Origin of the sequence: Actinomadura harenae (genome assembly GCF_003696215.1) — a bacterium.
GTDB lineage: Bacteria > Actinomycetota > Actinomycetes > Streptosporangiales > Streptosporangiaceae > Spirillospora > Spirillospora harenae.
This window is the reverse complement of record NZ_RFFG01000033.1, coordinates 1-55968: the sequence shown is the minus strand read 5'-3', so window position 1 is coordinate 55968 and position 55968 is coordinate 1. Positions and strand designations below refer to the sequence as shown.

The 55968-nt window shown below is 70.9% G+C and carries 56 protein-coding genes and 1 tRNA gene (1 of these 57 only partly in view); 34 read left to right on the top strand and 23 right to left on the bottom strand.

The features are described from left to right. The 3 genes in view from EBO15_RS19640 to EBO15_RS19630 are tightly spaced (at most 38 nt apart) and all read right to left on the bottom strand, a layout consistent with a single transcriptional unit that may run on beyond the window. Positions 1–330: the start of an ABC transporter substrate-binding protein gene (locus tag EBO15_RS19640; RefSeq protein ID WP_122195868.1), read on the bottom strand. It extends 711 nt beyond the left edge of the window; 330 of the gene's 1041 nt are visible here — the first part of the coding sequence; it begins with the start codon at positions 328–330; its stop codon lies off the left edge, out of view. 38 nt (positions 331–368) lie between these two features. Next, positions 369–1256, bottom strand: coding sequence for an ABC transporter permease (locus EBO15_RS19635; RefSeq protein ID WP_233616303.1), 888 nt, complete (start codon positions 1254–1256; stop codon positions 369–371). Next, positions 1246–2058 (bottom strand): ABC transporter ATP-binding protein, encoded by an 813-nt coding sequence (locus tag EBO15_RS19630; RefSeq protein ID WP_122195903.1) that lies wholly within the window; start codon positions 2056–2058, stop codon positions 1246–1248. The genes EBO15_RS19635 and EBO15_RS19630 overlap by 11 nt, the downstream gene beginning before the upstream one ends. Before the next feature lie 157 nt (positions 2059–2215). Between EBO15_RS19630 and EBO15_RS19625 the strand changes: the two genes are divergently transcribed. The 4 genes from EBO15_RS19625 to EBO15_RS19615 all read left to right on the top strand — a co-directional run bounded on the left by EBO15_RS19625 (position 2216) and on the right by EBO15_RS19615 (position 5446). Beyond that, positions 2216–3904: a sensor histidine kinase gene (locus EBO15_RS19625; protein WP_122195867.1), complete on the top strand. Its 1689-nt coding sequence runs from the start codon at positions 2216–2218 to the stop codon at positions 3902–3904. Beyond that, positions 3901–4584 carry a response regulator gene (locus tag EBO15_RS19620; protein ID WP_233616302.1) on the top strand — a complete coding sequence of 228 codons (684 nt, stop codon included), beginning with the start codon at positions 3901–3903 and terminating at the stop codon, positions 4582–4584. Before EBO15_RS19625 ends, EBO15_RS19620 begins: the two co-directional genes overlap by 4 nt. Positions 4585–4620: 36 nt before the next feature. After that, positions 4621–4944: a hypothetical protein gene (locus EBO15_RS43655; RefSeq protein WP_147481557.1), complete on the top strand. Its 324-nt coding sequence runs from the start codon at positions 4621–4623 to the stop codon at positions 4942–4944. 223 nt (positions 4945–5167) lie between these two features. Beyond that, positions 5168–5446: a hypothetical protein gene (locus tag EBO15_RS19615; protein WP_122195866.1), complete on the top strand. Its 279-nt coding sequence runs from the start codon at positions 5168–5170 to the stop codon at positions 5444–5446. Position 5447: 1 nt separating this feature from the next. On the opposite strand, the gene EBO15_RS19610 is transcribed toward EBO15_RS19615, so the two are convergent. Beyond that, positions 5448–5987, bottom strand: a complete 540-nt coding sequence (locus tag EBO15_RS19610; RefSeq protein WP_147481556.1) for a hypothetical protein — start codon at positions 5985–5987, stop codon at positions 5448–5450. A gap of 29 nt (positions 5988–6016) precedes the next feature. Here EBO15_RS19610 and EBO15_RS19605 point away from each other — a divergent pair, with 29 nt between their 5' ends. Further along, positions 6017–7216: a cytochrome P450 gene (locus EBO15_RS19605; RefSeq protein ID WP_122195864.1), complete on the top strand. Its 1200-nt coding sequence runs from the start codon at positions 6017–6019 to the stop codon at positions 7214–7216. 7 nt (positions 7217–7223) lie between these two features. On the opposite strand, the gene EBO15_RS19600 is transcribed toward EBO15_RS19605, so the two are convergent. Then, positions 7224–7511, bottom strand: a complete 288-nt coding sequence (locus EBO15_RS19600; RefSeq protein WP_233616301.1) for a chorismate mutase — start codon at positions 7509–7511, stop codon at positions 7224–7226. Between the two features lie 52 nt (positions 7512–7563). On the opposite strand from EBO15_RS19600, the gene EBO15_RS45355 reads away from it, so the two are divergent. Then, entirely contained in the window at positions 7564–7941 is a 378-nt protein-coding gene (locus EBO15_RS45355; RefSeq protein ID WP_199744663.1) for a hypothetical protein, read from the top strand. A gap of 149 nt (positions 7942–8090) precedes the next feature. Here EBO15_RS45355 and EBO15_RS19590 read toward each other — a convergent pair whose 3' ends face one another. Continuing rightward, positions 8091–9554 carry an MFS transporter gene (locus tag EBO15_RS19590; protein ID WP_199744662.1) on the bottom strand — a complete coding sequence of 488 codons (1464 nt, stop codon included), beginning with the start codon at positions 9552–9554 and terminating at the stop codon, positions 8091–8093. Between the two features lie 111 nt (positions 9555–9665). On the opposite strand from EBO15_RS19590, the gene EBO15_RS19585 reads away from it, so the two are divergent. Both EBO15_RS19585 and EBO15_RS19580 read left to right on the top strand, forming a co-directional pair. Then, positions 9666–10013: an ArsR/SmtB family transcription factor gene (locus tag EBO15_RS19585; protein WP_122195863.1), complete on the top strand. Its 348-nt coding sequence runs from the start codon at positions 9666–9668 to the stop codon at positions 10011–10013. A gap of 380 nt (positions 10014–10393) precedes the next feature. Further along, entirely contained in the window at positions 10394–11323 is a 930-nt protein-coding gene (locus EBO15_RS19580; RefSeq protein ID WP_199744661.1) for a hypothetical protein, read from the top strand. Here the strand turns inward: EBO15_RS19580 and EBO15_RS19575 are convergent. The 4 genes from EBO15_RS19575 to EBO15_RS19560 all read right to left on the bottom strand — a co-directional run bounded on the left by EBO15_RS19575 (position 11229) and on the right by EBO15_RS19560 (position 14348). After that, complete coding sequence (locus EBO15_RS19575; RefSeq protein ID WP_122195899.1) at positions 11229–11834, bottom strand: ArsR/SmtB family transcription factor; 606 nt, start codon at positions 11832–11834, stop codon at positions 11229–11231. The genes EBO15_RS19580 and EBO15_RS19575 overlap by 95 nt on opposite strands. Next, positions 11831–12916, bottom strand: coding sequence for an ArsO family NAD(P)H-dependent flavin-containing monooxygenase (locus EBO15_RS19570; RefSeq protein ID WP_122195862.1), 1086 nt, complete (start codon positions 12914–12916; stop codon positions 11831–11833). Before EBO15_RS19570 ends, EBO15_RS19575 begins: the two co-directional genes overlap by 4 nt. Continuing rightward, the gene (gene arsB / locus EBO15_RS19565; RefSeq protein WP_233616307.1) at positions 12916–13929 is read right to left on the bottom strand and encodes an ACR3 family arsenite efflux transporter; all 1014 of its coding nucleotides are present in this window, start codon (positions 13927–13929) and stop codon (positions 12916–12918) included. The genes EBO15_RS19570 and arsB overlap by 1 nt, the downstream gene beginning before the upstream one ends. A gap of 104 nt (positions 13930–14033) precedes the next feature. Then, on the bottom strand, positions 14034–14348 hold the full coding sequence (locus tag EBO15_RS19560; protein ID WP_122195860.1) for an ArsR/SmtB family transcription factor: 315 nt from the start codon (positions 14346–14348) through the stop codon (positions 14034–14036). A 75-nt stretch (positions 14349–14423) separates the two neighbouring features. Between EBO15_RS19560 and EBO15_RS19555 the strand changes: the two genes are divergently transcribed. From EBO15_RS19555 to EBO15_RS19545, 3 genes are all read left to right on the top strand, one after another. Beyond that, a complete protein-coding gene (locus EBO15_RS19555) occupies positions 14424–14849 on the top strand; it encodes an arsenate reductase ArsC (RefSeq protein ID WP_267898418.1) in 426 nt (141 codons plus the stop codon). Positions 14850–15044: 195 nt separating this feature from the next. Continuing rightward, on the top strand, positions 15045–15317 hold the full coding sequence (locus EBO15_RS19550; RefSeq protein ID WP_233616299.1) for a hypothetical protein: 273 nt from the start codon (positions 15045–15047) through the stop codon (positions 15315–15317). Beyond that, on the top strand, positions 15314–15787 hold the full coding sequence (locus EBO15_RS19545; protein WP_122195858.1) for a MerR family transcriptional regulator: 474 nt from the start codon (positions 15314–15316) through the stop codon (positions 15785–15787). Before EBO15_RS19550 ends, EBO15_RS19545 begins: the two co-directional genes overlap by 4 nt. Positions 15788–15936: 149 nt before the next feature. Here EBO15_RS19545 and EBO15_RS19540 read toward each other — a convergent pair whose 3' ends face one another. Further along, complete coding sequence (locus EBO15_RS19540; protein ID WP_122195857.1) at positions 15937–16302, bottom strand: ArsR/SmtB family transcription factor; 366 nt, start codon at positions 16300–16302, stop codon at positions 15937–15939. Positions 16303–16487: 185 nt separating this feature from the next. On the opposite strand from EBO15_RS19540, the gene EBO15_RS19535 reads away from it, so the two are divergent. Together EBO15_RS19535 and EBO15_RS19530 are read left to right on the top strand one after the other, a co-directional pair. Further along, positions 16488–18140, top strand: a complete 1653-nt coding sequence (locus tag EBO15_RS19535; RefSeq protein ID WP_233616298.1) for an FAD-dependent oxidoreductase — start codon at positions 16488–16490, stop codon at positions 18138–18140. Between the two features lie 108 nt (positions 18141–18248). Continuing rightward, a complete protein-coding gene (locus EBO15_RS19530) occupies positions 18249–19448 on the top strand; it encodes an MFS transporter (RefSeq protein WP_267898417.1) in 1200 nt (399 codons plus the stop codon). Between the two features lie 96 nt (positions 19449–19544). Here EBO15_RS19530 and EBO15_RS19525 read toward each other — a convergent pair whose 3' ends face one another. Both EBO15_RS19525 and EBO15_RS19520 read right to left on the bottom strand, forming a co-directional pair. Continuing rightward, the gene (locus EBO15_RS19525) at positions 19545–20087 is read right to left on the bottom strand and encodes a DinB family protein (protein ID WP_122195855.1); all 543 of its coding nucleotides are present in this window, start codon (positions 20085–20087) and stop codon (positions 19545–19547) included. A gap of 300 nt (positions 20088–20387) precedes the next feature. Beyond that, entirely contained in the window at positions 20388–20768 is a 381-nt protein-coding gene (locus EBO15_RS19520; protein WP_158628283.1) for a GNAT family N-acetyltransferase, read from the bottom strand. 502 nt (positions 20769–21270) lie between these two features. Between EBO15_RS19520 and EBO15_RS19515 the strand changes: the two genes are divergently transcribed. From EBO15_RS19515 to EBO15_RS19495, 5 genes are all read left to right on the top strand, one after another. Then, positions 21271–22008, top strand: coding sequence for a peptidylprolyl isomerase (locus tag EBO15_RS19515; RefSeq protein ID WP_122195853.1), 738 nt, complete (start codon positions 21271–21273; stop codon positions 22006–22008). Positions 22009–22156: 148 nt separating this feature from the next. Further along, on the top strand, positions 22157–23080 hold the full coding sequence (locus EBO15_RS19510; protein ID WP_122195852.1) for a phosphotransferase family protein: 924 nt from the start codon (positions 22157–22159) through the stop codon (positions 23078–23080). Between the two features lie 214 nt (positions 23081–23294). After that, the gene (locus EBO15_RS19505) at positions 23295–23870 is read left to right on the top strand and encodes a GNAT family N-acetyltransferase (RefSeq protein WP_122195851.1); all 576 of its coding nucleotides are present in this window, start codon (positions 23295–23297) and stop codon (positions 23868–23870) included. A 272-nt stretch (positions 23871–24142) separates the two neighbouring features. After that, the gene (locus EBO15_RS19500; RefSeq protein WP_122195896.1) at positions 24143–25372 is read left to right on the top strand and encodes a hypothetical protein; all 1230 of its coding nucleotides are present in this window, start codon (positions 24143–24145) and stop codon (positions 25370–25372) included. After that, positions 25353–26126, top strand: a complete 774-nt coding sequence (locus EBO15_RS19495; protein WP_122195850.1) for an alpha-ketoglutarate-dependent dioxygenase AlkB — start codon at positions 25353–25355, stop codon at positions 26124–26126. Before EBO15_RS19500 ends, EBO15_RS19495 begins: the two co-directional genes overlap by 20 nt. A 360-nt stretch (positions 26127–26486) precedes the next feature. Here the strand turns inward: EBO15_RS19495 and EBO15_RS19490 are convergent, their stop codons facing one another. Both EBO15_RS19490 and EBO15_RS19485 read right to left on the bottom strand, forming a co-directional pair. Continuing rightward, positions 26487–26882, bottom strand: a complete 396-nt coding sequence (locus EBO15_RS19490) for a hypothetical protein (protein WP_147481555.1) — start codon at positions 26880–26882, stop codon at positions 26487–26489. Next, complete coding sequence (locus EBO15_RS19485) at positions 26875–27282, bottom strand: hypothetical protein (RefSeq protein WP_147481554.1); 408 nt, start codon at positions 27280–27282, stop codon at positions 26875–26877. Before EBO15_RS19485 ends, EBO15_RS19490 begins: the two co-directional genes overlap by 8 nt. 524 nt (positions 27283–27806) lie before the next feature. On the opposite strand from EBO15_RS19485, the gene EBO15_RS19480 reads away from it, so the two are divergent. The 9 genes from EBO15_RS19480 to EBO15_RS19445 all read left to right on the top strand — a co-directional run bounded on the left by EBO15_RS19480 (position 27807) and on the right by EBO15_RS19445 (position 33692). After that, on the top strand, positions 27807–28616 hold the full coding sequence (locus tag EBO15_RS19480) for a DUF5753 domain-containing protein (RefSeq protein WP_147481553.1): 810 nt from the start codon (positions 27807–27809) through the stop codon (positions 28614–28616). Continuing rightward, a complete protein-coding gene (locus tag EBO15_RS19475; RefSeq protein ID WP_122195846.1) occupies positions 28613–28795 on the top strand; it encodes a DUF397 domain-containing protein in 183 nt (60 codons plus the stop codon). The genes EBO15_RS19480 and EBO15_RS19475 overlap by 4 nt, the downstream gene beginning before the upstream one ends. 13 nt (positions 28796–28808) lie before the next feature. After that, positions 28809–29225: a DUF397 domain-containing protein gene (locus EBO15_RS47320; protein ID WP_122195895.1), complete on the top strand. Its 417-nt coding sequence runs from the start codon at positions 28809–28811 to the stop codon at positions 29223–29225. Next, positions 29182–29322: a DUF397 domain-containing protein gene (locus EBO15_RS19465; protein WP_233616297.1), complete on the top strand. Its 141-nt coding sequence runs from the start codon at positions 29182–29184 to the stop codon at positions 29320–29322. The genes EBO15_RS47320 and EBO15_RS19465 overlap by 44 nt, the downstream gene beginning before the upstream one ends. A gap of 367 nt (positions 29323–29689) precedes the next feature. Continuing rightward, a complete protein-coding gene (locus EBO15_RS19460; RefSeq protein ID WP_147481552.1) occupies positions 29690–29914 on the top strand; it encodes a hypothetical protein in 225 nt (74 codons plus the stop codon). Between the two features lie 45 nt (positions 29915–29959). After that, complete coding sequence (locus tag EBO15_RS44265; RefSeq protein ID WP_158628282.1) at positions 29960–30127, top strand: hypothetical protein; 168 nt, start codon at positions 29960–29962, stop codon at positions 30125–30127. A gap of 330 nt (positions 30128–30457) precedes the next feature. Beyond that, positions 30458–31051 carry a DUF5317 family protein gene (locus EBO15_RS19455; RefSeq protein ID WP_147481551.1) on the top strand — a complete coding sequence of 198 codons (594 nt, stop codon included), beginning with the start codon at positions 30458–30460 and terminating at the stop codon, positions 31049–31051. 160 nt (positions 31052–31211) lie between these two features. Next, a complete protein-coding gene (locus tag EBO15_RS19450; protein WP_122195842.1) occupies positions 31212–32192 on the top strand; it encodes a LuxR C-terminal-related transcriptional regulator in 981 nt (326 codons plus the stop codon). A gap of 156 nt (positions 32193–32348) precedes the next feature. After that, positions 32349–33692, top strand: a complete 1344-nt coding sequence (locus EBO15_RS19445; RefSeq protein ID WP_122195841.1) for a glutamate-cysteine ligase family protein — start codon at positions 32349–32351, stop codon at positions 33690–33692. Positions 33693–33788: 96 nt separating this feature from the next. Here EBO15_RS19445 and EBO15_RS19440 read toward each other — a convergent pair. Together EBO15_RS19440 and EBO15_RS19435 are read right to left on the bottom strand one after the other, a co-directional pair. Beyond that, positions 33789–33876 (bottom strand) — tRNA-OTHER (locus EBO15_RS19440). Positions 33877–34115: 239 nt separating this feature from the next. After that, positions 34116–35873 carry a B12-binding domain-containing radical SAM protein gene (locus EBO15_RS19435; RefSeq protein ID WP_158628281.1) on the bottom strand — a complete coding sequence of 586 codons (1758 nt, stop codon included), beginning with the start codon at positions 35871–35873 and terminating at the stop codon, positions 34116–34118. A gap of 403 nt (positions 35874–36276) precedes the next feature. Between EBO15_RS19435 and EBO15_RS19430 the strand changes: the two genes are divergently transcribed. Together EBO15_RS19430 and merB are read left to right on the top strand one after the other, a co-directional pair. Beyond that, the gene (locus tag EBO15_RS19430) at positions 36277–37104 is read left to right on the top strand and encodes a hypothetical protein (protein ID WP_122195839.1); all 828 of its coding nucleotides are present in this window, start codon (positions 36277–36279) and stop codon (positions 37102–37104) included. Positions 37105–37140: 36 nt separating this feature from the next. Continuing rightward, complete coding sequence (gene merB / locus EBO15_RS19425; RefSeq protein ID WP_122195838.1) at positions 37141–37800, top strand: organomercurial lyase; 660 nt, start codon at positions 37141–37143, stop codon at positions 37798–37800. Between the two features lie 82 nt (positions 37801–37882). Here the strand turns inward: merB and EBO15_RS19420 are convergent, their stop codons facing one another. The 5 genes from EBO15_RS19420 to EBO15_RS19400 form a co-directional block, all read right to left on the bottom strand. Continuing rightward, positions 37883–38932 (bottom strand): hypothetical protein, encoded by a 1050-nt coding sequence (locus tag EBO15_RS19420; RefSeq protein WP_122195837.1) that lies wholly within the window; start codon positions 38930–38932, stop codon positions 37883–37885. A 406-nt stretch (positions 38933–39338) separates the two neighbouring features. Then, entirely contained in the window at positions 39339–39932 is a 594-nt protein-coding gene (locus tag EBO15_RS19415) for an NUDIX hydrolase (RefSeq protein ID WP_122195894.1), read from the bottom strand. A gap of 58 nt (positions 39933–39990) precedes the next feature. After that, complete coding sequence (locus EBO15_RS19410; protein ID WP_122195836.1) at positions 39991–44898, bottom strand: DNA repair ATPase; 4908 nt, start codon at positions 44896–44898, stop codon at positions 39991–39993. Between the two features lie 89 nt (positions 44899–44987). Continuing rightward, positions 44988–47039 carry a flotillin family protein gene (locus tag EBO15_RS19405; protein ID WP_122195835.1) on the bottom strand — a complete coding sequence of 684 codons (2052 nt, stop codon included), beginning with the start codon at positions 47037–47039 and terminating at the stop codon, positions 44988–44990. Positions 47040–47132: 93 nt separating this feature from the next. Continuing rightward, positions 47133–47858, bottom strand: coding sequence for a DUF1449 family protein (locus tag EBO15_RS19400; protein ID WP_122195834.1), 726 nt, complete (start codon positions 47856–47858; stop codon positions 47133–47135). Positions 47859–48236: 378 nt separating this feature from the next. Here EBO15_RS19400 and EBO15_RS19395 point away from each other — a divergent pair, with 378 nt between their 5' ends. After that, positions 48237–48869 (top strand): class I SAM-dependent methyltransferase, encoded by a 633-nt coding sequence (locus tag EBO15_RS19395; protein ID WP_122195833.1) that lies wholly within the window; start codon positions 48237–48239, stop codon positions 48867–48869. Positions 48870–48889: 20 nt separating this feature from the next. On the opposite strand, the gene EBO15_RS19390 is transcribed toward EBO15_RS19395, so the two are convergent. Further along, entirely contained in the window at positions 48890–50128 is a 1239-nt protein-coding gene (locus EBO15_RS19390) for an MFS transporter (RefSeq protein WP_199744660.1), read from the bottom strand. Between the two features lie 73 nt (positions 50129–50201). Here EBO15_RS19390 and EBO15_RS19385 point away from each other — a divergent pair, with 73 nt between their 5' ends. From EBO15_RS19385 to EBO15_RS19370, 4 genes are all read left to right on the top strand, one after another. After that, entirely contained in the window at positions 50202–51044 is an 843-nt protein-coding gene (locus EBO15_RS19385; RefSeq protein WP_122195832.1) for a LysR family transcriptional regulator, read from the top strand. A gap of 95 nt (positions 51045–51139) precedes the next feature. Next, the gene (locus tag EBO15_RS19380; RefSeq protein ID WP_122195831.1) at positions 51140–52921 is read left to right on the top strand and encodes a fatty acyl-AMP ligase; all 1782 of its coding nucleotides are present in this window, start codon (positions 51140–51142) and stop codon (positions 52919–52921) included. Next, on the top strand, positions 52918–54714 hold the full coding sequence (locus EBO15_RS19375) for an acyl-CoA dehydrogenase family protein (protein WP_122195830.1): 1797 nt from the start codon (positions 52918–52920) through the stop codon (positions 54712–54714). Before EBO15_RS19380 ends, EBO15_RS19375 begins: the two co-directional genes overlap by 4 nt. Beyond that, on the top strand, positions 54711–55968 hold a 1258-nt coding region (locus tag EBO15_RS19370; RefSeq protein ID WP_147481550.1), incomplete at its 3' end, for an acyl-CoA dehydrogenase family protein. The genes EBO15_RS19375 and EBO15_RS19370, both read left to right, overlap by 4 nt.

The window sequence follows — 55968 nt, the reverse complement described above, 5'->3', positions numbered from 1 at the left end:
CTCGATGCACTTGCCCTTGGTCTGCAGGTCGATGGTGTGGTCGTAGAAGCCGACCACGCCCTGCACGTCCCCGGAGATCAGCACGTTCTCGGCGATCGCGCCGGCGGGCTCGGTCAGCAGCTGGACGTCGAGGCCCTGCTCCTTGAAGTAGCCGAGCTGGTCGGTGAGCTTGGCGGGCAGGTAGATGACCTTGTCGATGCCGCCGACCATGATCTTGACGGTGCCGCCCGAGTCGCCCGACGAGGACGACTTGGAGCTGCGGCAGGACGTGAGGGACAGGGCGGTCATCGCGGCCAGGGCGGCGGCGGTGACGCGGTACGCGGTGCGCATGGGGTGGGAACTCCTGAAAGGGGGGTGAGGGGTGGGGGTCAGACGGGGTTGCTGTCGGCGGCCGACGGCGGGCGCCAGCGCAGCAGCCGGCCCTCGAGCATCGTCAGCAGCCACTCGGCGAGCAGCGCCAGCACGGTGATGATGATCATTCCGGCGTAGATGCCGGCCGCGTCGAAGGTGCCCTGAGCGTGGTTGATGAGCAGGCCGAGGCCCTTGTCGGCGCCGCTGTACTCGCCGACGACCGCGCCGATGATCGCGAAGCCGAACGCCGAGTGCAGCGAGGCCAGGATCCAGGACGTCGCGGACGGCACGACGACGGTGCGCAGCACGGCCCACCGTCCGGCGCCGAGGATCCGCGCGTTGTTGACCAGGTTGCGGTCCACCTCGCGGGCGCCCTGGAAGGCGTTGAAGAACACCGCGAAGAACACCAGGACGAACGCCGTGGCGACCTTGGACTGCATGCCGAGCCCGAACCAGATCACGAACAGCGAGGCCAGGATGATGCGCGGGATGGCGTTGGCGGCCTTGATGAACGGCGCGCACACGTCCGACAGGAAGCGGCTGCGGCCGAGCACCACGCCCAGCACGACGCCGCCGAGCGAGCCGAGAATGAAGCCGAGGACGGCCTCACGCAGCGTGTAGGAGATCTGCTCCCAGATGGAGCCCTGCGAGGTGCCGTTGGAGAACCAGTCGACGAGCCGGTCCCAGATCGCGGTCGGCCGCGAGTAGTAGAACGGGTCGATCCAGTTCCGCGCGGCCAGCTCCCAGGAGCCGAGCCACACGGCGACGAGCACGAGCCGGACGCCGTAGATCATGACCCGGCGGCGGATCGCGGCGGCCTTGGCCTGGGCGACGGCCCGGGCCTCCTCCTCAGGTGTGGGCGCGGCGGACGAGGCGGCCGCCGGGGCCTTCACGTCATGCGGCACGGTTGGCCCCCCTCTCACGGGTGATCTGGACCTCTTCGCGCAGCGACTCCCACACCTCGCGGTAGATGTCGAGGAACTCGGGGGTCAGCCGGACCTCCTCGGCGTTCCGCGGCCGCGACAGCGGCACGTCGAAGACCCCCTTGACGGTGGCGGGCCCGGCGGTCATGACGACCACCCGGTCGGCCAGCACGAGGGCCTCCTCCAGGTCGTGGGTGACGAACACGACGGCCGCGCCGGACCCGGACCACAGCCGCAGCAGCTCGTCCTGCATGAGGGCGCGGGTCTGGACGTCCAGGGCGGAGAACGGCTCGTCCATCAGCAGGATGGACGGCTCGTTGACCAGGGTCTGGGCGAGGGCGACGCGCTTGCGCATGCCGCCGGACAGCTGGTGCGGGTAGTACTTCTCGAACCCGGCCAGGCCGACGCGGGCGACCCACTCGCGGGCCTTCTCCCGCGCCTCGCGCTTGGCGGCGCCCCGGTACCGGGGACCGGTCGCGACATTGTCGAGGACGGAACGCCAGGGGAGGACGGCGTCGTTCTGGAACATGTACCCGACGCCGTCGGGGATCCCGGTCACGGGCTCGCCGTGGACCCGGACCGTCCCCGCGGACGGCGGTTCGAGGCCGGACACCAGGGACAGGGTGGTGGACTTGCCGCATCCGGTCGGGCCGACGACGGCGACGAACTCGCCGGGCGCGACGGTCAGGTTCAGGTCGCGGACGGCCGTGTGGAGGCCGGCGCCGGACCGGAAGCGTTTGGTGGCCCCGTGAAGTTCGATCACCGGGGCGTTCTGCTGGGACATGCCCGGCACAGTAGGAAGTGACGGGGGTCACGGGAACCCTTGTCCGCGAAGCCCTCGCAAACCGCATAACCGCACGTTAAGCGTGTTGCGCGGGTTCTGCTCGTTTAGCTCGCGGAGGGCTGGGCGCACGGTAAGGCATCGGGTACTTTGGCCTGCCATGCCCGTCCGGTTCCGCCTCCCCTTCGCCCGCCAGGTGCTGATCTTGCAGATCGCCGTGGTGGTCGTCGTGGGCTGCGCCGGGTACGCCCTGGTCGCCTGGCGGCTGGACGGCGAGCTGCGCGACCAGTTCGGCCAGCGCTCCCTCACCCTCGCCCGCAGCGTCGCCGCCGACCCCGGCGTCGCCCGCGCCGTCGTCGCCGGAGACCCCTCCCACCTCGTCCAGGACCGCGCCGAACGCGTCCGCCGCCGGGCCGGGGCCCTCTTCGTCGTCGTCACCGACCGTCACGGGATCCGCTACTCCCACCCCACCGAGGCGCTGCTCGGGCAGCACGTCAGCACCGACCCGTCCGCGGCGCTCGCCGGACGCGAGGTGGTCCGCTTCGAACGCGGCACCCTCGGCCTGTCCGTCCGCGGCAAGGTCCCCCTGTACGACCCGGCCGGGCCCGAACGCGCCGGGCACGTGGTCGGCGAGGTCAGTGTCGGCTTCGACGCCGGCGCCATCGACAGCGAACTGGACGACGCCCTCAGCGGGCTCAGCGCGTTCGTCGCGGGGGCGCTGCTGCTGGGCGTCCTCGCGTCCACCGCGATCGGCGTCCGGCTCCGCCGCCAGACCCTCGGCCTCGAACCGTACGAGCTGGTCGAACTCGTCCACGAACGCGAGGCCGTCCTGCACGGCGTCGGCGAGGGCGTCGTCGCCGTGGACGCCGCCGGACGCGTCGCCGTCTGCAACGCCGAGGCCGCCCGGCTGCTCGGCACCCGCCTCGACCGCGGCGTCCCGGCCGGGGACCTGGACGTCCCCGGGCCGCTCCGCGAGGTCCTCGCCGGACGCAGCCCGGCCGCCGACCTGTTCGTCACCGCGGGGGAGCGGGTCCTGGTCGTCAACCGCCGCGAGGTCCGCCGCCGCGGCCGTGACCTCGGCGCCGTCGTCACCCTCCGTGACCGCACCGACATTGAGACCCTCGCCCGCGAACTCGACTCGGTGCGCACCCTGTTCGACGCCCTGCGCGCCCAACGCCACGAGTACGCCAACCGCCTCCACACCCTGTCCGGGCTGCTCCACCTCGGCCACCACGAGGAGGCCGCCGACTACCTCGGGACGCTGGTCGCCGACGCGTCCGGCGCGTCCGGCGCGCCCGCCGCCGAACCCCTCCCGGCCGACCCCCTCCTCGACCCCTACCTCCAGGCGTTCCTGTCCGCCAAGACCGCCGTCGCCGCCGAACGCGGCGTCCGGCTCGAGGTGGGACCCGCCAGCTTCGTCCCGGGCCGCGTCACCGACCCCCTGGACGTCACCACCGTCGTCGGCAACCTCGTCGACAACGCCGTCGAGGCCGCCCGCCAGGACGACCGTCGTCCCGCCTGGGTCGAGGTCGAACTCCTCGGCGACGGCCCCGACCTGCACGTCACCGTCGCCGACTCCGGCCCCGGAGTCCCGGCCGCGCTGCGCGGCGAGATCTTCCGCGACGGCGTCAGCACCCGCGAACCCACCGGCGGACGCGCCCGCGGTCTGGGCCTCGGCCTCGCCCGCCGCACCGCCCGGGCCCGCGGCGGCGACGTCACATTCGCCGACCCGCCCGGCGGGCACACCGAGGACGGGCACACCGAGGACGGGCACACCGAGGACGGACGGACCGGGGCGGTCGTCGTGGCACGCCTCCCCGGCGTCCTGGGAAAGGAGACGCCCCGATGACCGACCAGGTGCTCCGCGTGCTCGTCGTGGACGACGACTTCCGGGTCGCGCAGGTCCACGCCGGATTCGTCGCGTCCGTCGACGGGTTCCAGGTGTGCGGCACCGCGCACAGCGCGGCCCGCGCCCGCGAACTCGCCGTCGAGCTCGACCCCGACCTCGTCCTGCTCGACGTCTACCTCCCCGACGCGTCCGGGCTGAGCCTGCTCCCCGACCTGGACGCCGACGTGATCATGGCGACCGCCGCCACCGACACCGCGTCCGTCCGCGCCGCCCTGGGCCGGGGAGCCCTCCACTACCTCGTCAAACCGTTCACCGCCGAAGCCCTCGCGGCCCGCCTGGTCGGCTACGCCCGCTACCGCCGCGCCCTCGCCGGCCCGGACGAACTCACCCAGGACACCCTCGACGCCGCCCTCCGCGAACTCACCGCCCCGCTCGCCGCCACGTCCCCCCGCCCGTCCGGCCGCACCCCCGTCACCGCCCAGCTCGTCGCCGAGACCCTGCGCCGCGCGGGCGTCCCCCGCAGCGCCGCCGAGGTCGCCGAGGACGTCGGCATCTCCCGCGCCACCGCCCAGCGCTACCTCGCAAGCCTCGCCCAGCGAGGCCGCGTCCACGTCGCCCTCCGCTACGGCGCCACCGGCCGCCCCGAACACGAGTACTCCTGGTCCCCGCGCCAGCCCTGATCGCCGCGCAAGCAATCCGTCTGCCAGGGTGTTCGGATGGCTGTGCGTCTGGGGGACGAGGACACGTTGGCGGTGGAGGTCGGTGAGTGGGCCGGCCCCGAGTTGCGCCGCGTGGACCTGTGGGCCGCGGGTCAGTGGCTGACCTGCGACGACAACCTGGTCTACGTGAAACAGTTCCGACGGGCCGTGGCCGGCACCGCGGACTGGGTGCGGTCCGGACGGGCTGAACCTTCGCCGTTTCCTGAAACGTCCGCTGCGGCGACCCAGTCCGTGAAGGTCGTGTCGGCGGTTCGGTGGGCGGGTGACCGCCCGTTCGCTGTAACGGTGTGGCCGTCGCGTGCAGCAGAGTGTTCACCGTGAGTAATTGACTTGTGATTCCCAGGTTGGAAGGCTTTCTCTGGGGATTACCGAGGGAGAGGTGGCGGTGAGCTTTCGTCCACGAGTAACGCGAATGGCCACATGCCTGGGTGCTACGGCTGTTTCATTCGGGGTGTCGGCGGTGCCCGTTGCAGGCTCGTCCGCCCAGGCCGCGTCTTCTTCCAGTGCTGCGGCGTTCGCCTTGGTCTCCGGGTGCGGTGGCAACATGCCCGCGCAGGCGTGGTGGAGCACGGGGCAGGCGAACTGCAGTCACTGGGGCCGTCCGGGCGCCAAGATCACCTACTCGTGGCACAGCCTCAAGGGGGACGGGTACAACGCCGTTCAGGGACGCGGCTTCGACGGCAAGGGCCGATCCACCTGGTACGCATGTGGGTGGGCCGCCTCGGGATCGTGCACCGTCCCGTGGGGCAACTACATCGCGACCCCCAAGGCCCGCGCCATGAACAAGGTCCACGCCGACCACATCTACTTCACCGCGTCCTGATCTAAAGACTCAGGATTTCCCGCCGGAAGTGATCTTCGTCGTGAGGACATTTCCAGTAGGCGGTTCCGTCGGAGACTCCGGTGGAGAGCGGGTGCTGATGGCCTGGGCACGGAGGAAGTGGCCTGCCCCATTCGTGATCGATGATGTGGTCCTGGAGCTCGCTTGCCAGGCGGGCAAGGGCCTCCTCGCTGGTCTGATCGGTCCCCAGGAAGATCGACCCGGCTGAATCCGTATTGATGCGGAGTCTCACGGCCACTGATTCGGGGTCGGCATTGAAGTCGCCGCAGGGGGAGTGCACTTCGGTGATGTCGAATGTCACCGAAGTGTCTTCGGTGAGCTGGGTGAGGATGGTGTCGACCCAGTGCTCGAGAGTGGTGATATCGGGAATCATCGCCTGGCCTTCGCGTATCTCGTCGAAGGATGCATGGTCAAGCATGTGAAGGGTTAGGGAAACCTGTCCTTGTTGGTACGGGATGGCGAGACTACCTTGATGATGTTCTGGATTGCGCGATTCGTCCCTTTCTTTGGCCTTGGCCGACACCGCGGTGCACGGCTCCGGAGGGATTCGCCATGCCTGAACTTCCCGCGTTCCCGTTCCCCAGCGATCATGCCCTGCGGCCCTCGCCCCGGCTGGGGGAGGTGCGTGGTGAGCGGGCGCCTGTCAGGGTCCAGTTGCCCTATGGTGCTCCGGCCTGGCTGGTGACCCGGTACGAGGACGCCCGGCTCGTCCTCAGCAGTCCGGCCTTCGGGCGGGATCCGCGGCGTGCGGGGCTGGACGAGGCCGACGTCGCTCGCAGCACCCCGGTGGACATCACGGCTCAGACGATGGTGAGCGCCGATCCGCCCGATCACACCCGGGTGCGGCGGTTCGTGTTCCACACGTTCACGCCAAGGCGGATCGAGCGGCTGCGTCCGGGGACGGAACTCATCGCGGAGCAGCTGGTCGACGCGATGGTGGAGCAGGGGCCGCCGGCGGATCTGTTCGAGGCGTTCGGTCTGGCGCTGCCGATCCAGGTCATCTGCGACCTGCTGGGCGTGCCCTTGGGGGACCGCGCCCGTTTCACCGCCTGGACCGACATGCTCGTCGACGCCGATGGCCTGACACCCGAAGAGGTGCTGGCCAGCATCGCCGAGATGAACGACTACCTGGCCGGGCAGGCGGACCTGCGGGCGGAGCACCCGACGGACGACCTCATCGGCGCGCTGGTGCGTGCGCGCATCGAGGGGGACCAGCTCAGCGTCGACGAGATGGTCAACCTGGTGCGGACGCTGCTGGCCGCCGGACACGAGACCACCGCGTCGCAGATCCCCAACTTCGTGTACCTGCTGCTGCGCAACGGCGACTACAAGAGGCTGAGCGACGAGCCCGAACTGGTCCACACGGCGGTCGAGGAGCTGCTGCGGTACGTCCCGCTGATCGCCCAAGGGTCCTTCGCCCGCTATGTGCTGGAGGAGATCGAGATCGGCGGGGTGACGGTGCGCCAGGGTGACCAGGTGCTGGTGGAGCTGTCGGCCGCCAACCGCGACGGCTCGGTGTTCGCCGATCCCGAGACCCTGGACGTCGCCCGCGCCGAGAACCCGCACCTGGCATTCGGGTTCGGCCTGCATCGGTGCGTGGGCGCGTCCCTGGCCCGGATGGAGTTGCAGGTGGCCCTGGCCACGCTCACGCGGCGCCTTCCCGATCTGCGGCTGGCCGTCCCCGCCGACGAGGTGCCCTGGCACCTCCACCGGTTCGTCCGGCGGCCACGCGAACTCCTTGTGACCTGGTGACGTCGCGTCAGCTCCCGGCGCGGTGTTCGTCCAGTTCGAGCTCGATGAACGCCGCGATCATCGCGCGCCACACGGCCTCGGCCACATCGGGCGACAGACCGGCGTCCACCGCGCGCTCCCGGACCGCCTGAACGACCTGCTCCACGCGGTCCGGCGCCCGCACCGCCTGCTCGTCGACCTTGAACCCGGCCGCCTGCCGGACAAGAATCTGCCGATCCGCCAGCAGCCGAACCAACTCACCGTCAAGCGCGTCGATGCGCGCACGAACCTCGGCCAAAGACATCGGATCGGACATGTTGGCCAACCTAGACTAGGCCGCGTCCGATTCCCGCTTCCGCAAGCCGGTGATGTGGGGCGAGCCCACCAGAGGAAGCCGAACGAGCAGGCGGGCAAAGCGGCAACGTGTCGGCGTCCGGGTCCTCCACGTCGGCGACCAGCACCTGCTCACCACGGCCCACCCGGACCGCACCAGCAGCGTCGTCGGCGGCTACATGATCTTCTACTCGCTCGGCTCCGCCCTCGGCGCCACCGCCACGACCACCACGACCACCTCGTTCGGCTGGGCGGGCTCCAGCGTTCTTGGCGCGGGCTTCGTCGTCTGCGCCCTCGCCGTCTGGGCCTCCGGCCGCCGTCTCGCCTCGCGTCCGCACCCCGTGGCGGACGCCCCGCAAGAGCAGCCCCAACTGGAACGTCAGGTTCTGACCAGCGAGGCCTCGAAGGGGTGACGGGCGGCGAAGTAGCCCTGTGCGAGTCTCCGCGGAACCGTTCAGCCATGAGAACGCGAACCGTCACAGAGGCACAGGGCCACATCGCCGCTCATCGCTCACGCCCGACCTTCGGGACCCGTGAGGGCGCACCTCTCGATGCGCACAGTTCAGCGGCAGGCGACCTGAGCCTCGTCCGCTGCGACCTCATGAGGTACCGGCGCGGGGACGGCGGGGCGGTTTCGCAGGCAGACCGTGACCAGGAGACCGACGAGCATTCCAGCGGCGGTCAGCAGCACGACGAGGAACTCGCCGTCAGCGGTGGCGGCCCGCAGGGACTGGCCCGTCCTGCCCTCGGTGCCGAGGTCGGCGATCACCGTGAAGACCGCCAGGCCGATCGCGTTGCCGATGTTGAGGGTCGTGGACGCGATGCCGTTGGCGACGCCCTGCTCGTGCGCGGGCGTGCCCGTGGCCGAGGTGATCCACATCGCCGTCCAGACGATGCCCTGGCCGACCCCGGAGACGACGAGGCCCGGCACGAGCAGCCCGTACCCGGCGTCCGCGTCGAAGCCGAACGCCAGCCCGACCGTGCCGGCCACGCCGACGACGAAGCCGATCAGGAGCGTGGCGCGGTTGCCGATGCGGGTGGCGAGCCGCTCTCCCGCCTGGGTCCCGGTGGCGATCGCGACGGACGGGATGAGGAACGCGAGCCCGGTCTGAAGCGCGCTGTAGCCGTGCACGGTCTGCATCAGCACGGTGAGGAAGTACGGCAGGACCCCGAACGTCGCCATGTAGACGAAGGTGACGCTCACGCCCACGGCGAGGCTGCGGTTGCGGAACAGCCGGAACGGCATCAGCGGGTCGGAGCTGCGGGCCTCCACCACGGCGAACACCGTCAGCAGCGCGACGGCCAGTACGAGGGCTCCCACCACCATCGGGTTGCCCCACCCGAGCTCCGGCCCTTCGACCAGGGCGAAGACGAGCGACGTGGAGCCGCCGGTGACCGTGAGCGCGCCGGGCAGGTCGAACCTGCGGCGCTCACCCCGGGCGGCGTCGCGCGGGATGACGACGAGCGCCGCGGCGGCCACGAGCCCGGCGAGCGGGACGTTCACGAAGAAGACGGCGGGCCAGCCGAAGTTCTCGGTCAGCACACCGCCGAGCAGCGCGCCGATGGTCAGGCCGCTGGCCCCGGCGCCGCCCCACACGGCGAGCGCCCGGTTCCGTCCGGGGCCCTCCTCGAACAGGGTGTTGATCAACGACAGGGTGGCGGGGAGGAGCAGCGCGCCACCGACGCCCTGCACGGCCCGCGCGATGATGATCGTCTCCGCGTTCGGGGCGAGCCCGCCCGCCAGCGAGGAGACGGCGTAGAGGGCCAGTGCGAGCACGAACATCCGGCGCCGTCCGAGCAGGTCGGCCGCGCGTCCGCCGAGCAGCAGGAAGCCGCCCGCGAACACGACGTACGCGCTCACCACCAGTTGCTGGGTCTGGCCCGGGAAGCCGAGGTCGGAACCGATCTCGGGAAGCGCCACGAACACGATGTTGAGGTCGAGCGCGTAGATGAGCTGCGCCAGCGCCAGCAGCGCGAGAGGTAGCCCCAGCCGGAGCGCCGGGGCGCTCGGGGACGAATACGACATGTGAGAGCCCTTCGTGGGTCCAGAGGTGATCGTACGTATGTTTACGTACAGTCGGACTGTCGGGCAAGGGTCGACTCCCAGATTGTTCGAATGTCGCAGTACGATCGGACAATGACCTACCGCCACCCCGACCGCGCTCAGATCCGGGTCGACGACGTCCTGTCCGCCCTGGGCAACCATGTCCGGCTCGCAGCCGTCCGGGTGCTGGACGCGGGCGGCGAGCACAACTGCACCAGCGTCCTGGAGGCCATCGGCGTGACGGCGAAGTCGACCATGACCCACCACTGGCGGGTCCTGCGGGAGAGCGGCGTTATCTGGCAGCAGGCGTCCGGACGCGAGAACCTGGTCACTCTGCGCCGCGACGACCTCGACGCCCGCTACCCCGGACTCCTCGACGCCGTCCTCACCGGCGCCCGCGAAGACGAGGCCCTCGAGACCGTGCCCACCCACCTCTGGTAGGCGCTGTGCAGCTCGGCGAGGAAAGCGGCGGTGAGCGGGGTGTTAGGCGTGGCGTTCATGCTGGTGCCTCGTACATCCGGCGTGGTTATCCAGGGCGGCAGCGTCGAAGGCAGTGGCGAGGGCGTTCATGTACAGCCTCCACCACACATGGGGTCTAGCGCTGGCCCCGCAGGGGAGGCCCAGCGTCCAAGCAGGCAGGACGGCGGACCGCGCGCTTGAAGCCACCGCGGGTATTGCGGCGCGGATCTCGGCGTCCGATGTGACGGGTCAGGACGATCGGCTGTCGCTGCCGAGGTGCCCCGATCCGGCTCCAGGTCTGAACGGTTTCGACCGTGGCCGGGGCGGTACGATCCGAGCGATCTCAGCCTTGGAGGGGCCGGATGTGCGTGTCGACAGCGGCCTCTCGGTTCTCGGGCACGATCGTGTATCACGGTCAGACCGGCCATCCCGAGCACGGCCGGGTTCACGTGCTGGGCTACCAGAACGCGGCCGTCAACCTGGCGAGCGGGCCGAACGCGATGCTCCTGCACGTGCCCGCCACCGGCATGACCCCGGCGAACTTCATCGACACCCGCCACTGCCCGCGCATCCTGCGCGACATGGTCGATGCCCTCGCTCCTCCGTCCCGTGTTCAGGGGCCGACGTCAGAGGGCTTGGTGGCGGCGGCCGGTGGACCACCGCCCGTCCAGATCTTCGACCATGACATCTACACCGTGGTGCTGGCCACCGACCCCACGCTGATTCCCCAAGCGCTGGAACAGGTACCCGAGCATCGACGGATCCGGCCCAACGGGCCGCTGTTCGACTTCTACGCCGCCCGCTATCCGGGACACGCGGTCATCGTGTGCTGTTTCGACAACACCGAGGCGAGATCGGCCAACCCGCTGCTCATGTGGTACCGACCGCACAGCCTTCGTCATTTCGTACTACCGGCGCTGGACTGCCACACCGGCGGCGTCCCCGACCTGACCGCGCAGGTCTCCACCGACCACTGGGTCATTCTCGGACGCAACAACCCACCGACCTCGTGGGGTGTCCAGGTCGACTACACCGAGGACGACAGCCGTCCCGGGCACGACCGGCACCCCGATCGGCACGGCCCCGCCGCGCCGTACCTTCCGACTCGGGTCATGGGCGCACACTTCACCAGCGCCATGCCGAACGGTGACTTCACGATCCCCTATACCGATGTCATCAGAGGCGATCTCACTGCCCTCAGCCGCCTTCTCCCGGGTGCGCGTACTTGTCCGATCGGCCCCGAGACCTTTGATGTCCGGGGTGCTGGGGCTCCACGGCGTCGACCTGATTGATCTTCAACCTCTTCACGTGCAGCACCTGCGCGCTGTCCATCTGGGGTGGCGGGGGCGCCTGCCAGGCCCGGCGCCGGGTGACGGTTTCGGCCGATGGATCAACCCTGTGCGGTCGCCGTGCTGGAGCGTGGTCGCCATGGCGCCTGGATGATCGCGGAATGCAGGCCGGGGCTGCCGGGGCGACGGGCGTGACGGTGAGGGCGGTGAATCCTGCTTCGGTCAGGTACAGGCGGTACTGGTCGGCGGCGGTGGGGAAGCCGTTCACGCACGCGGTGTTGATCCGGTAGTAGCGGGCGGTGCCCTGTGCCTCGACCAGGACGAACCGAACGTCGGCCAGCACCTTGAGGTGGGCCCAGACGGTGGACTGCCCGACCGTGACCTCGTCGACGATCTCGCCGACGTTCATGGGGCGTTCCCGGCGGGCCAGCAGCGACACGATCTGGACGCGGGTCGGGTCGGCGAGCGCCTTGAACCAGGACGCGTACCGGACGGCGGTGGGCCGGTGGTTCAGCGGTTTCGGATGACGGGGCGTCCGCCGAGGGCCCGGGCGATGTCGTCGACGGCGGTGCGGGCGTTCATGCCGGCGCCGATGAGGGTGGCGGAGGCGGGGGCGGTCCAGTCGCCGTATCCGATGAGGTGGAGGCGTGGCTCGGCGGTGGCGTGGGTGCCGGTCATGGGGATCGGCCCGCCGGTGGTCCGCAGCCGGAGCGGGGCCAGGTGCGAGAGGGCGGGGCGGAAGCCGGTGCACCAGATGACGGCGTCGCAGTCGAGGGTGGTTCCGTCGGGCCAGGCGACGCCGGTGGGGGTGAGGCGGGCGAACATGGGGCGGGCGCGCAGGTCTCCGCGGTCGCGGGCGGCGCGGACGGACGGGACGGCGACGATGTCCCCCAGTCCGGCGACACCGCCGTCATCCGCGCCGCCTTGCAGGAGGGCGGCGCGGCGGCGGGTGGCGATGTCGAACAGGGCGCGGCCGTCGATGTCGTCCGGCAGGAGGCGGGGCGGACGCGGCGTCACCCAGGTCGTGTCGACGTCCCCGGTGGCCGACAGGTCGGCGAGGATCTGCGCGGCCGAGTTCCCGCCGCCGACGATGACCACGTGCTGCCCGGCGAATGGTTCGGGCCCCTGGTAGCCGGTGGTGTGGAGCTGGCGGCCGGAGAACTCGGCGCGGCCGGGGTAGTACGGCAGATAGGGACGCCACCAGGTGCCGGTCGCGCTGATCACGCGGCGGGCGCGCCAGGATTCGCCCGCCGCGTGGACGGTCAGCAGATCGCCGTCCCGGCGGACGGCGGTCACGGTGACCGGCCGTCGCACGGGCAGTTCGTATCGCTTCTCGTAGGCGGCGAGGTAGTCGACGACGTGACCGGCGTCGGGGTAGCCGTCGGTGGTGGCGGGCATCGGGCGTCCGGGCAGGCTGCTGTGCTGGGCGGGAGAGAACAGCCGCAAGGACGGCCAGGCGTGGCGCCAGGCGCCGCCGGGTTCGTCCTGGGCGTCCAGGATGACGAACTCCAGCCCGGTGCGGCGCAGGTAGTAGCCCGCCGCCAGCCCGGCCTGCCCGCCGCCGACCACGACGACGTCGAGTGCGTCCGAGGCCATCAGACTCCCGGGCCACCGGCGTGGACGGCGGCGGCCGGGCGGGAAGCGGCACGTCGGCGCAGCCACAGCGAGACGTACACCAGCCCCACCAGCACCGGGACTTCGATGAGGGGGCCGACGACGCCGGCGAGGGCTTGGCCGGAGGTGACGCCGAAGGTGGCGATGGCGACGGCGATGGCGAGTTCGAAGTTGTTGCCGGCGGCGGTGAACGCGAGGGTCGCGGTGCGGGGGTAGGGCAGGCCGGTGGCGCGTCCGAGGGCGAAGGATCCGAACCACATGATCGCGAAGTAGGCGAGCAGGGGGAGTGCGATGCGGGCGACGTCGGTGGGGCGGGAGGTGATGGTGTGGCCCTGGAGCGCGAACAGGATGACGATGGTGAACAGCAGTCCGTAGAGGGCGGTGGGGCCGATGCGGGGCAGGAAGCGGTCCTCGTACCAGGTGCGTCCGCGGGTGTTCTCTCCGATGCGGCGGGTGAGGTATCCGGCCAGGAGGGGGACGCCGAGGAACACCAGGACGTTGATGACGATCTTGCCGACGGAGAAGTGCAGGTCGTCGGTGGCCAGGCCGAGCCAGCCGGGCAGGACGGTGAGGTAGAACCAGCCGAGCACGCCGAACGCCAGGACCTGGAACACCGAGTTGAGCGCGACCAGGACGGCGGCGGCCTCGCGGTCGCCGCAGGCCAGGTCGTTCCAGATGATGACCATGGCGATGCAGCGCGCCAGCCCGACGATGATCAGGCCGGTGCGGTAGGCGGGCAGGTCCGGCAGGAAGATCCAGGCGAGGGCGAACATCACCGCCGGGCCGACCAGCCAGTTGATCACCAGGGACGAGACCATGAGGCGGCGGTCGCCGGTGACGGTGTCCAGGCGGTCGTAGCGGACCTTGGCCAGCACCGGGTACATCATGACCAGCAGGCCCAGCCCGATCGGGAGCGAGACGCCGCCGATCTCGACCTTGGCGAGCGCGTCGTCCAGGCCGGGGACGGCCCGTCCGAGCAGGAGCCCGGCGGCCATCGCGGCGATGATCCACACCGGCAGGAACCGGTCGAGTGTGGAGAGCTTGCCGACCAGGTTCCGCGCCGGGTCGGCGGTCCCGGTGAGGGCTTGGCTGGTGTGGGTCACGGGCAGGCCCTTCGGACGTCGCTGCTGCGGGTCTGTTCGGCTGCGGCGGCCAGCTCGGCGTAGTGCGAGGCCAGCGCCCGCATGGGTTCGGGGCGCAGCCGGTAGTAGGTGTACCGGCCGCACGGTTCGGTCTCCACCAGGCCGGATTCGCGCAGTACGCGCAGGTGGTTGGAGACGTTGGTCTGCTTGGCGCCGGTCTCCTCCACCAAGTGGCAGGTGCACAGGGCCTCGCGGGCCAGCAGCTCCACGATCCGCGCGCGCAGCGGGTCGGCCAGCAGCCTGGTCACATCATTCTCGACTGACATCACCATAGGCTGATACGTTAGCAGCCATCCCACAGTGTGCTTGACCAGGCGAAAGACGGCCGCGCCGTCCAGGAGGAACTCGTGTCCGAGGAGAAGGCCGTCCGGCCGAGCGTGCTGTTCGTCTGCGTGCACAACGCCGGACGCTCCCAGATGGCCGCCGCCTACCTGACCCACCTTGCCGGGGACGCCGTCGAGGTCCGCTCCGCCGGGTCCGAACCCGCCGACCGGGTCAACCCCGCCGTCGTCGAGGCCATGCGCGAGGAGGGCATCGACCTCACCGCCGAGACCCCCAAGATCCTCACCGTCGACGCCGTCCGCGCGTCCGACGTCGTCATCACCATGGGCTGCGGCGACACCTGCCCCGTCTTCCCCGGCAAGCGCTACCTCGACTGGAAACTCGACGACCCCGCCGGGCAGGGCGTCGAGGCCGTCCGCCCCATCCGCGACGAGATCCGCACCCGCATCCAAACCCTCATCACCGAGCTTCTCGACAGGGAGTGTTCCTGAGGTCGGATCGTGAACGCCTCAGGTGTGGGGCTTGCATCCCGTACCGAGGTACAGGCTTACCGTCGGTTCATGGACCTTAGGCGGGGACGAACCGGGCCGGGCTCGGTGGACCAAGGGGCGGGCGACGAATGGGTGCCGCAGTCGTGCACTCTCCCAGCTGACGAGCAGCCGCTACGGATCAAGGAGTTCGACGCATTGTTCGCCGAGGCCGTGACCGAGGTGTGCGAGGTCGCGTTGGGACGGGTCCGGATGCGACTGCGCAAGGAGCCCGGGATTGCCGCACGAGCGGCCGAGTTGGCGTCGCGCGAGACCGGGTGCTGTTCCTTCTTCACCTTCACCCTGATCGCGACCAGCGGCGGGTTGATGCTGGAGGTCAGCGTCGCCCCGCAACGTGCCCAGGTGGTGACGGCCCTGGCCAGACGCGCGGCGGATGTCGCGGGCGTTGCGGTGACCGAGGTCGGCGGATGACTCGCCACAGCTCGACCCGGCCGATCGAGGCGCCATCGAGGAGTCTCCGTAGTGGGGAACTTGCGGCCGCGGCAGGGGTGAATCTCCAGACACTGCGCTATTACGAGCGGCGAGGTCTGCTTGCGGAGCCGGAACGTTCACCGGGTGGGCACAGGCTCTACCCGGCAGAGGTGGTGGCGCTGCTCCAGGCGGTCAAGACCGTGCAACGGCTCGGATTCACTCTGGCCGAGGTCGCCGACCTGCTGGACGCCAGAACGCCTCCGTCGCAGACCACCGACTCCGGGCTCCAGGAGCGGGTGCGATCGAAACTGAGCGAGGTCGAGCGGCGCATAGCCGACCTGGACTTCATTCGAGCCACGTTGCGGCAGGCCATCGACGTCGGCTGCAGCGACCTACTGGCGTGTGCGGACGAGCCGCGATGCCCGCTGCCGTTCGCCGACCCTGCTCACGTCCGAGATCAGTCGAGCTGAAGGAACCGGAAGCGACCGCCTTCGCCCGACGCCCGCCACGTCCTGCGGCGGCTTCTCGGGCGTCAGAGGACGGGCATGCGGCGCACGGCCGGCGTCGGGCGGTGATGCGGGTGGGGCGCCGGCCGCGCCAGGGGCCCGCGCCGTCCAGGTCAGATCGTGGTGAGAGCGGGCAGGGCGAACAGCCCCGACAGGCGGGTGAGCTGCTCGGGAATCGCGCGGTAGTACACCCAGGTCCCGCGTCGCTCACCGTTGATCAGCCCGGCCTGGCGCAGCACCTTCAGGTGGTGGGAGATGGTGGGCCCGGTCACCTCGAAGGCGCCGGTCAGGTCGCACACGCACGCCTCGCCCCCGTCCGCGGCGGCGATCATGTTCAGCAGACGCAGCCGGACCGGGTCGGCCAGCGCCTTGAACACCTTGGCCAGCTCGACGGCCTCGGCCTCGGCCATCGGCGGTCCGCTGAGCGGAGAGCAGCAGGCCGGGACGGTCACGTCATCGACCCTGAGCAACTTAGACATACATCTAATTTGACTCCTATCTATGCAGTGATGCAAGCTGGCCTCTACTTAGAGCATCATCTAAACAGCAGGGTTGGGGTGGGCGTCGATCCGTTCACCTGGATCGCCACCCGCGTCAGGCACGCCTCAGGCAGCCCCGGGACCCCAACCATCCGAGCGCCACATTCGGAGCCCAAGGAGTCATCGTGAGCGAGAACAACCGGCCGCGGGAGTCCGCAGCGTCCTCCGCCGACGGCGGTTGCTGTGGCAGCACCGCGGCAGTCGACGCGGGTGCCCAGCGAGGCATGGTCGAAGACAGCCTCGGTCTCGACATGATCGCCTCCGAGGCGGAAAAGGGCGGTGAGGGGCTGCCGGTGGTCGTGATCGGCGCAGGGCCGACCGGGCTGGCCGCCGCCGCGCACCTGGCCGAACGCGGCCTGGACTTCGTCGTTCTGGAGGCCGGTGACAGCGCCGGTTCGGCGATCGGCCAGTGGGGGCACGTGCGGCTGTTCTCGCCCTGGCGGTACAACACCGACGCCGCCGCCCGCCGCCTGCTGGAGCCGACCGGGTGGAAGCTGCCCGACGCCGACACCCTGCCCACCGGCGCCGACCTTGTCCGCGACTACCTGGTCCCGCTGGCACAGGTGCCCGCCCTGGCCGGACGGGTCCGCACCGGCCAGCGCGTGATCGCCGTGACCCGCCTCGGCCTGGACGTCACCCGCAGCATCGGCCGCGAGACGCGTCCCCTGCTGGTGCGCGCCGCCGGACCGGACGGTGCCGTCACCGACATCGCCGCCCGCGCCGTCATCGACGCCTCCGGCACCTGGGGACGCACCAACCCGCTCGGGCACTCCGGCCTGCCCGCCCCCGGCGAAGACCAGGCCGCCCCCCACCTGACCGGGCCGCTGCCGGACGTCCTGGGCCGCGACCGGGACCGCTTCGCCGGACGCCACACCCTGGTCGTCGGGATGGGCCACTCGGCCGCGGGCACGCTGCTCGCCCTGGCCGAACTCGCCAAGACCGAGCCCGGCACCCGCGTCACCTGGACGGTCCGCGGCACCTCGGTCGCGCGCCTGTACGGCGGCGGCGACGCCGACGGACTTCCCGCCCGCGGCGCTATCGGCACCCGCCTGAAGGCCGCCGTCGAAAGCGGCCGGATCGAACTGATCCGCGGCTTCACCATCACCCGCCTGGACGCGCCCGGCACCGGCGCGGAGTCCGGGCCCGTCCAGGTCGTCGGGCGGACACCGGACGGTGAGCTCGCCGTGGCGGCCGACGTCGTGGTGGCGGCCACCGGGTTCCGGCCCGACCTGGACATGCTGCGCGAGATCCGCGTCGACCTCGACCGCGCGACCGAGGCCCCGGCCCGGCTCGCTCCGCTCATCGACCCCAACTTCCACTCCTGCGGCACCGTCCCGCCGCACGGCGAACGCGAACTGGCCCACCCCGAGCCCGGGTTCTACATGGCCGGGATGAAGAGCTACGGCCGCGCGCCGACCTTCCTCATGGCCACCGGGTACGAGCAGGTCCGCTCCATCGTCGCCGCCCTGGCCGGCGACCGCGAGGCCGCCGACGACGTCCAGCTCGACCTGCCCGAGACCGGTGTCTGCTCCAGCGACCTGCTCACCGAGGACCTCCTGCCCGGCGACACCGGCCAGGACGCGGGATGCGGCACCTCCTGCGGCACCGAACCCGCCGCCACACCGACCGTCCAGGCCGACTCCACGGTCGGAGGATGCTGCGGCGGCCCGGCACCCGAGCCGATCAGCATCGGCGTCGGAGCCCCTGACGGCGGGCTCGGGTTCGCCACCGGGGTCGTCCATGGCTACTCCGGTGACGCCGAACGCGGCGACGCCTGAACCGGCCCGTCACCTCGACGCCCCCCCATGAACCGCGCAACCCCCGCTTCGGTGTCGGCGGCCGACCCTCCGGCCGCCGACACTCGCCGCACGTCACGAGTCCCCCTGGTGGCATTGTGCGTCACCGAGATCACCAGCTGGGGCGTCCTCTACTACGCCTTCCCCGTCCTGGCCCCGGCCATCGGCCGCGACACCGGCTGGTCCACCGGCGCCACCACCGCCGCCTTCTCCGCCGCCCTGGTGGTCGCAGCGCTCGGCGGCATCCCCCTCGGACGCCTCCTGGACCGGCGCGGCCCCCACCTGCCGATGACCGGCGGCTCGATCCTGGCGGTCCTGGCCGTCCTCGGCCTGGCCACCGCCCCGAACCTGGCCTGGTTCACCGCCGCCTGGCTGCTGGCCGGAGTCGCGATGACCGCCGTCCTCTACCAGCCCGCGTTCGCCGCCCTCACCCGGTACCACGCCCCCGACCACGTCCGTGCCCTCACCACCCTCACCCTTGTCGCCGGACTGGCCAGCACCGTCTTCGCGCCCCTGACCAGCGCCCTGGCCGCACACCACAACTGGCGGACGGTCTACCTGACCCTCGCCGCCGTCCTCGCAGCCATCACCATCCCGCTGCACCACCTGGCCCTGCGCCGCCCCTGGCCACCACCACCCACCACCGACCACGGCCCCGACGACCAGCCTGCGGGCCAGGCCTCAGGTCAGACCGGCCACGTGATGCGCAGCAGGCCGTTCCTGCTGCTGGCCACCGCACTCACCCTGTCGGCGTTCGCCATGTACGCCGTGCTCATCAACCTCATCCCGCTGCTCACCAGCCGCGGAGCCTCCGACACCACCGCCGCCTGGGCCCTGGGCCTGGGCGGCATCGGCCAGGTCGCCGGACGCCTCGGCTACGCCAACCTCACCCGCCGCACCAGCGTCCGCGTCCGTACCACCGCGATCCTGGCGCTGTCGGCCGTCACCACCGCGGCCCTGGCCGCCATCCCCGGTCCCGTCGTGCTGCTCATCGCCGTCGCAGTCCTCGCCGGAACCACCCGGGGCATCTCCACCCTGCTCCAGGCCACCGCCGTGTCCGACCGCTGGGGCACCACCGCCTACGGCACCCTGTCCGGAGCCCTGGCAGCCCCCATCACCATCGCCGGCGCCATCGCCCCCGCCGCAGGCGCCGCCCTTGCCGGACACCTCGGCGGCTACCCCACCCTGTTCACCGCCCTCGCCGCCACCTCCGCCCTTGCCGCAGCCGCGACGATCGGCAGCACACCACCCCGGCCCGCAACGTCCTCACGCCGGACGCACCCAGGATGAAGGGGACAGTCCTTCGCATCGCCTGGTGATGGGGCGGAGGACCGAGGCCCGGAACCGGCGGAGGTCCTGACGGCCGACGAACCGGCCCGTTCGGGCTCAGTTTCGGCCTGCGCCGAGGGTGAGCTGACGGCGGTGGAAGTCGTAGTGCCGGGCCGGGTACCGGTAGATGTCGGCCACGGTCATGTAGTCGGTGAAGAACGGATCCCAGCGCGCCGGGTAGTGCATCCCCTGGGCGAGACCGGCGGCGGTCTCCTTCTCGACCCGACGGTGCAGGGAGGCGATGACGCGGTCCATCTTGGCTCCCATACGACGGTGGCCATAGATATGGACGGCCATACAAGGGCCCAGGTAGTTGACGATGTCGAACGGCTTCGTCGCGGCGCTCAGCAGACGCCCATACGTGCGGCTCACGCCCGTCGGCATCCGCCCGAACACGCGGAGGAGCCGCAACAACGCCCAGAGGAGCATGTAGCCGAACAGCATGTGGAACAACAACTGCTCGTTGGTCCACCGCGTCCCGTCCGTCGGACGGGCCAGATCCTCACCGGTCGCAGCGTCCAGAAGCTGGTGAAAGTCCCGCCGAACGCGCTCCAGCTCCGCATGAACCGCTTGAGCGTCCCAATCGGGAGCCGCAGTCATCGGCCACCTCCCGCCTGCGAGAGCGGCACCGTTCCACTCACCACGGTAGGCCGCCCGCCACGAGGTGGCCAGCCGCCAGAACTGGTCGCCAATAAGGGGCAGCCACTATCGGTCGTCCAGCGGACGTCCCGCCCTCCCGGACCGATGGAAAATGATCTCCCGTAACGTGGAAACGGGCCCACGGCAGGGAGGAGATCGCGATCCCGTCGTCCCAGACCACGCTCCTCTGAAAGCGCCTGACCGCGGAGGCGCAACCGACCTGCCTGCACCGACGTCGGGCGTTGGCCGATCGAGGGGACGTCACAACAGGAGCCCCATGTAGATCTCATCGATCGGCCGGCCGTCGATGACCAGAGATGCGCGTCGGAGCCCTTCGTGCTCGAAGCCGCAGGACCGGTAGAGAGCGATCGCGGCGTCGTTGTGAGCCATGGTGGTGAGCTCCAGGCGGTGCATGGAGCGACGGCGTGCCTCCGCGATGGCGGCGTTCAGCAGCGCGCGGCCTATGCCGCGCCGATGGTGGGAGGCGCGGACGCCGAGGATGACATGGCCGCGTCCCTCCACACGCCGCCACGGGCGAACAAGGACGTCGATGACGCCGACGAGCAGCCCTTCATCCTCGGCGACCAGCTGATACGACAACTGGCGTGGCTCCAGGGTCCGCTCACCGGGTTCGGCGAGCATGAACTGCGTCTCGGCGTCGAGAGCGCACCGCAGACCCAGGAGCGCGTCGTGGTCGCCTCGGGGCGGCCGGATCGTGACCATGCCTCATAGTGCCCCGAGCCCAGGTCCACGCCAGGGACCCGAGCGTGGGCGTCGCCTCGGCCGCTCTGACAGGGCGTCCTCAACGAGATGGAACCGGACGCATTGCGGCATCTGGTGGCCGCGCACCTCCGCCCCCGGGCGGTCGGTTCGGAGAATGGGAGTAAGTAGGAGCCGGCGGTGGCGGACGGCGCTGATCCGCCACCCTCGGCTGGGTGGACCTGGTCGAACATGTGGTGTTCGGTGCGTGCGTCGAGGGAGGTGGTGGGTTCGTCGCAGATCAGGAGGGGTGCGTTGCGGTAGAAGCCGCGGGCTGCGGTCAGGCGCTATGGACATCTGACGAACCTCCGAACGGACCCTGTCAGGCGGGACGGATGCGTCCTAGTGTGTGGCTCCCCGAGGATCAGCAGAGAGGCATCCCCCCATGCTTCAGCCCGTCCGGATCATCGCCGTCTCCGTCGCCGCCGTCGCCCTCACCGGCTCGGTGTACGCCACGACCTCGGTCTCGGCCTCACCCGGGGGCAGTGCCGCGCCCCATGCCCGCATCGCGCGGCCGACGGTCGACGCGGACGCCGTCGCCGCCCCGGCCAAGGTCAAGGCACAGGGGTGCGCCTACACGGAGGTGAAGCCGATCAGCAAGTGGGTGGGGCTGCCCGTCTTCGACGCGGCCAAGGCGGCCAAGCCCTATACCGCACGGCTGCGCACCACGCAGGGCACGATCAAGTTCGAGGCGCTGACGGACAAGGCGCCTTGCACGACGTACTCGTTCCGTTTCCTGGCCGAGCGCGGGTTCTTCGACAGGACGCACTGCCACCGTTCCACGACCCAGCGGATCTTCGTCCTGCAGTGCGGCGACCCCACCGGCACCGGCAGCGGAGCGCCCGGCTACCAGTTCCCGGACGAGAACCTGGCGGGCGCCACCTACCCGGCCGGGACGGTGGCGATGGCGAACGCCGGTCCTGACACCAACGGCAGCCAGTTCTTCTTCACCTGGAAGGACACCAAGCTTTCTCCCGCCTACACCCCGTTCGGCCGGGTCACCGAGGGGCTGGACGTGCTGCGGCGTATCGGCGAGGCGGGCAACGACGAGCAGAACAACCCGGGTGACGGCTACCCGAGCCGCTACACCGAGTTCCACAGGGTCCAGATCGGCCGAGGCTAGTTGCCCTGGATCTCACCGTCACCGGAACGCGGACGACCGGGTCCCGCTGGTCGGGCTGCTGATCGACGACAGCCCGCCGGCGGACCGCCCGGGCCGCCGAGTTCGTCCAAGCCGACGCGTGCGCCCCGCCGGCTCGTAGCATGCGTGGGTGGATCTTTCGCATCTTGGTACGCCGATCGGGCCGATGGTTCGCATCCACGGCGGGTTCGCCAACCGGATGTACCGGCTCGACACCGACCAAGGGTCGTTCGCGGTGAAGGAGCTGAACCTCGTCGACCGCCGTTGGGACTATCGCGTCGAGGACGTGTTCAGGTTCGAGCGGGCGGCCTTCGCCGCCGGCATCCCGATGCCAGAGCCGATCTCGGCCGGCCACGACACGCTCGTGCACCGATGGGTCGAGGGAGAAACGGTGCCAGAGGCGCCGGTGTCGGCGGAGTTCGCGTTCGAGATCGGTGAGATCCTCGCGCGCGTCCACGCGCTCGACGTCGCGTGGCCCCAGACGCCGATCGAGGAACCGACGTCATGGGACTGGCCCGAGCTCGCCGCGCGGGCGGCGGCGACCGGACAGCCGTGGGCCGACGAACTCGCCTCTCACGTCGAGACGTTCCTCGCGATCGCCCACTTCGTCGACACCTGCGAACGGCCAGGCCCCGTCGTGCTGACCCATCGGGACGTCCAACCGTGGAACCTGCTCGCTCGAGAGGGGCGGCCGGTCGTGCTCGACTGGGAGCTCTCGGGGATGCTCGACCTGTCCGGCGAGCTCGGCTCGACCGCGCTGAGCCTCGCGAAGGGACCCGGCCTCGACGGCATCAAGCCCGACATCTTCCGCTCGGTCCTGGACGGCTATGTCGCGGGAGGCGCGGTGCTGCCGCCGTCAGGTCCGAGCTGGTTCGTGTACATGATCGGCGGCTGGCTGGGGCACACGAGGTGGAACATCCTGCGGTGCCTTGCCGGTGTCGAGGTGGGTTCCGGCCCTGACCTCGCGCTGTCGCAGGAGTCCGCGCGCAACGGCGTGCGCGGCCTTCCCGACCTGTTCAGCCGACTGCCGGAGCTTGAGACGCTGCTCGTGTGACAGTGAACGTCTTTCGGCTGGGTCTGTGGTGTGGGTGAACGCGGGCGGCGCGGCGGCGACGGCGACGCCACTTGATCTTCGAACGCGGGTTTCCGGGAGCCCGGTCGCTTCGGTGTCCTGTCGGTTCCCGTGGGCGATCGCCGCGTCGTTGTGGGGGCGTCGCCCGCAGAAATCCGCTTTTGTGTGTCACCACGGCTCTGCCAGCATCAAGGCCATGAGTCACCCTCTTGACACTCTGAACTGGCCGATTTCCACCGACCGACTGCTGTTGCGCCGGGCTACGCCCGACGACCTGGACGCGACCTGGGCCTACCGGCAGCTGCCGGAGGTTCACGAATGGGTCGGGGCCGCCACGACGGACTACGACGACTACCGTGAGCGTTTTCTCCGCGAGGAGGGGCTCGCGGACCTGCTCATCATCGAACTGGACGGCGGGGTGATCGGCGATCTGACGCTGCAGGTCCATGACGCTTGGGCTCAGGATGAGGTCGCTGATCAGGCGAAAGGCGTACAGGGAGAGCTCGGGTGGACGTTGGATCCCTCCAGCGGCGGCAAGGGCTACGCCACCGAAGCGGTACGCGCCCTCATCGACCTCGCCTTCGGGAGTCTTGGCCTGCGCCGCCTGCAGGCGGAGTGTTTCTACGACAACGAAGCCTCGTGGCGGCTGATGGAGCGGGTCGGGATGCGCCGCGAACAGCACGCGGTGCGGGACTCTCTCCACCGCACCAAGGGATGGCTCGACGGCCTCTCCTACGCCCTCCTGGCCGAGGAATGGCCCGCTTCCGAGTGATGGACCGCCCCGCTGTCCGGTCCCAGCAGAGTCGGCACGGTCTCACCGACCTGACGCGCTGCAGGCCGGGCGGCATTGCCCGGCCCTTGCTACCGATCTTCTTGCGGTGCCGGCGGACGACACCGGTGGCGTAGGTCAGGGCCTGGCGCGGCAACGACAGGGAAACACGACGCAGAAGCATGCGGAGCCTCTGATGCGGACGGGTGATTGTGCGAGATGAACCGTCCCCAGCGGGTTCGTGTCTCGGAATGCGAATGGCGAGTACGGGATTCATGTACACGGCGGATCAAAAGGAAGCTCGCATCGACGACGGGAGTAATATTCTGGTCGCTCCGTCGACGCTGCGAGACGATGACTTGATCAGGGACTTTTTCGGATCCACGATCACGCCAGAGGAACTTGCTTCTGGTGCGCTGGATCTCGCGGAGAAGTCCGTTTATCTGTGTGGCGATGTATCCGGGATCAGTGGCAGTCGACTCCAGGCGGCCGACCGGGTGTTCGTCATCCGGGAGCTGTCGCACGGTTACCGCGAGGAGGTCGACACTCCTTGGGCTCTCGTCGACCTCGGTCAGGTTCCCATGCGCGTACACGGCGTCGGCGTGTACTACCGTCGCTTTTTCGACCTCGACGCCGATCACTTCGGACGGATCCGTGCGGAGCATGCGTTCCAGTCCCTGACGGAGTCCACCAAACCGGGAACAGCTCATCGCAGCGGGATCTACCTGACGCCCGTCACGCGAAACGGCGACGAACTGCATTTTCGTCTGCTCCGGTGCTCCACGAATCTCTCGGGGCCGACCGAGGGCTTTCGCTCGACCGACACGAGCATCGTCGAGGCCCTGAACCGCGAGGCCGCCGCCGTCTTCCGGAACCAGGCACCGCTGAATCACGTCCTCGCCCAGATCTACCACAACACCCCCGCCACGGCCGAGCGCAAGCAGTCCAAGGCCAAGATCTCGGCCCATGCCGACAAGACCAAGGACATGCCCGTCAACGGCATCATGGCGTTCTGCACCTTCTATGACCGGCTCGACAAGCTGCAGCCCATGGCCGAGGACGCCTTCGACCACGGTGAGAAGGGTGCCAGCGGGCTGACCAGGCTTCACTTCCGCCTCAAGGATCCGACCGGAGAACAGGGCGGGGGTGCGCTCCCCTCGCAGTTCAGCCTGACCCTCTACCCCGGCTCCGTTTTCCTCATGCCGCTATCCACCAACCGGCTGTACACGCACGAAATCCGGCCCTCGGCGTTGGACGCCGATTCGCTCCCGATTCGCCTGGGATACGTGGTGCGCTGTTCGAGCGCCGAAGCCGTTCACAAGAACGGCCACACGTTCCTCAAAGTGGACGGAGGCCTGGTGAAACTGGAGCCACCCACACCGGCGGGCATGAACGAGCTGCGCAGGCTGTACGCCGAGGAGAACAAGACCTCGTCCTTCATCGACTATGGCAACGAGATTCTCTTCAGTATGAACACGGGAGACTATGTTGCCCCTCGAGCCTAAGATCTCGGATGAGATCCTCTCGTATGATTTGCCGGTCGAGGTGGATCTCTTCGCGGAGCTGTCTGCTTCAGCTCGTCTGGAGGACGTAGGAAAAGGACGCCTCGGCGCCACGCTTGCCAAAGTCGACGAGGTGGACGGTGTGCCTCTCGTGCGCACTACCACGCGATACGGCAACCCGATGCAGCGTTTCCGCGCGGTGCACGAAAGGTTGGCGCAACAGATTCAAGAGCGTGCGGGGCTCTCGGGCGGCTTCAATAACGCTCTCATTGAGATCTACACGAACGCCTACAGAACCATGGGTGGCCACTCCGACCAAGCCCTCGATCTGGCCGACGGGTCGTTCATCGCCGTCTTCTCCTGCTACCAGCATTCCGAAGTGAGTGCCCCCAGGAAGCTGATCTTTGAGTCAAAGGGATCCGGTGGTGAGAAGTTCGAGATCCCCCTTGCCCACAACAGCGTCGTCACGTTCTCTGTCGACACGAATCGGCGCATCAGGCACAAGATCGTGCTGGATGCACCCGTCCAGGCTGCGGACAGCCAATGGCTGGGCGTAACGTTTCGAACGTCGAAGACCCTCGTTCGGTTTCGTGACGGACACGCATACCTCCCGCAGGGGGGCCGCCTCGCGTTGGCCAACGATGAGCAGACGCGCGAGTTCTACCAACTGCGGCGCCGCGAGAACAAGGAAACAGACTTCGTCTACCCTCCGCTGACGTACACCATCAGCGAGAGCGACCTGATGCCGCCCGTCTGACCTCGAACCGATGTCATGCCCGTGCGTCCTGGCAGGCGAGTTGATCACCACGATCAGCGCCTCTCACTTCCAGTGAGTCTCGGCGTACTGCTCTGCTGGCGCAGGGGGCGAGATGTTCACTGAGGCCGGCGCCGAGTTCGAGGTGGCCGTGGCGACCGTGCGGCCTGGGCCTGCCCACAGCAGCCTCGGAACCTGCTTGGTGGCCGCACGCGTTTTGTGGCGTGCGCAGCGCGACGGCGCGGCGAGCTCCGGGGAGGGACGTGGACCGTCCCGCACGCGCCGCACCGTCCAAGCTGAACCGATCCCCGCGAAGAGAACCCCGTACGTCCTGGTCGTGACCGTCGGGCCGGGTGGGACGGTTCAGGTATAGGAGTCGCCGAAGTCGCCCATGGCCTCGCGAAACTCCGGGGAGCGAATCCGGTCGGTCATGTCCAGGAGATCCTGAACGCCGGATGCCTCAATCCAGATCCGCCGTCCGTCCAGACGCCCTCCGAGGCCGAGGAGTGCCACCCACAGGGACACGCCCATGTATCCCTCGACGCGGTGCGGCTGGACGTTGAGGATCCAGCCCGCCGTGACGGGGGATTCGGCCATCGCCTCATGCGCGCGCCGCACGTGGGCTTCCTCGTCCCTGCGCCCGTCGGCTTCGAGTATCCACCCCAGATCCGGGCCGGGGTCGTGTCGCTGGAACCGGGTCCTTCTGGTGCGCGGCCACCTCATGCCCGGGATCCGGATCAGAGCGATCGCGTCACGCATCGGCCTCATCCTTCTCGTCCTCGGGGGTGGGCAGCGGCCCCATGCGCCGGATGGCTTCGCTGACGATGTCCAGGTACTCGGTGTGCGCGAGCGCGGTGATGATCCGGATACGCGCGGGAAAGTCCCCGAACGCCGCCAAGCGGTCGGTGAACGCCGCCTTGACCTCCTCCCATGCCGCGTCCAGCGCCAGCAGGACGGGGAGTGCCTCCGCGTCTTCCAGGGCGTCCGCCGCGTCGGCGGCCGCGAGCACGGAGACCAGTTCGCGCATGCGCGCCGACGACCGTCCGTCCGCCCACGCGACGTCCCACACCCTGGACCAAGCACCGACGACGACGGGCACCAGAACAGCAGGTTCCGCGAAGCGAGTGGTGCGGTTCTTGTAGGAGCCCCGGGCGGTCACCGCACGCCCCCTGTGTTGTCCACGCGATCAGACGGAGCACGTCGTCCAGGTCGGCCACGAGCCCGAGCGACTCACGTCCGGCGTCGGGCCCCGTCCACACGAAGCACCACCTCCCACACTGGTAGTCGACCCGAACCGTGATCGGCGGGGCGCCGACAGCGGACAACGCCACAGCGTCCTGCTCACGAACCGCGCTCATTCCATAGCGCGGGGCCGCATGCTCCAGCGCGTCGAGAGCCTGCCCGCGAGGATGACGCGGACGCGACACGGCGGGGATTGAGGCTTGGGGCTGGACGGTCTGAGCAGCTCCTGCCGCGTGCCGTCCTCCGCGCCGCCATGCGAGGCGCATACGAGACCTCCGATACGGATTGTGAGATGCGGATTACAGACTGCGTCGGCTCGGGATATCGTCGCTACGGTTCCCGGAACTTTGCTCACGGAAAGGGATCTTGGAAATGCCGCCAAGCAGGCGAACCGCCCCCGGTCCCCAAAGGGCAACATCTCGACGCAACGCCACAATGCGAGTGCTCGACCCCTCCCGCTCGTTGTGGGACTTGATAGCCGTCGAGCTGGAGCGCCAGATCTACGAAAAGAGCACGTCGCAAGCCGGAGTCGCCAAGATCCTCGGGTGTGATCGTTCGACCGTCACACGTGTCTTGAGCGGCGTTCGTCGGATGGCTCCGGAACATGCGGCAACACTCGACACCGCGTGGAATCTTCGGGGCCTGCTCGGTCACCTGGTCGCGCACGCACTCGCGCGACCGGACGAGGACTACATGCCCGCGTTCGCCGAGTACGAGGCGCGCGCTACTCGCATCCGCTCTTGGGGCACCGCCTTCATCCCCGGTCTCTGGCAGACCCCGGAGTACGCGCGCGCGACCTTGGAAGCCGCATGGTCTGCCGGGCTCCTGGACGACGTCGACAAAGCGCTCGCCACACGCCTCGACCGGCAAAAGCGTGTGTGGGGGAGTGATGATCCGCCTCGAATCACGGCCATCATCGCGTGGACGGTGCTCCGTACCCAAGCGGGCGGAAACGATGTCATGGCCGCCGCTCTCGCGCACATGCTCGAACTTGCACAACGCCCCGGAGTGAGCGTCCGCATCGTGCCTGAGGAGGCCGGGCTGCACGTGGGACATGACGGCCCCTTCCAACTCCTCACCGTGGGCAGCGACGTAGCGTTCACCGACGCCCCCGGAACGATCGGACATCTGTTCTTGGAGCCGTCCCGTGTGGAGCAGTACGCACGCAGGATGGAAAGAATCAGTGACATAGCCTGGACGGCGGGAGAGTCTGTAGCTGCTATCGAACAAGGCATGGGCAGGTACGCATGAGCATCGAATGGCGCAAGTCGAACCGCAGCAACACCACAGGCGGGGAGTGCGTGGAGGTCGCTCGCCTCACGGGCGACACCGTGGGCGTCCGCGACAGCAAGGACCCCGAGGGGCCCCAGCTTGGTATCACCCCCGCCGCAGCACGTGGCCTTGCGGAGGTGCTTCGAGCGGGAGAGTGATGACCAGGTGCGCATGACAGACGTGCCATGGCGCAAGGCGTCGTACTCAAGTGACGGCGGCAGCGAGTGTGTTGAGTGCGCTGATTTCGAACGTGTTCCGGGTCTCTCCGGTCGCGTCGGAATACGTGACAGCAAGGGCCTGGCTGGTTCCGCGCTCGCTCTCCCCAAGACTGCAGCGCGAGACCTGCTGATCCGAATCAAGCAGGAGAGTACGACCTGGAGTGACCCCGGAAAACGAACCCCCGGAGGTCTCCGGCTCTGTGTCCAGGGGAGACTCCTCAGTACGCCTGCCGCGTCGCACGGTCAGGCGGGGGCGCAGCAATGGAGGACCACGCATGAGCGAATGGCGCAAGTCGAGCCGCTCCGGCTCCGAAGGCGGCGACTGCGTGGAGCTTGCCCGCCTGCACCCCGAAGCTGTGGGCGTTCGTGACAGCAAGGACCCGGAGGGCCCCCGGCTTGCTCTTGGGCCTTCCGTCGCCCGTTGCCTCGCGGACGCCATCCGCGCAGGCCAGTACGACACGCACTGACCCACCACTACCCGCAGCCCCCCCGGCCCACCGAGGTTGGGGGGCTGTTTGCTGTCCTCGTAGCGGCGCAGCTCAGGTCGTAGCACTGGCGGTACAGGGCCATCACGATCGACTCCGCCTGCCGTGACGTCGTTCCGCCGACCGGAAGCTCGGACGGCGCGTCCTGCATCGGCTGCCGAGGGTGCGCGTCGCTGACCACATCGCAAGAGGGCTGCGAATGCAGACCCATCAGCGGAGGATTGGCGAGCCTGCCCGCGGAGCAGGCGGCGGGGTGACGGCGTTGATGAACTCGGTGCGTTCTGGCGGTGAGTGACCGTCTGCAGGGTCCGAGGTCGGGGTGGTCGGGGACTGGCAGCAAGGTGCCAGTGTGGTTGCTGCCATGGGTGATCCCTTTTGGGTGACGTGGACGACGGCAAGACTGTTCAACAAGCGGGCAACGCTGGACCTCATGGCCACTGACCAGCCCGAACGTGAACAGGAAGGTGTGATCGAGATGCACCGAAACCGCACCGTCGGCCGTCACGTCACGCCGACCGTTCAGGTCGGGGCCGCGTCGAAGGCCGCTCGCGGCGGGTTCGGCTGGGCTACGTAGATGGAGATGGCGCGGGCGCGCTTGGGGCACGTGTTCGGTCCCGCGATGACGCCCGAACCACTCGCCGTCCCCGCGCTGATTCCTGCCCCCGAGCCCTGCCGGCAGCGAGCAACCCGCATCTGCCGCGCCGAGATCGCCACCCTGGAGCCGTTCCGTCACTGGAGCACCAACCCGCCATCGAGCCGAATCCCCGGCCACTCCAGCCTCAACTGATCGACTCGAAGGAGACCTCATGGTCAAGGTTCGCCTGTATGGCGCGCTTTTCACTGTCGCGACGCTGGTGACGGTCGTCTACACCGTCGGCGCCCCCGACGTGACCGGCGGCTGAACCACGTATCACTTTCCGGAGCCACGTTCCTGTTCGAGTCTCGAAAGGGTTCTTGTGATGTTGAAGTTTCGTCTGTACGGCGCGCTGTTCACCGTCGCGACGCTGGTCACGGTCGTCTACACGGTCGGTGCCCCAGAGTTCGGCGGCGGCTGACGGCGGCTGCTGCTACCAGCCTGGACGGCGGCGGCTGATCTGACGGGGTGGAGGCTGTTGTGATGTTCCTGCTTGTTGTCGGGCTGCCGGTCCTGGTCGGGCTGGCGGCCGGGTATGCCAGCGGGGGACGGATCAGCAGGATCTCCGGGCTCCGACTGAGGGCGCTGTGGCTGCCGTGGGTGGCCGCGTTGGTGCAGCTCGCGCAGTACCGGGTGGCGGCGCTGAGGCATCTGTTGCAGGACCGCCTGCATGTGCCGATGCTGGCGCTGGTGTTCGGGCTGATGTGCCTGTGGGTGGCGGTCAACATGACCCGCCAGACGCGCGCGGTCAGGACCGCCGGCGTCCTGCTGCTGGGCGGGGCCGCCCTCAACGGAACCGCGATCGCTCTCAACGGGCGTATGCCCTACTCCCGCACGGCCGCCGTCCTTGCTGGGCAACACCCTGGGCATCTGGCCAGCGGCCCCAAGAACATGCCCGCTGAAGCCTCCACTCATCTGGCCTGGCTCGGCGACGTCATCCCCCTTCCGCCGCTGCACGCCGTCGCCAGCATCGGCGATGTGTTCCTGCTCGTCGGGGTGGTGACCGTCTTGGTCGCCGGCATGCACCTGCGGCCCACGCCACGTCCCGCCTCACGTCCCGACCCCACTCCCGCCTGAACCGGACACCCCAGACCGTTCGCCACGGAACCCGTGCCAACGAGGCCACAGCCGGACAGATGGTTCGTCTGGACCCTGTGCAAGGCCCGCCGCATGATCCTTCTAGGCCGCCCAGGCTGTCTCGGGCAAGGCCGCGGGGAAGGTACAAGGGGGCGGGCCTGTGCTGGAAGCGCTCGGGTTGGACGCTGCGTCCGAAACTGTCTACCGGTCGATGCTGGCCCATCCCGGCCTCGGGGTCGCCGCGCTGGCCGAACGGCTGAACCTGTCCGAGCAGCAGGTGCGGGCCGGCCTGGACCGGCTGGCCGAACTGGCACTGCTGCGTCCCTCCCGTGAACGACCAGGCCAGGTGCAGGCGGTCCATCCCGAACTCGGGCTGGCCGCGCTGGTCCGGCGGCAGCAGTCGGACCTGCTGCGCCGCCAACAGGAGGTCCTGGCCAGTCAGGACGCGCTCACCGAGCTCATCGCGGCCCACCGCGCCGCCACCCGCACCCACCCGGACACGGCGATGCGTCAGCTGATCGGCCTGGACGCCGTCCAGTCCCGCCTGGAGGCCCTCGCCCAGCAGGCGACCACCGAATGCCTGTCGATCATGCCGGGCGGAGCCCAGTCCGCAGAGACTCTGGACGGCTGCCGCGAGCTGGATCGTCACGCACTCCAGCGCGGTGTGGCGATCAAGACCCTTTACCAGGACAGCGTCCGTAACGACACCGCCACTCGGGCCTACGCCCGCTGGCTCACGGCATGCGGCGGACAGGTCCGCACCCAGCCCCTGCTGCCGGTGCGGATGGTGCTGGTCGATCGGCAGACCGCGCTCATCCCGCTGTGCCCCGACGACTCCAGCCTTGGCGCCCTGAACGTCACCGTTCCCAGCATCGTCGCGGCGCTCGTCGCCCTGTTCCGGCACATCTGGGACACCGCGACCCCCCTTGACGGCCCCCAGCCCACCGGCGATCCGCTGACCGGTCAGGAGCGCCGGCTCCTGCTCCTCCTCGCCGACGGCCTCACCGACGAGGCGGCCGCCAACCGCTTGGCGGTGTCGCTGCGCACCGTGCGCCGGATGACCGCCCACCTCATGGCCACCCTGGACGCTCAAAGCCGCTTCGAGGCGGGTAGCAAAGCCACCAAACGCGGCTGGATCTGACCATCGGCATTGTTGGCGAGACTCTTGCCCGGACGATGCCGCGCGCCGCGAGGAGTGCGCACGGACCGGCTGTCATCCTCGGTCCGGAAAGGCGCTCGGGGGAGACCGTGTCGAGCGCGAACGGCGACCCGCCGGACGCGGTGAGGAGGGCCATCGGTGACCACGAGCGAACTGCGGAGCGACGATCTCAAGTCGCTGTTCACCCCGGCGTCGGCGGAACGGGTCGGGCTGGAGATCGAGAGCGGTGTCGTTGACCCGGAGACCGGACGCGCCGCCCCCTTCGCGGGGGAGCGAGGGGTGGGCGCGGTGCTGCGGACGGTGCTCGCGGAGTGGGGCGGGAAACCGGTGCACGACGCCGGGGAACTGGTCGGAGTGCGGCTGGACGACGAGGGCCTGATCGGCCTCGAACACGGTGGCCAGCTCGAGTACTCGGCGCCTCCGGCCGCCGACGTGGTGACGGCCGTGGCCGACGTCCGGCGCGTCCTGGAGCGACTGGCCGAGGTCGTCGGACGCCACGGCCTGGCCCTGGTGCCCGGGGCGCACATGCCCTTCGACCGGATCGAGACCATCCCCTGGGTGCCGCTGGACCGCGGACGCTTCATGCGGGACCACTTCGCGCGCCTTGGCGTGGCGGGTGATGGAGGTCCGGAGATCCTGTCGATGTCGACGTCCACCCAGGTGCACCTGGACTATCTCTCCGAGGAGGACTTCGCCGAGAAGCTGCGGATGCAGGTGGCGGCGTCCCCGGTGGTCGCCGCCCTGTTCGTCAACTCGCCGCTGGACGGAGGCCGGCTGGACGGCCTGCTCTCGCACCGCTCGCGGAACTGGACGAGGACGGACCCGCGGCGCTGCGGTGTGGTGCCCCCCGCCCTGGGCGGTCGGTTCGGCTTCGAGGACGTGATCGACTGGGCGCTGGGCATCCCCATGATCTACTACCAGGACGGCGCCGGGCGGCTTCGCAGGGCCCCCGACCGTCCGTTCGTCTCGGTGCTGCAGGAGGGGTTCGACGACGGTTCGCGGCCCGGCTTCGAGCATTGGGTGGCCCATATGACGCAGATCTGGACGCATGTCCGGGTCCGCGGAACCCTGGAGCTTCGCGCGGCGGACGGGCCCGCGTACCCGCACCTCGCCGCCGTTCCGGCGCTGTGGACGGGGCTCAGCTACCACCCCCCGACCCGGACGGCCGCATGGGAGCTGCTGCGGCACTACACGGTCGCCGAACAAAGCGCGGCCGTCGAACGCCTCCCGGCCGAGGGCCTGCGCACCCGGCTCGGCGGGGACCGCGTCCACGAACTCGCGGCCGAACTCGTCCGGCTGGCCCGAACAGGGCTCCAGGCCCGAGTCGGCGCCGGCCTGGAGGGTGCCGAGGCGCTGCACTACCTCGACCCGCTGGAGGAAGTGCTGGACACGGGCCGGACCTTCGCCGAACAGTGCGCGCAGCGGTGGCGGACGGATCTGCGGGGCGAACCGCGGCGTTACGTCGCGGCGTACCGCGTCTGACCGTCGCCGCGCCCGCCGGCGCCCGCTCCGGGTGTCCCGGAGCGGGCGTCTTCGACGGGGGATCCCCGATCAGCGGGCCAGGCCCGTTGTGGTCGGTGCCGGGGGAAGGTGTCGAACCTTCACGTTCCCTGGGGGAACGCCCGACCCGAAGGCCGAGCGCGTCTGCCACTTCCGCCACCCCGGCTCATTGTTCTCCACCGGATTCCCGGTGGAGAACAATAAAAGGAGATTAACAGACATCGAGAGCGCCGGGAAGGGCTTCGGTGAAATCAGAACGCGAATTCTGGTGACACGCAGAGCGCTTTTCGGGCATGCGGCTTCCATTATTAGGGTCGGCGCATCCGGCATGGGTGGAAGTGTAAGTCAAAGGCCGATTCTGGACGCGCCATAGGTGTTTATATGCCCTAGGGGCAACGCGGTGAGTCAGCTGGAGACGGCCATTCCCTCGTCGGCGCGCAGTCGCGCGGCGACGTCGCGGGCATCCTCAAAAGAAGTGAGGCCGACGCGCATGTCGAGTTCGTCGCGCAGGGCGCTGGTGACCTTGGACAGCCCCCTCTTGAGATGACTGGCCGGGACGGACGGCTCGGCGGGCCGGTGGACGCGGAGCAGGTCGGCGGCGGCGCGCAGTTGGGGCAGGGTGTAGCGGCCGCGGTTCGTCCACCAGGGGATGCTGGAGGTGACCTGGTACGCCCAGTGCCGGTGGCACGCCTCCTCGAGGAGGTCGCGTATGCCCTCGACGCGCTTGCGGCTGAGCCCGCCCGTCGTGTACCGGAACTGGTCGCGGTTGAGGTTCAGGGGCTGGCGGTCCTCACCGGTGACCTGGAGCCCGCCCAGCTGGTGGAGGGTCGCGACGCGTTCGTCGGGCGCGCGGCGGGTGAGCCGGTAGCGGCCGGACTTGATGGTCAGGATGTGCTCGCCGTGATCCTCCAGGAAGGAGAGCCAGCGCAGGGAGCGGTTGATCGGTTCGCCGGGGACCCCGACGATGATGAAGACGTGGACCTGGATTCCGGCGTTGTGCAGGTTCTCCAGGATCCTTCCGTAGTTCGCCGGATGGTTCCACGGCTTCGCCTCCTGGCGGAGCGTGGCCGGGTCCAGGGACTCCAGTCCGAGTTGCACGGCCGAGCAGCCCGCCTCGGCCAGCGCGTGGCACTTGTCCGGGCTGAGCAGCTGATCGCTCGCGGTGAGATAGCACTGCCAGGTCGCGCGGTGTCCGATGCGCGCGAGTTCCCGGCCGATCTTCAGCTGCCGGGGGATGGTGAGGTACTCGTCCACGAAGTCGACGCGGGTGGCGCCGAGCGCGGCGATGTGTTCGGCGACGCGCCGCTCGGACATCACCCGGGGCTTGTGGAGAAAGGTGTCACTGCCTGCGGCGATGGAGCAGAATCCGCAGCGCATCGGGCAGTTGGACATCGTGTAGAGAGGCGGGACGAAGTCCGGGCTCCACTGCCGGATCCCGCGATCGAAGACGGGGGTGGGCAGGGCCTCATAGTCGACGGGGGCCAGTGTGCGCGGAGTGGTCCGCACCGTGTCGCCGTCCCGCCACACCACGCCCGGCACGGAGGCCGGCGACGCCCCCTCGACAAGCTCGACGACGGGCTGGAACCCCTCGGCGTAGACGATGGCGTCCCAGTGGTCGAAAAGCGCGGCGAAGCGCGGGTCGTTGTAGGCGTCCATGGTGCGGGCCCAGTAGTTGCCGCCCATGAACAGCCGCACCCCGGGCAGCTGTTCGCGCACCAGGGTGGCGAGGACGCAGGCGCTGACCAGCTGCCGTTCGTCCGCGACGCTGATGCCGACGATGTCGGGATCGGCGGCCTGGATCCGGGCCAGCTCCACCTCGGCGAAGTAGTCGTGGAACACGTGCTCCTCGCGGTGCTCGAGCACGTGGAGCAGTTCCCCGACGGCACCCTTGAAGTGCCGTGAGTCGCAGGTGATGTTGTTCCGCTGGACCGCGAAGTCCTCGAACGTCGATGGGATGCCCCATGAGACCTCCTCGAAGAGGACGCGCGCGTCGTGGCGGTCGAGGACCGAGGCGTCCGCGTCGCGGAGGACCTGCAACGCCCGGCCGACAGGTTCGCCGCCGTGCCGCCGCAGCACGTGCTCGACGGCATCGATGTGGCCGTAATGCTGGACGACGTGGTGGCCGCGTTCTTCCAGAACCCCGGCGAGATAGGCAATGCCCATCGGCAAATGCCACACGCTTGATGCGGGCGGGTACGTCAAATAGACCGAGCGTTGGGTGGCCACCGGCATGGCTCCCTCGTCGACGGAAAGACCTCATTCGAAAGTAGGCGGCCTTGTTCGGAGCGACAAGGGGGATCTCGGCAGCGCTGACATAATTCCGACCGAATGCGGCTGTGACCTGCATTGATATTGAGGTCTTCGACCTGCGGGACCGTGTGGTCGCGGAACTCACCGTGCTGCTGAGGCGAGAGCGCCGATGTGGAGCCCGAGAGCGGGAGTGTTAACTCGACGGCGAGCTGTGCCCGCCGGGGACTGAGGCGACCGGCGAGACGAAATCCCTTTCGACTCGTGGGGTTCGCGATTCATCTGAGTTCCTGAGCGCCGCTCCACTAAGATCATCGAGGTGATCGATATTTGGGAGCAGGATCTGACGGCGGCGTTCTCCGTGCTGCTCGGCAGGCCGATGGACGGCTTCGACCCCGACGCCGAGTACGCCCTGTACTACGTCAACAGCGCAGTCGACGACCTATGGGTGTGGGGAACGCTCGATGACGCCGACTCGCTGAGGCGAACCTGGGGACCGGGCGACGACGGCGACCGGCCCACGCTGCTGCAGATCTGTCTCGCCCTCGACTGGAGCCTGGACCTCGGCCGCTCCGTCTTCGAGTTCGACTTCACCGAGGAATCGGCCCTCTCGCGGGCGTTCGGCGCGCGGCCCGACTCCAACCAGGTCGCCGAGGCGTGCCGCACGGTCACCGGCGATGAACTGGCCGTCGTGCTCACCCGGCACGGCCTGGCGCCGGACGACATCGTGTCCGGCATCGAGGACGACGCGTTCACTGTCAGGGTGTCCTTCCGCGTCGTCACCGACGGCACCCTCCGGGACGCGTTGCTGACCGCGATCCGCGGGAAGCAGGGCCCCGACGGGTTGCGGCCCGGACCTGACGAAGCCGCGATCCTGGTGCTGCTACCGAGCCTGTTCGACGGCGCGCGGGAACCGTCGCCCGAAGCGGCGACCGAGCGGGACCGTCTCCTCGCCCCGGTCGGCGATCCCCGCCTTCGTGCGCACATCTGGTCGCCGTACCTGGACCGGCCGTGGGACCGACCCGGCGTCTCGTCCGGAGGGCCCGACCTACCCGGCACCACCCGCGTCGCCGCCTGGGACCTGGCCTACTTCGGCGAAGTCCGGCTCGCCATCACGCAGACGGTGGGAGCGCTGCAAGGGCAGTAGCCCGCCGTTGTTCACCCGTGTGCCAATCTGATCGGCATGAATGTCGAACAGCTCCGTGTCGAGGTGTACCGGGCCTTCGCGGAGACCGGGCGCGCTCCGAGCATCGAGGACCTCGCGCGAGAACTGGTCGCGTCGGTGGTGGAGGTGAACGAGGGCCTGCGCGCGTTGGCGGACGCCCGCCATCTGGCACTGGACGGACACGGCTCGATCGCCATGGCCCACCCGTTCTCGGCGGTGCCTCTCGGGTTCTCCGTCATGGGCGCGACCACCCTTTGGTGGGGCGGCTGCGCGTGGGACTCTTTCGCCCTGCCCCATCTGCTCGACGACGCGAACCCCGCTCTGGTGGCCACCCGCTGTCCGGCCTGCGACACCCCGCATGCCTGGAACGTCACCCGGGAAGCACCTCCGCCCGGGGACCAGGTGGCGCACTTCCTCGTCCCCGCAGCCCGCATGTGGGACGACGTCGTCCACACCTGCGGAAACCAGCGCATCTTCTGCTCCGAAGCCTGCGTCGACGCCTGGCTGAAGCGGACGGGCAACACGCGCGGCCACGTCATGGACCTCTCCACGCTGTGGCGGCTCGCCTCCCGCTGGTACCAGGGCCGCCTCGACCCGGGCTATATCCGCCGCGAACCCTCCGATGCCGCCGACTACCTGCGCTCCGTCGGACTCACCGGCCCCTTCTGGGGCAGCTGACCACCGGTGGTCTGCACCTGGCGGTGACGTGCCGCCGCCCGGCGGGTAGGCCCCGGCGATCGCTCGCCGGGGCCCCACGGGGTCAGGTCGCGGTGAAGTTGAGCGGGCCGGCGAGGGTGGTGTAGCCGTCGTCGTAGAAGTACCAGGCGGAGTATGAGCCCGGGCCGGGCAGCCTTCCGGTGTCGAGGGTGGCGCTGCCGGAGGCGTCGGGTGTGTACGTCCAGACGAAGGACTCCTGCGGCGGCACGGTCGAACCGGCCGGGTAGAGGCCGACCCAGTTCTTGCTGCTGACCTTGCTCGCCGGGGTGGAGTAGCGGACGGTCAGGGGCGCGCCCTTGGCGACGGTGGGCGTGTCGGTGGTGAGGGTGCTCTTGGCGGGCAGCGGTGGCGTCCTCTGGGGCGGCGGGGGCGGCACGCTCAGCTGCCCGTCCCGGCGACTCGTCTGGTAGGAGGGGGGCAGGGCGCCGAGTCCGGCCGCCACCTCGGCGTAGGTGCCGATGCGCCTGAGGCCCAGGCGCCAGTGGAGGATCATCGCCTTGTTGGCCTTGATCAGCAGGGTCTCTTCGTCCGCGAGGTCCGGTGCCTTGATCATCACGGCATCGTCGAAGTCGTGCACCATGTCCGGCGGCGCGCTCAACCAGTTCCATCCGGGTGTGCCGGTCACGGCTCCCTTGTAGGTGCAGCCGCCATCGGCTCCCCATTTGATGATCGCGCACTGGTCGGTCTTGAACAGCATGGTGCTGCCGTCCGGGAGTCCCATGAGGGTGTCGAGGTCGCTGCGGAAGCCGTCCGGGATGTGCAGCCCGAAGCCCGGCAGATCGGTGATCGGCCCCTGGTACCTGGCCGCGACGCCCCACTCCCAGTCCAGGCACTGGTCTCCGACGATGAAGACCGTCCGCCGGGTGCCCGCGGCGCCCCGGACGTCGAACGCCGCCTCGGTCCGGCTGGCGAACGGCTCGGGGATCCCGGCCAGCTGCTTGTCGTAGGCGTCCAGCAGCGGCCCCTCCGAGATCAGCCTGTCCAGGTTGATCTTCGCGGCCCGGTTGCCGCTCACGAACAGCGCCTCCCACGGATCGACCGGCCCCGGCACGATCGCCGCGAACCCCGTGGTCTTCGCCCGTACGAACCCCATCCCTGTTCCTCCTGGCCGGGCCCTGGCGGACCCACGTCGCCGACGTTAAGAGAGAGAAAACGACGCTCACAACGGCCAAGAAATCTCAGGTCGGACCGTAATGGGTGAGGTGGACATCGCTTTTCCATTGCGGACGTCCATTATGATTTCTGTTCTGTGTTCGGCCATGCCGGGCGGAGCCCTTCCCGCTTTCTTACCCTGGCGCGGAAGCCCAGGTCCGGGGTGAGGCGTTTAAGATTCGTCCCGGCCGTGAGAGAGAGTGCATCCGTTCCGTCACCTCCGTCTGATCAGACTCGGAAGAAGGACGTCGCAAAACCATCGCCCTTCCGCGACCTCATCCGGTCACCACCGGCACGGCGGACGGCGATCACCAAGCCGTCCAGCGCGCCGCGGTCGATCGCCGGGTTCATCTGTTGGCGGTGCGACGCACTTCGTAGGCGAGTTGGTAGAGGGCCGCCAGGTGGTGTTCGCCGTGGTCGGCCAGACGCCGCACGGCGCCTTGGACGGGCATGATGACGACTTCCGTGATCGATTCCATCTCGACCCCGCCGTCATCCTGCGAGGAGCTCGTGATCAGCACGTCCGCCCAGCCGAGGGCGATCGAGAAGCGCGGGTGGGGAAGCCAGGGACGGTAGGCCGTGGCGGCCGTCGTGAAGCTGTTCCACTGGCCGAACAACTCGTAGCGCCGAACCTCGGCACCGATCTCCTCGGCCAGCTCCCGTCGCACGCACGAGTCGATGGGCTCGCCGTCCTGCACGGTCCCGCCTGACGGACCCCAGCCCGACTCCCTCGCGTGCAACAGCACGACGCGACTCCCCACGAACGGCACCACGTGCACGTTGCTGACGACCTCGCGGGTGGGGATCGTGTCTTCGAAGTACGACGTCACTGAACGCCACAGGTAGGGCGTCTTCAGGATGCTGAGGGCGTCTGCCGGGCAGGCCGGGGCTCGCCTGCGAGCGGGATCACGCGGTTCGGTGGGGCGGGTTCCTTGAGCCATCCACTCAGGCTTCCAGGGCCGCATCGCCGATCCGTGACTCGCTCCGCTCGACCGCCGCCTATGAGTCGATGTCCTGGTGGGTGGGGTGGTTGGCGGCTCGGTCTATGGCGGATTCGATGGCGCGGACGCGGTCGGCGAGGAGGGTGATGGCGCCGACGGCGCGGGTGAGGGGGTCGGTGCTGTCGCCGAGGGTGAGGGCCTGCTGGTGGGCGGCCTTGACGTCGGCCCAGCGGCGTTCCTGGACGGCGGTCATGAGGCTGCGGAGTTCGGCGAGCTTCAGGAGGTTGGCCTCGGCGTCGGTGGTGAGGGTCTGGGCCTCGCCGGTGTAGTGGTCGGTGATGGCGGCCTCCAGTTCGTCGTCGTTCATCACCGGCACGATGCGGGCGGCCAGTTTGTTCATGTCGCGGTAGGAGCCTTGGAGCCGGAAAGGGGGTTCGGTTCGTGCGGCGTCGGACTGGGCGGCCGAGGCGATGTAGGCGCGGTTGACGGCGAGCACGGTGTGCTGGACGTGCAGGAGTTTGCGCAGGAAGGCCAGGATCTGTTCGAGTTCGGCCTGCGGGTAGGGGTGGCTTAGGCGGTCCGGGCGGACGGTCTGGTCGCCGGACGCCAGCCGTACCAGGAGGGCGACGTCGTCGCGGTCTCGGGTGGACAGCGGCGCGAGGATCGGGTTGGACGTCAGAGCGTTCTCGATGAAGCTGAGCGCGAAGGCGTCCTGCTTGCCGGTCAGGACGTCGCCGAGGTTCCAGACGTCCGCGCGGTTGGCGAGCATGTCGGGGACGCGGAAACGGGTGCCGGACTCGGTGTAGGGGTTGCCGGCCATGCAGACCGCGAAGCGCCGTCCGCGCAGGTCGTAGGCGCGTGGCTCCCCGTCGCGGACGCCCTCGACGCGGCGTTGGGCGTCGCAGAGGGGGATGAACTTCTGGAGCAGCTCGGGGGAGGTGTGCTGGATGTCGTCCAGGTACAGCAGGACGTTGTCGCCGAGCTCGAACGCGAGGTTGATCTTCTCGACCTCGCGGCGGGCGGTGGCGCTGGGGGCGCGGGCCGGGTCGAGGGACGTGACGTCGTGGCCGAGTGCGGGTCCGTCGATCCGGACGAGCAGGAGCCCGAGGCGTTCGGCGACGTACTCCATCAGTGTGGTCTTGCCGTAGCCGGGCGGGGACACCAGCAGGAGCAGTCCGGACCGGTCGGTGCGTCCGTCGCCCGCGGTGCCGAGCTGTTTGGCGAGGTTGTCGCCGATGAGCGGCAGGTAGACCTCGTCGATGAGGCGGCTGCGGACGAACGAGGTCATGGTTCGAGGGCGGTACTCGTCCAGGCGCAGGCGTGCGCGTTCGGCGGTGAGGAGCGCGTCGCGGCGGCGCTGGTAGCGGCGGAAGGCCGGGACGTCGTGGGTCTGGAAGCGGCGGACGCGGGCGAGGGTCTCGTCCAGGCGCAGGGTCAGGGTGCGGTCGGTGACGCGGGGGTGGGTGCCGAGCAGGCCGGTGACCGTGGTCGAGAGGGCGGCGGCGCTGTCGTGGCGGGGGAGCCGGTTCCCGCACAGTACGATCGCGACGGCCTCGGGCAGGTCGGCCGGGTCGCCGAACGGTTCGAGCCACGCCTCGGCGAGGCGGCGGCGGGCTTCTGGGGCGTCGGCCAGGGAGTCCAGGTCGCGGACGAACTCGGCGTGCGCGTCGCCCAGCGCCTCGGCGAAGTCGCGCAGTGTGGTCTGCGCCCCTTCACTGGTGACGAACCCGGACGGGGCGCAGGCCAGCTCCTCCACCAGGTACTCGGCGGCCAGGTCGGCGTGCGGGCCTGAGATGGCCTCGGCCAGGTGATCGACCAGGTCCGTCACGGGTGTGGTGCGTCCGAACGCCTCACGCGCACGCACGAGGGACGCCGCCTGTGTCGTCCAGGTCGTCCGTTGCGGTTCGTCGGTCTGGAAGGCCCAGAACAGTTGCGCGGCGGCGCGCGCCTCGGACGGGTAGCGCAGCAGCCCCGCGTCCTTGCGCAGGTCGATGAGCGCCTCGAGGATGCGGGCGGCGTCGTGGTCGTGGACGCCGCGCTCGTACCCCTCGTCGTAGCGCGCGGCCGCGGCCTCGCGGACCAGGGCGAGGAGGTCGTCGCCCGGAGCGGCCCGGTCGAGGAGCGTGACGGCGAGGTACTCGGCCCGGCACACGTCTTCACTCTCCGAGAGGAGGGTGCGGTTCCAGTACGGGCGGGTGTCGGTGAACCCTTCGTCGCGTACGGGGGCGTGGTAGCCGGTCCCGGTCACGGTGAACGCCAGGGCGTCGCCGTCCGGGACGAGTGTCAGCTCGGGCGGACGGGCGTTGACGGCGAAGCGGTGGCGGCCGAGGCGGATCGCGGCGCCGTCGTCGGCGTACAGGTCGAGGCGGTCGCGCAGGGCCCGCCCGGCCTCCTGGCGGGCCGCCCTGAGCCGTCCGTCCAGTTCCTCGGCGCGGGCCGGGTCGCCGAGCGCGCGCAGGTCGGCGGTGATGCGGCCGAGCCGCGCCGCCATCGGGTCGGCGGCGAAGAACGCGTTGACCTCGTCCAGCGAGGACAGCGTCCCGGCGCGGCGGCGCAGCCCGGCGAGGACGCGGTCCGCGGACTCGGTGAGCCGGGTGGCGCGCCGCGTCCGCTCGTCGAGCAGCGCCTGCCCGCGCGCGGCGAACGCCTCCTGGACGTCGGCGCGCTTGGCGTCCAGGTCGGTGAGGAAGTCGTCGACGTCGGCGAACCGCGCCTCGAGCGCCTCGATCCGCAGCAGCAGGCGGCCGAGTCGCTCCGTGCAGCGCTCCGGGGTGTCCGCGCCCGCCAGGGCTCCGGCGATCGCCTGGTCGAGCAGCGCGAACTCGGCGGCGAACGCCGCGCGCCCCTCGCTGTCGAGCAGGTCGCGGCGGCGGCCCTCCAGCACGGCCCGCGCGCGGTTGATCCCCCCGAGGACGGCGCCGACGCGCTCCAGGATCGCGGTGCGGACGGTCGCGTCGGCGACGTCGAGGGAGCCGACGACCTCGGTGACGACCTCCAGGCCCTCGGTCTGCGCGGCGAGCCGCGCGGTGACGGGTTCGGCGGCGGCGACCGTGGGGAGTGCGGCGGCCTCCTCGGCCAGCCGGTCGATCTCGCGGTGGTAGCCGGTGAAGGCGTCCTCGCGGGCGAGGAACTCGACGGCGCGCCGTCCGGCGGTGTCCAGGGCGTCCCCGAGGGAGGACGCGAGCACGCCGATCCGTGCGGTGTCGGCGTGCCGGACGTCCCGGAGCGTCTCGACGCGGCCCTGCGCGCGGCGCAGCTCGGCCAGCAGGTCCACCCACCCGTCGGCGCCGGACGGCACGTCGGCGGCGGCGCGCCGCACGAGGGCCTCCGCGTGCTCGGCGGCCTCGTCGACCGCGGCGGCGGCCCGCGCGGTCAGCTCCCGGACGGTCGCGTACTCCTCCACCGCGAGGGCGGCCGTTCCACGCAGCTCGTCCAGCGCCCCGGCCAGGCCGCCCAGCTCGGGGTCGGCCAGCCACGGGTGCCGGTCGGCGGCCTGGACGCACGCCGAGACCAGCGCCCGGAACATCTCGGCGGACGGCTCGGCCTCCCGCGCCATCCGCGTCACCGCCAGGCAGTCCGCCAGGCCGCCGACCAGGTCGGCGTTGCCGACGCGCTCCAGCGGTCCCGTCCCCACCGGCCGGGACGCGGCGTGCTCGTCCGACACGAACGGCGTCCGCCACACCTGCGTCGGGTGCGCCCGCGACGGCGTCTCACCGGAACCGCGCAGGACGATCAGCGTCCCGTCGTCGAACAGCGAGAACCCGTGGCCGGTGATCGGCGCGGCGGCCCGCTCGCGGATGGTGTTGTACGGCAGCAGCAGGCACCGGCCGTCGGCGCGGGACCCGAACAGGTACAGGACGTCCTCGCCGTTGGGCGAGCGCACCACGCCCTGGTACTCCAGCCCGGTGACGTCGACGTCGAACGTCCTGGTGACACCGGTGTCCAGGTGGTAGCCGCCGGGGAAGACGACGCCCCGGTCGCCGGGCAGGCGGCGGCACGCGTGCTCGATGCCGTCCAGCCGCTCGACCTTCCGCGAGCGGGTGTCGAAGACCAGGTGCCGCCAGGCCGTCTCGTTGTAGGGGCGGACGCGCAGCAGGACCAGCGCCCCGACCCGCGCGTGCAGCACCTCGGCGTCGGCGAGGCTCTGGAGCGGTTCGTCCACGGGCTCGCTGTAGACGCCGGTGCCGGTTTCGGTGTCGTCCTCGGCCTTGACCGTCAGGGCGCCGCCGGTCGTGGCGACGAACAGGCCGTCCTGGACGCGGATGTGCGGGAACCGGCCGGGCACGTGGTCGTCGCGCGTGGCCTCCGTCCAGGTGAAGTCGAAGGGGGAGGGGAGCACGTCGTCACGCTCGCCCCGGTTGTCCTCGTAGGACACCGCGCCCCCGGCGTCGACCCGCCAGCGTAGGACGCGCGTGTCGGTCAGGCGCGGACCGGTCTGGAACACCGCCAGCAGGCGCCCGTCCGTGCGGCGCAGGCGCAGCAGGCGCGCCTGCCGGTAGTACCGCTGCATCTCGCCGAAGTCGCGCCGGAAACCCGGGTCGTCGAGAAGGCCGGGCAGGGCGTCGAGGCCGGCGTCCGCGAGGGTCACCCGCCCGTCCTCGGACGGCTCGAGGCGGCGCAGCGCGAACACGTCCCCGACCTCGACGTCCCCTGCCGCGACGTCGGATGCGGCGTTGGAGGCGAACAGCAGCAGGCCGCCGACGGACACGACGTCGCGCGCCACGCGGTCCTGCGCCGTGCGGACGACCTCGCTCCCGGCCAGGCGCAGTTCGGACCCGCCGAAGGTCTCCAGCCGCCGCGCGTTCAGCGCCTCGGCCCGTCCGGCCAGGTCGGCGGCCCGCGCGGCGAGCCGGTCCCGCAGCACCTCGTAGGTGCCCCGGTCGAGCCCCGCGCCCGCGGCCTGCCCTGCGGCCTGCCCCGCGTCCTGCCCGGTGCTCTGCTCGGATGCCGTTGCGGCCTCGGTCACGCTTCCTCCTGAATGCCTGCTGGGCCTGCTCGACGACCGGCGGCGTCCCGCTCCCGCTCAGGCGCGGGACGCCACCGGTGCACGCCGTCTCAGTTCGGAGCGGGGGCGACGCCGTTGGCAGCGCGCCGATGCTCCGGCGCCCCTCCCGCCGCCGCCGCGAGCTGGGCGTCCGCGACGCCCAGCTCCCGGGCGGTGCCGAGCAGCTTCTCCAGGTGCGCGGCGTCCGGGCCGCCCGCCTTGACCAGCCGCATCAGCAGCGCCGACAGGGTCAGGTCCCGGACGCCGGACGCGTCCACGGACGCCAGCAGCCGCCCGAGGTCGCCCGTGAGGCTGCCCGTGCCGTCCAGCCACGGCCCGGCCACGCTCTGCGCGACCTTCGAGTGCTCGACGAAGCCGTCCACGCCCTTCCCGAGCGCGATCGAGCCGACGAGCCGGTCGAAGAACACGTTGTCGCCGCCGACGATGTCGATGTCGGCGTGCTCCAGCCCGGCGGCCAGCACCGCCGCCTGTGCCTCGGCGACCTGCCGCTGCGTTTCCAGCCCGGCCAGCCGGAGCTCCTTCTCGGCCTGCAGCCGCAGCCGGTACTCCTCGTGCTGGCGGGTCGCGTCGTCCAGCGCGGCCATCGCCGCGGCCTTGTCGGTGAGGCCCTCGGCCTCGGCCTTCAGCTTCTCGCGGATCGCGGCGGCCTCGGCGAGCGCGATCTCCTGCGCGGCGGCGGCGTTGGCGCGTCCGACCTTCTCGATGACCTCGGCCTCCCGGTCGCGCACCTGGACGTCGGCGAGGCCCGGCGCCGCCTTCTCGGCCTGGACGCCCTCGGCGAGCTTCCGCTTGGCGGCCGACTCCAGCTCGGCGGTCGCCTGCGCGGCCTCGGCCAGGATCCTGCGCTCGCGCGCCCGGTGCTGTGCGGCGGCCTCCGCGGCCTCGGCCGCCTTGATGTCCTTGACCAGGTTCTCCTGCGCCTCCGCCTCGGCCAGGATGATGATCTTCTGGCGGTCCCGCTCGGCCTCCTCGGTGGCCCGCAGCCGCTTGATCGACTCCTCCTGCTCGGCGACCGTCCGCTCCACCGCGATCCGCTCCCGGACGACCTCGGCGATCGCGCGCTTCTCCGTCTCGACCTCCTTGTCGGCGGCGATCCGCGACAGGCCGGTCTCGCGTTCGCGCGCGATGACCTCCAGCAGCCGGTCCTTCTCGATCCGCTCGGACTCGATCGCGATCACACGCTCGCGGTTCTTCTCCGCGACCGCCACCTCGCGCGCCTTGTTCTCCTGCTGGACGCCGAGCTGCTCGTCGGTGCGCAGGTGCGCGGTCTGGGCACGCAGCCGCTCCTCGGCCTGGACCCGCTCGACCTCGGCGGTCTCCCGCGCCCGGACGGTCTCGATCTCGCGCTGCTGGCGGATCTCGGCGTCGACGCGGCGCCGCTCCAGCTCCAGGATCGCCTCGCGCGCCTCCACGTCCTGCCGGGTGATCTCCTTCTCCTCGTTGCGGGCGTGCTCGTTGGTCGCCACGTGCTCGCGCGCGGTCAGCTCGGTGATCTTCCGGATGCCCTGGGCGTCGAGGATGTTGTCACGGTCCAGCGAGTGCAGCGGCGTCTGCTCCAGGTGGTCGATCGCCGCGTCCTCCAGGCTGTACCCGTTCAGGTCGGTCCCGATGACCTGGACGATGTGGTCGCGGAACTCGTTGCGGCGCGTGTACAGGTCCTCGAAGTCCAGGTGCTTGCCGACCGTCTTGAGGGCCTCGGAGAACTTCGCCGCGAACAGGTCCTGCAGCGTCTGCTGGTCGCTGGCCCGGTGCGTCCCGATCGCCTGCGCGACCTTGATGACGTCCTCGGCGGTCTTGTTCACCCGGACGAAGAAGGTGATGCGGATGTCGGCGCGGATGTTGTCCTGGCAGATCAGCCCGTCCCGGCCGGTCCGCTCGATCTCGATGGTCTTCACCGAGATGTCCATGACCTCGGCCTTGTGCAGCACCGGCAGCACGATCGCCCCGGTGAAGGTGACGTCCACCGACCGCGTCTTGGACACGATCAGCGCGCGTCCCTGTTCGACCTTGCGGAACAGGCGGGTCACCATCAGCACCAGGCCGAGCGCCACCAGCAGCACCACGGCCACCAGCACACCGATCCCAACGGTCAGCGCATCCATCGAACAGTCCCGTCTATGAGGAGGGGGAGGGGGAGAAGACTTAGAAGGTGCGAGCTCCGCGGGCTCGCGGGGACGCCGGGGCCGGACGCCGGGTCAGCGGCCCGCGCCGAGGGTCTCGTCGAACGGCATGACCAGGAACACCTCGGCCGCCGCGTCGTAGTCGAAGATCAGGGCGGTCGCGCCGCGTCCGAGGCCCCCCGTTCCGACCCCGGACGCGGACGCGATCCCGGCTTCGGGCGCGGATGCGGTTCCGGACCCGGGCCTGGGGCCGGTTTCGGGGGCGCGGACCTGCACCAGTGCGGTCGAGCCGTCCTCGGCGGTGACCTCCGCCTGGCCGAAGTCGCCGGTCACCCGCCCGGTGCGGATCACGCACGTCCGCCCCACGAAGTCCGCGCGGGACGGCGGCGGCACGTCCGGGAACGCCCGGCGCAGCGGCCGGACGAGCAGCCACGTCACGGCCCACGCGCCGACGACGGCCGCCACCAGGACGAGCGCGTGCGCCCAGGCGTGCCCGGGCCCGTCCAGCAGCACCCGTCCCGCGAGGCTGATGAACCACGCCAGCGCGATCAGCAGCGACAACGTGACGGTGACCGGCGGCCCGGCCAGCCCCGTGGCGGACAGCATCCCGCCCGCCCCCTCCCCGTGGCCGCCGTGCCCGTGTCCGTGCCCGGCGCCGGCCCCTGTGTCGGCGTCGAGGTCGAGGACGTGGAGCCCCAGCGCGCCGATGAGGACCAGCACCCAGTACCCGGCCACCACGATCAGCGCGAAACTGAAAAGGACGGCGGGGAAGCCGAGTGCGGCATCCAGGAAAGCACTCATCAGGAAACTCTTCCGCGTCTGGGGGCAGCATTCGGAGAGCCCATGGCGACACCGCGAAAACGGCTGCCGGGCGAAGAGGAAAGGAGGTGGCGCTCAGAAGAGGAGGTCGGCGCCCGTCACGGCGGATCGGGAAGGCCGAACGTCGCGAGAAGGTACGGACGCGCGACGAAGCCCGCCGACACGGCGTGCAGCGCGGGGAATGAAGGTGCCATCGGGACCCCCTGGTCGCGGACGCATCCAGATAATGCGTCACTCTGTGCCGACCAGGCTTCCCGGCTCACCTGGGGATGACTTTATCGCACTCTTAACGTCGGCGGAAGCTAATTAGCATCAATAACGGTATGCGATCGTACGACGACAAGCGTATAAGGTCCGACGGTGAGTGATTCCGCCCTGATGGCCGGCGCGTTCGACGGGCTGGCCGGGACCTATGACCACGACCACCATGACGCCGTCGCCCGCGCGCTGCTCGACCTCGCCCCGCCCGCGGCGGGGGACGCGGTGGCCGACGTGGCCTGCGGGGCCGGGGCGGTCGCCCTGCGCGTCGCCTCGCTGAGGCTCCCGTCGTCCCCGGCCGTCCTCGCGGTCGACCTGTCCGAGGGCATGATCGCGGTCGGCCGGGCGCTGGCCGAACGGCGGGGCCACGCCGAGGCGATCGAGTGGCGTGCCGGACCCGCCGTCCCGCTGCCCGTCGCCGACGCCGCGCTCGACCTGATCCTGTGCGCGTCGTCGCTGCACTTCCTCGGCGTCCGGGCCCTGGCCGACTGGCGCCGCGCGCTGCGTCCCGGCGGGCGGATCGGGTTCACCCTGCCCCTGGCGTCGCAGTTCCGTCCGTCGGGCGTCTTCGCCGACCTCGTCGCGTGGGACCTGCCGCTGCCCGAGGACGCCGACCAGGCGTGTTCCCTGGCCGCGGACGCCGGGTTCGGCGACGTCCGGGGACGGGTCGTCACCGTCGGGACGCGCGCCGTCGTCGCGGTCGTCGCGTCCGCTCCGTCGAACGACAGCGCCTGACGCAGGCGCCGGGGCGTCCCTCAGGTGCCCTGCGAGGCTCCGGCCGCGCACGCTTCGAGGGGCGCGCGTCCGGGATCGCCAGGCGGCGACCACGCCGGGACGGCGGCCGGACGGCGGGACAGCAGCCACCCGGTCAGCGCGGCGGCGACACCGGCGAGCCCGGCCACCACGAAGCCGGTCCCGGGCACGGAGGCGTCGATCGCCGCGCCGATGACCGGGGCTCCGAGCGCGAACCCCGCGCTGAGCGCCGAGGACTGCAGCCCCGTCGCCTCGCCGCGCGCGCCTGCCGGTGCGAGCCGGGAGACCGCGGCGGCCAGTGAGGAGAGGGTCGGCGCGGCGAGCAGTCCGGCGCCCGCGGCGGCCACGCACAGCCAGGGCCAGCTGTGGGCCAGCGCGGCCGGGAGGGTCGCCAGCCCGAGCAGGCCGATCAGCAGCCAGGTGGGCAGCGGCCGGGGGACGGTGCCGTACACGAGCCCTCCGAAGATGGACGCCACGCCGTACACCGCGACGACCAGGGCGGCCCAGGACACCTGACCGGCGTCCTTGAGGGCGGCGACGATGGTCAGGTCGGTTCCGCCGAGCAGCACCGTGGCGCCGAACGCCATCACCAGGACCGCGACCATGTGCGAGCCCAGCCACTCCCGGCGGCGCGGACGGCCGGACTGGCCCGGGTCGGGCTCGTCCTCGGTGCGCAGGGGCGGGTCGAGCAGCGCGATCCCCGCGCCGCCCGCCACGATCGCGGCGCCCACGCCCCAGGCGACCACGCCGGGGGACGTCTGCGCCGCGGCGAGGATCACGAGCGGCGGGCCGACCATGTACGACAGCTCGCCCTGCACCGACTCCAGGACGAACGCGGCCCGGCGCTGCGCGGGCGCCGTCATGGCCGCGATCGCCTGCCTGGTCACGAGCGGTCCGGGCACCATCAACAGGCCCGTCGCGAACGAGGCGGCCAGCAGGATCCCGTACGGCATCACCGGCACGCACAGCCAGAACACGCCCTGCGCCGCGACACTGGCCAGCAGCACGGGACGCGCGCCCCGCCGGTCGATGAGGCGGCCGAGCACCGGGCCGCCCACGGCCAGGCCCGCCGTCAGGGCCGCCGCGACGCCGCCCGCCGCCGCGTAGCTCATGCCGAGGCCCAGCACGATGTACAGCGTCAGCGCCGTGGTGTCAGCGGTGATCGCGATGCGGGCGATCAGGGAGACGCCGAGCAGGGGCGCCATCCCCGGCACGGCGAGGATCTGTCGGTAACCGGTCACCCTCATGACGCTAGGTCGTCCCGTCCTGCCATAGGAAGTCCTTAATCCGTTGGAGGCGCCATAATGAGCGCTTATGGCCGCCGACCTTGAGATCGCCCTGCTCCGGGTGTTCGTCACCGCCGTGCGGGCGGGGAGCATCAGCCGCGCGGCGTCCGCGCTCGGACAGACCCAGCCGGCGCTCAGCCAGCAGATGCGCAGGCTGGAACGGGTCGTCGGGCACCCGCTGCTGCACCGCTCGCCGTCCGGTGTCACGCCGACCCGGGCGGGCGAGGAGCTCCTGCCCTACGCCGAGCGCATCCTCTCGCTCTCCGCGCAGGCGCTCACCGAGACCGGGCGCGCGCTGACCGGCCGCTGCGGCGTCGGGCTGCTCGAGGACGTCGCCGTGTCGCACCTCCCGCAGGTCCTCGCCGACCTGGCCCGCCTGCACCCGGGCGCGACGCTGGAGGTGCTCAGCCTGTCCTGCGAGACCGTGCGGGCGGCCTACCACGCCGGCCGCGTCCAGCTCGTGCTCGACGAGGTGCCGGACCTTCCCTCGCCGCCGCGCTGGACGGTGCGCCGCCCCCTCGTCTGGGTGTCGGGACAGGGAGTGGACGTGACCGCCGACCCGCTGCCGGTGATCCTGTTCTCGGGCGCCTGCTTCTGGCGGACGGCCGTCCTGGAGACGATGGAACGCTCCGGCCGCCGGTGGCGCGTGGCGTTCGAGAGCAACAGCCTGGCCGGTGTCCTCGCCGCCGTGCGGTCCGGGCTCGGCGTCGCGGCCCTCATGCCCGCGAACCTGGAACCGGCCATGGACTGCCACGACACCGGCGCCCTCCCCGCCCTGCCGGACGTCGAGCTCGGCCTCGCGAGACACCCGGTCAGCGAAGGTGACCCGCTGGTCGACGCCGTGGAGGCCACCCTGCGCCGCACGATCTAGGCCCCGGACCCGGCGGCATATAGGACGGCGTATAGGGCGAATATCAGGACGTTCTCCAAGAATGCGGGCAGTCGAGGGCTTCGCCGGGAGACGCCATGCATCCTTGTTGGAACTTCGTGGGCCGCGTCCACGCGCAGGCCGGGGAACGGCCCGGGCGGAACGCGCTGACCTTCGTCGACGCCACGCGCGGCGAGGACGGGCTCGTCCTGCGGGACACCGCCCGGACGCGCGGGGAGCTGGACGCCGCCGCGCGCGCGATCGCGGTCCGCCTCGCCGAGCGGGGCGTCGCGCCGGGGGACCGGGTGCTCGTGCCGGGCTCCTACGGTCTGGACTTCGCGGAGGCGTTCCTCGGCACCCTGTACGCCGGGGCCGTGCCCGTCCCCGCGCCGCTGCCGGGCGGCCAGCGCGAGCACTTCGGACGGGTCACCGGGATCGTCCGGGACTCGGGCGCGCGGCTCGTCCTGGTGGGAGAGGCCGTCCGCGAGGACACCCAGACCTGGCTGGACGCCGAGGGCCTGACGGACCTCGGGCCGCTCACGGTGGCCGAGGCGCGCGAGGCCGACGCCGGGACATGGCGCGAACCGGACCTGGAACCGGACTCGCTCGCGTTCCTCCAGTACACCTCGGGCTCGACCGGACGGCCCAAGGGCGTCATGGTCAGCCACGGCAACCTCGCCCACAACCTCGGCCTGCTGCGCGAGCACTTCGAGTTCGACGGGGACGCGCGGCTCGGCGGCTGGCTGCCGATGTTCCACGACATGGGCCTGATCGCCCTGTTCCTCGAACCGCTGTACATCGGGGCGCGGACCGCGCTGATGTCGCCGACGCAGTTCCTCAAGTACCCGCACCTGTGGCTGCGGATGATCGGCGACCGCGGCGTCCAGTTCAGCACCGCCCCGAACTTCGCCTACGACCTGTGCGTCCGGAAGATCACCGACGAGCGGGCCGCGGGCCTGGACCTGTCCGGCTGGACGCGCGCCGCCAACGGCGCGGAGCCCATCGACGGCCGCACCCTGGACGCGTTCACCGCGAAGTTCGCCGGGCACGGGTTCCGGCGCGAGGCGTTCATGCCCTGCTACGGCCTCGCCGAGGCGACCCTGTTCGTGACCGGCACGCCCGTCGCGGAACCGCCCGCCGAGGTGGACGCCGACGCCGCCGCCCTCCAGCGGGACGAGCTGACCCCCGCCACCGGCGGCGCCGCCGCGGTCCGGCTCGTCGCCAGCGGCCGGGCGACCGGACTGGACGTCCTGATCGCCGACCCGGCCACCGGCCGCGAACTGCCGGACGGCCGGGTCGGCGAGCTGTGGGTGCGCGGCGGCAGCGTCGCGCGCGGCTACTGGGGCGACCCGGAGGAGAACCGCGCGACGTTCACCGGGACCACCGCCGACGGGCGGGACGGGTTCCTGCGGACCGGCGACCTCGCCGTCCGGTGGGACGGCCGGTTCTACGTCACCGGACGGCTCAAGGAGACCATCGTCCTAAACGGCCGCAACCTCTACCCCTACGACATCGAGCGGGCCGTCCGGGCGGCCGACCCGGCGCTCGCCGGGCTGCCGTCCAGCGCGTTCGGGGTGTCCGCCGGGACCGAGGAGCTCGTCGTCGTCCAGGAGGTGCGCGGCGCGGGCCGGTCGCCGGACGCGCTGCGCGAGCTGACCGGCGCGCTGCGCGCCGCCGTGGCCGCCGAGTTCGGGGTGCGCGCGAACGTGGTGCTGGTCCGGCCCGGCCGGGTCCGCCGCACCACCAGCGGCAAGATCCAGCGCGGGCTGATGCGCGACCTGTTCGCGGGCGGCGACCTGGACTGCCTGCACGAGGACCTGTCGCCACGGCTCGTCCGGCACTACCGGACGGGCGACGGCGCGGCGGGGCGGGCGTCATGATCCTCGACGCGCTGCGCCCTGCGGCGCGGCTGGAGACGGCGCTCGGCGACCCGCACGTCCCAGGCGGCCCGTGCGCGTTCGCCGCGAGCGCCGCGCTGGACGACGCGGAGGCGTTCCCCGAGCGGGCCGTCGCGGAGCTCGACCGGCTCGGCGTGCCGTCCTGGTACGTCCCGGCGGTCTTCGGCGGACGGCTCCGCGACCAGGAGCAGCTCTTCCACCTGGTCCGGGTCATGGCGCGCCGCGACCTCACGGTGGCCGTCGCGCACGGCAAGACCTACCTCGGCGCGGTGTCGGCGTGGGTCGGCGCCGAACCGGGACAGGCCGAGGCGCTCGGCGCGCGCGTCGCCGCGGGCGACGTGTTCTCCTGGGCGCTGACCGAACGCGACCACGGCAGCGACCTGCTCGCGGGCGAGGTCACGGCGACCGTCCTGCCGGGCGGCGGGCACCGCCTGGACGGCGAGAAATGGCTCATCAACAACGCCACGCGCGGCCGCTGGGTCTGCGTCCTCGCCCGCACCGACCCGGCGGGCGGCCCGCGCGGGTTCACCTTCCTCATGGTCGACAAGCACGCCCTGCCGGACGGCTCGTGGCGCACCCTCCCGAAGGTCCACACGCACGGCATCCGCGGCGCGGACATCAGCGGCATCGCCTTCCACGGCGCCGAGACCGGCCCGGACGCCCGCGTCGGACGGCAGGGGGCCGGGCTGGAGATCGCGCTGAAGGCGCTGCAGCTCACCCGGACGCTGTGCGGGGCGCTGTCGGCCGGCGCCGCCGACCACGCGCTGCGGACCACCCTGGACCTGCTGTCCCGGCAGCACCGCTTCGGCAGGCCCGTGACCGAGCTGCCGCTGTCCCGCCGCGACCTCGCCGACTGTTACGCCGACCTGCTGCTCTGCGAGGCGGTCGGCGTGCTGACCAGCCGGTCCGCGCAGACGCTCACGGGAGAGCTGGCCGTCGGGTCGGCCGTCGTGAAGTACCTCGCGCCGACCCTCACCGACGGGCTCATCGGGCGGCTGGGCCGGATGCTCGGGGTGCGGGCCCTCACCGGCCCGGTGCCCGGCGGCGCGTACGGCACCTGCCCGGACGGCCGGTTCCAGAAGCTCCAGCGCGACCACCGGATCGTCGGGATGTTCGACGGCAACACCGTCGTCAACCTGAACCTGCTGGTCAACCACGCCTCGACGCTCGTGCGCGGCCACCGCGACGGGACCGTCCGGTGGGCGGGGCTGGACCGGGCGGCCGACCTGCGCGCGCCGCTCCCGCCGTTCGACCGGACGGCCCTGGCGGTGCTGTCCCGGACCGGGAGCTCGATCACGCAGGCCCTCCCGGAGCTGGCCCGCCGCGTCCGCGCGGACGGCCCGCCGGACCTCGCCGACCTCGCCGGACGGGCCGCCGACGCGTCCGGGCGCGTGCACGCGCGGCTGGCCGAGCACGTTCCCGCGCCCCGGCTCGTCCCGGCGGAGGCGTTCCGCGCGGCCGAGGACTACGCGCTGTGCTATGCCGCCGCCACGTGCCTCGCCTTGTACGTCAACACGCGTCCCGGGCTCGGGCTCTCCGCCGATCTGTGGCAGGACGCCGTGTGGGTGAAGGCGTGCCTGGCGCGTGTCCTCGCCCGTCTCGGCGAGGACACGGGCCACACGACCGACGCCCTCTATGGGCCGCTGCTGTCCCGGCACCGCTCCGGTGCGCTGCTGTCGCTCTTCGACCTGCCGCTGCCCGACCGGACGGCGGCCCGGTACCGGGATCGAGAAGCGGACGGGGCCCGCCGTCCGGTCGCGGAGGCCGTCCGATGAGCGCCGCGGTGGCCGACGGGCTGGAGGCGCTGCTCGGCCCGGCCGGAGACGCGGGCAACCCGCTGGGATTCGAGGCCGTCCTCGCGGCGGACGAGCGCGGCGAGCCGCCCGCCGGGGCCCGCGCGCTCGACGCCTTCGGGATGGCCGCCGAGTTCGTCCCGGCCGAACTCGGCGGACGCTTCGACGCCGCCGACCGGATGGCGCGGGCGCTGCGTCCGCTGGCCCGCCGCGACCCCGCGCTGCTGCTCGGGCAGGGCCTCGTCGGCCTGATCGCCGCCGCGCCCGTCTGGACCGGCGGCGACCGCGACCAGCGGGAACGCGTCGCGCGGCTGCTCCTCGACGGCGGCCTGCTCGCCATCGGCTTCACCGAACTCGACCACGGCGCCGACCTCGCCCGCACCGAGCTCCGCGCCCGCCTCGCCGACGGCCGGTACCTGCTGCACGGCGGCAAGCAGATGATCAACGGGATCGACCGGGCCGACGCCGCCCTGCTGCTCGCCCGCACCGGCGACGGCAATCCCGGCCGCGACCACTCCCTCCTGCTCACGGACCTGCGCGGCGGGCCCGGCCCGACGACCCGGTTCCTGCCGCGCTTCCCGCTGTCGGCGGTCCGCGGATGCCGGCTCGGCGGCGTCGAGTTCACCGGACGCCCCGTCCCGCCGGAGAACCTGGTCGGCGGCGAGGGACGCGCGCTCGAACTCGTCGCGCGGGCGTTCCAGCTCACGCGCGCCACGATCCCCGGCATGATGATCGGCTCGCTCGACACCCTGCTCCGCACGACCCTGGACTTCGCGACCCGGCGGCGGCTCTACGGGCATCCGGTGGCCGGGCTCCCGCACGCCTCCGGCGAACTCGCGGGCGCGTTCGCCGACCTGCTGGCCTGCGACGCCATGGCGACCGTCGCGGCCCGGTCGCTGCACCTGCTGCCGGGCGAGGCGAGCGTGTCGTCCGCGCTCACCAAGTACCTGGTCCCCGAACTGGCCCGGGACGCGGCGGACCGGCTCGGCGTCGTGCTCGGCGCGCGCTCCTACCTGCGCGAAGGGCCGCACGCCGTCTTCCAGAAGCACCTGCGCGACCTGCCCGTCCTCGCGGTCGGGCACGCGGGCGGCACCGTCTGCCTCGCCTCGGTGATCCCGCAGCTCCCCGCCCTCGCGCGCCGCGCCGGGACCGGCGGTGAGGCGCCGCCCGCCGCCCTGTTCCAGCCCGGCGCACCGCTGTCGCCGCTGCCCTTCGACCGGCTCGCGGTCGGCGCGC

Bases quoted from the DNA above. Each gene is read 5' to 3' on its own strand.
- EBO15_RS19630 (WP_122195903.1), bottom strand. From the start codon at position 2,058: ATGTCCCAGCAGAACGCCCCGGTGATCGAACTTCACGGGGCCACCAAA.
- EBO15_RS19625 (WP_122195867.1), top strand. From the start codon at position 2,216: ATGCCCGTCCGGTTCCGCCTCCCCTTCGCCCGCCAGGTGCTGATCTTG.
- EBO15_RS19620 (WP_233616302.1), top strand. From the start codon at position 3,901: ATGACCGACCAGGTGCTCCGCGTGCTCGTCGTGGACGACGACTTCCGG.
- EBO15_RS43655 (WP_147481557.1), top strand. From the start codon at position 4,621: ATGGCTGTGCGTCTGGGGGACGAGGACACGTTGGCGGTGGAGGTCGGT.
- EBO15_RS19615 (WP_122195866.1), top strand. From the start codon at position 5,168: ATGCCCGCGCAGGCGTGGTGGAGCACGGGGCAGGCGAACTGCAGTCAC.
- EBO15_RS19605 (WP_122195864.1), top strand. From the start codon at position 6,017: ATGCCTGAACTTCCCGCGTTCCCGTTCCCCAGCGATCATGCCCTGCGG.
- EBO15_RS19600 (WP_233616301.1), bottom strand. From the start codon at position 7,511: ATGTCCGATCCGATGTCTTTGGCCGAGGTTCGTGCGCGCATCGACGCG.
- EBO15_RS45355 (WP_199744663.1), top strand. From the start codon at position 7,564: ATGTGGGGCGAGCCCACCAGAGGAAGCCGAACGAGCAGGCGGGCAAAG.
- EBO15_RS19590 (WP_199744662.1), bottom strand. From the start codon at position 9,554: ATGTCGTATTCGTCCCCGAGCGCCCCGGCGCTCCGGCTGGGGCTACCT.
- EBO15_RS19585 (WP_122195863.1), top strand. From the start codon at position 9,666: ATGACCTACCGCCACCCCGACCGCGCTCAGATCCGGGTCGACGACGTC.
- EBO15_RS19580 (WP_199744661.1), top strand. From the start codon at position 10,394: ATGTGCGTGTCGACAGCGGCCTCTCGGTTCTCGGGCACGATCGTGTAT.
- EBO15_RS19570 (WP_122195862.1), bottom strand. From the start codon at position 12,916: ATGGCCTCGGACGCACTCGACGTCGTCGTGGTCGGCGGCGGGCAGGCC.
- arsB (WP_233616307.1), bottom strand. From the start codon at position 13,929: ATGGCCGCCGGGCTCCTGCTCGGACGGGCCGTCCCCGGCCTGGACGAC.
- EBO15_RS19560 (WP_122195860.1), bottom strand. From the start codon at position 14,348: ATGGTGATGTCAGTCGAGAATGATGTGACCAGGCTGCTGGCCGACCCG.
- EBO15_RS19545 (WP_122195858.1), top strand. From the start codon at position 15,314: ATGACTCGCCACAGCTCGACCCGGCCGATCGAGGCGCCATCGAGGAGT.
- EBO15_RS19540 (WP_122195857.1), bottom strand. From the start codon at position 16,302: ATGTCTAAGTTGCTCAGGGTCGATGACGTGACCGTCCCGGCCTGCTGC.
- EBO15_RS19525 (WP_122195855.1), bottom strand. From the start codon at position 20,087: ATGACTGCGGCTCCCGATTGGGACGCTCAAGCGGTTCATGCGGAGCTG.
- EBO15_RS19520 (WP_158628283.1), bottom strand. From the start codon at position 20,768: ATGCTCGCCGAACCCGGTGAGCGGACCCTGGAGCCACGCCAGTTGTCG.
- EBO15_RS19515 (WP_122195853.1), top strand. From the start codon at position 21,271: ATGCTTCAGCCCGTCCGGATCATCGCCGTCTCCGTCGCCGCCGTCGCC.
- EBO15_RS19505 (WP_122195851.1), top strand. From the start codon at position 23,295: ATGAGTCACCCTCTTGACACTCTGAACTGGCCGATTTCCACCGACCGA.
- EBO15_RS19500 (WP_122195896.1), top strand. From the start codon at position 24,143: ATGTACACGGCGGATCAAAAGGAAGCTCGCATCGACGACGGGAGTAAT.
- EBO15_RS19495 (WP_122195850.1), top strand. From the start codon at position 25,353: ATGTTGCCCCTCGAGCCTAAGATCTCGGATGAGATCCTCTCGTATGAT.
- EBO15_RS19490 (WP_147481555.1), bottom strand. From the start codon at position 26,882: ATGCGTGACGCGATCGCTCTGATCCGGATCCCGGGCATGAGGTGGCCG.
- EBO15_RS19475 (WP_122195846.1), top strand. From the start codon at position 28,613: ATGAGCATCGAATGGCGCAAGTCGAACCGCAGCAACACCACAGGCGGG.
- EBO15_RS47320 (WP_122195895.1), top strand. From the start codon at position 28,809: ATGACAGACGTGCCATGGCGCAAGGCGTCGTACTCAAGTGACGGCGGC.
- EBO15_RS44265 (WP_158628282.1), top strand. From the start codon at position 29,960: ATGACGCCCGAACCACTCGCCGTCCCCGCGCTGATTCCTGCCCCCGAG.
- EBO15_RS19455 (WP_147481551.1), top strand. From the start codon at position 30,458: ATGTTCCTGCTTGTTGTCGGGCTGCCGGTCCTGGTCGGGCTGGCGGCC.
- EBO15_RS19435 (WP_158628281.1), bottom strand. From the start codon at position 35,873: ATGGGCATTGCCTATCTCGCCGGGGTTCTGGAAGAACGCGGCCACCAC.
- merB (WP_122195838.1), top strand. From the start codon at position 37,141: ATGAATGTCGAACAGCTCCGTGTCGAGGTGTACCGGGCCTTCGCGGAG.
- EBO15_RS19420 (WP_122195837.1), bottom strand. From the start codon at position 38,932: ATGGGGTTCGTACGGGCGAAGACCACGGGGTTCGCGGCGATCGTGCCG.
- EBO15_RS19415 (WP_122195894.1), bottom strand. From the start codon at position 39,932: ATGGCTCAAGGAACCCGCCCCACCGAACCGCGTGATCCCGCTCGCAGG.
- EBO15_RS19405 (WP_122195835.1), bottom strand. From the start codon at position 47,039: ATGGATGCGCTGACCGTTGGGATCGGTGTGCTGGTGGCCGTGGTGCTG.
- EBO15_RS19400 (WP_122195834.1), bottom strand. From the start codon at position 47,858: ATGAGTGCTTTCCTGGATGCCGCACTCGGCTTCCCCGCCGTCCTTTTC.
- EBO15_RS19385 (WP_122195832.1), top strand. From the start codon at position 50,202: ATGGCCGCCGACCTTGAGATCGCCCTGCTCCGGGTGTTCGTCACCGCC.
- EBO15_RS19380 (WP_122195831.1), top strand. From the start codon at position 51,140: ATGCATCCTTGTTGGAACTTCGTGGGCCGCGTCCACGCGCAGGCCGGG.
- EBO15_RS19375 (WP_122195830.1), top strand. From the start codon at position 52,918: ATGATCCTCGACGCGCTGCGCCCTGCGGCGCGGCTGGAGACGGCGCTC.